This is a genomic window from Streptomyces sp. NPDC028368, from assembly GCF_055565615.1.
On sequence record NZ_JBVHTY010000008.1, the window covers coordinates 56,969 to 114,268 of the forward strand.

At 70.3% G+C, this 57,300-nt stretch carries 46 protein-coding genes and 5 pseudogenes (2 of these 51 only partly in view); 20 read left to right on the forward strand and 31 right to left on the reverse strand.

The genetic code is table 11. From position 1 onward, the window contains the following. Positions 1–1,035, reverse strand: partial view of a CaiB/BaiF CoA transferase family protein gene (locus ACZ4S3_RS19640; protein WP_467935803.1) — the 5' portion only. The gene continues 165 nt to the left of window position 1, outside the view; only the first 1,035 of its 1,200 coding nucleotides appear in the window; it begins with the start codon at positions 1,033–1,035; the stop codon falls past the left edge of the window. Positions 1,036–1,163: 128 nt separating this feature from the next. Here ACZ4S3_RS19640 and ACZ4S3_RS19645 point away from each other — a divergent pair, with 128 nt between their 5' ends. The 3 genes from ACZ4S3_RS19645 (at position 1,164) to ACZ4S3_RS19655 (ending at position 4,177) form a co-directional block, all read left to right on the forward strand. Next, positions 1,164–2,120 (forward strand): LysR family transcriptional regulator, encoded by a 957-nt coding sequence (locus ACZ4S3_RS19645; RefSeq protein WP_467935805.1) that lies wholly within the window; start codon positions 1,164–1,166, stop codon positions 2,118–2,120. A gap of 107 nt (positions 2,121–2,227) precedes the next feature. Continuing rightward, positions 2,228–3,118 carry an alpha/beta fold hydrolase gene (locus tag ACZ4S3_RS19650; RefSeq protein ID WP_467935807.1) on the forward strand — a complete coding sequence of 297 codons (891 nt, stop codon included), beginning with the start codon at positions 2,228–2,230 and terminating at the stop codon, positions 3,116–3,118. A gap of 183 nt (positions 3,119–3,301) precedes the next feature. After that, positions 3,302–4,177, forward strand: a complete 876-nt coding sequence (locus ACZ4S3_RS19655; protein WP_467935809.1) for an HTD2 family dehydratase — start codon at positions 3,302–3,304, stop codon at positions 4,175–4,177. Between the two features lie 243 nt (positions 4,178–4,420). Here the strand turns inward: ACZ4S3_RS19655 and ACZ4S3_RS19660 are convergent, their stop codons facing one another. Continuing rightward, positions 4,421–6,589 carry a TerD family protein gene (locus ACZ4S3_RS19660; RefSeq protein WP_467935811.1) on the reverse strand — a complete coding sequence of 723 codons (2,169 nt, stop codon included), beginning with the start codon at positions 6,587–6,589 and terminating at the stop codon, positions 4,421–4,423. Positions 6,590–6,746: 157 nt separating this feature from the next. Between ACZ4S3_RS19660 and ACZ4S3_RS19665 the strand changes: the two are divergent. The 4 pseudogenes from ACZ4S3_RS19665 to ACZ4S3_RS19680 form a co-directional block, all read left to right on the forward strand. Then, positions 6,747–7,226 (forward strand): annotated as a pseudogene (locus ACZ4S3_RS19665) (trypsin-like peptidase domain-containing protein); the annotation flags it as partial. Positions 7,227–7,650: 424 nt separating this feature from the next. Further along, positions 7,651–7,887 (forward strand): annotated as a pseudogene (locus ACZ4S3_RS19670) (hypothetical protein); the annotation flags it as partial. A 258-nt stretch (positions 7,888–8,145) separates the two neighbouring features. Further along, positions 8,146–8,385: pseudogene (locus tag ACZ4S3_RS19675) on the forward strand (trypco2 family protein); the annotation flags it as partial. 53 nt (positions 8,386–8,438) lie between these two features. Then, positions 8,439–8,961: pseudogene (locus tag ACZ4S3_RS19680) on the forward strand (transposase family protein); the annotation flags it as partial. Between the two features lie 6 nt (positions 8,962–8,967). Here the strand turns inward: ACZ4S3_RS19680 and ACZ4S3_RS19685 are convergent. The 3 genes from ACZ4S3_RS19685 to ACZ4S3_RS19695 form a co-directional block, all read right to left on the reverse strand. Next, positions 8,968–9,426 carry a pyridoxamine 5'-phosphate oxidase family protein gene (locus ACZ4S3_RS19685; RefSeq protein ID WP_467935813.1) on the reverse strand — a complete coding sequence of 153 codons (459 nt, stop codon included), beginning with the start codon at positions 9,424–9,426 and terminating at the stop codon, positions 8,968–8,970. A gap of 119 nt (positions 9,427–9,545) precedes the next feature. Then, positions 9,546–10,772, reverse strand: a complete 1,227-nt coding sequence (locus ACZ4S3_RS19690; protein WP_467935816.1) for a Cmx/CmrA family chloramphenicol efflux MFS transporter — start codon at positions 10,770–10,772, stop codon at positions 9,546–9,548. 174 nt (positions 10,773–10,946) lie between these two features. Then, complete coding sequence (locus ACZ4S3_RS19695; RefSeq protein WP_467935818.1) at positions 10,947–11,528, reverse strand: TetR/AcrR family transcriptional regulator; 582 nt, start codon at positions 11,526–11,528, stop codon at positions 10,947–10,949. A gap of 143 nt (positions 11,529–11,671) precedes the next feature. Between ACZ4S3_RS19695 and ACZ4S3_RS19700 the strand changes: the two are divergent. Beyond that, positions 11,672–11,875 (forward strand): annotated as a pseudogene (locus ACZ4S3_RS19700) (MFS transporter); the annotation flags it as partial. Positions 11,876–12,048: 173 nt separating this feature from the next. On the opposite strand, the gene ACZ4S3_RS19705 reads toward ACZ4S3_RS19700, so the two are convergent. Next, the gene (locus ACZ4S3_RS19705) at positions 12,049–12,768 is read right to left on the reverse strand and encodes an SDR family oxidoreductase (protein ID WP_467935821.1); all 720 of its coding nucleotides are present in this window, start codon (positions 12,766–12,768) and stop codon (positions 12,049–12,051) included. 116 nt (positions 12,769–12,884) lie between these two features. Between ACZ4S3_RS19705 and ACZ4S3_RS19710 the strand changes: the two genes are divergently transcribed. After that, entirely contained in the window at positions 12,885–13,466 is a 582-nt protein-coding gene (locus ACZ4S3_RS19710) for a TetR/AcrR family transcriptional regulator (RefSeq protein ID WP_467935825.1), read from the forward strand. A gap of 268 nt (positions 13,467–13,734) precedes the next feature. Here the strand turns inward: ACZ4S3_RS19710 and ACZ4S3_RS19715 are convergent, their stop codons facing one another. The 3 genes from ACZ4S3_RS19715 to ACZ4S3_RS19725 all read right to left on the reverse strand — a co-directional run bounded on the left by ACZ4S3_RS19715 (position 13,735) and on the right by ACZ4S3_RS19725 (position 17,561). Beyond that, on the reverse strand, positions 13,735–14,601 hold the full coding sequence (locus ACZ4S3_RS19715; protein ID WP_467935828.1) for a dienelactone hydrolase family protein: 867 nt from the start codon (positions 14,599–14,601) through the stop codon (positions 13,735–13,737). 354 nt (positions 14,602–14,955) lie between these two features. After that, complete coding sequence (locus tag ACZ4S3_RS19720) at positions 14,956–15,708, reverse strand: CAP domain-containing protein (RefSeq protein WP_467935830.1); 753 nt, start codon at positions 15,706–15,708, stop codon at positions 14,956–14,958. Between the two features lie 482 nt (positions 15,709–16,190). Beyond that, positions 16,191–17,561, reverse strand: a complete 1,371-nt coding sequence (locus ACZ4S3_RS19725) for an aminopeptidase P family protein (protein ID WP_467935832.1) — start codon at positions 17,559–17,561, stop codon at positions 16,191–16,193. A gap of 225 nt (positions 17,562–17,786) precedes the next feature. Here ACZ4S3_RS19725 and ACZ4S3_RS19730 point away from each other — a divergent pair, with 225 nt between their 5' ends. Continuing rightward, the gene (locus ACZ4S3_RS19730; RefSeq protein ID WP_467935834.1) at positions 17,787–20,165 is read left to right on the forward strand and encodes a collagenase; all 2,379 of its coding nucleotides are present in this window, start codon (positions 17,787–17,789) and stop codon (positions 20,163–20,165) included. 128 nt (positions 20,166–20,293) lie between these two features. After that, a complete protein-coding gene (locus ACZ4S3_RS19735) occupies positions 20,294–20,788 on the forward strand; it encodes a cytochrome P450 (protein WP_467935836.1) in 495 nt (164 codons plus the stop codon). A 10-nt stretch (positions 20,789–20,798) separates the two neighbouring features. On the opposite strand, the gene ACZ4S3_RS19740 is transcribed toward ACZ4S3_RS19735, so the two are convergent. The 12 genes from ACZ4S3_RS19740 to ACZ4S3_RS19795 all read right to left on the reverse strand — a co-directional run bounded on the left by ACZ4S3_RS19740 (position 20,799) and on the right by ACZ4S3_RS19795 (position 34,927). Then, entirely contained in the window at positions 20,799–21,485 is a 687-nt protein-coding gene (locus tag ACZ4S3_RS19740; protein WP_467935838.1) for a GntR family transcriptional regulator, read from the reverse strand. Positions 21,486–21,675: 190 nt separating this feature from the next. Then, entirely contained in the window at positions 21,676–22,680 is a 1,005-nt protein-coding gene (locus ACZ4S3_RS19745; protein ID WP_467935840.1) for a proline racemase family protein, read from the reverse strand. An 82-nt stretch (positions 22,681–22,762) separates the two neighbouring features. Continuing rightward, entirely contained in the window at positions 22,763–23,671 is a 909-nt protein-coding gene (locus ACZ4S3_RS19750) for a dihydrodipicolinate synthase family protein (protein WP_467935843.1), read from the reverse strand. 102 nt (positions 23,672–23,773) lie between these two features. Beyond that, positions 23,774–25,309, reverse strand: a complete 1,536-nt coding sequence (locus ACZ4S3_RS19755) for an FAD-dependent oxidoreductase (protein WP_467935845.1) — start codon at positions 25,307–25,309, stop codon at positions 23,774–23,776. Beyond that, positions 25,290–25,604, reverse strand: a complete 315-nt coding sequence (locus tag ACZ4S3_RS19760) for a (2Fe-2S)-binding protein (RefSeq protein WP_467935850.1) — start codon at positions 25,602–25,604, stop codon at positions 25,290–25,292. The genes ACZ4S3_RS19755 and ACZ4S3_RS19760 overlap by 20 nt, the downstream gene beginning before the upstream one ends. Before the next feature lie 37 nt (positions 25,605–25,641). Further along, entirely contained in the window at positions 25,642–26,796 is a 1,155-nt protein-coding gene (locus ACZ4S3_RS19765) for an NAD(P)/FAD-dependent oxidoreductase (protein ID WP_467935852.1), read from the reverse strand. A 109-nt stretch (positions 26,797–26,905) separates the two neighbouring features. Further along, the gene (locus tag ACZ4S3_RS19770) at positions 26,906–30,082 is read right to left on the reverse strand and encodes an amino acid adenylation domain-containing protein (protein WP_467935854.1); all 3,177 of its coding nucleotides are present in this window, start codon (positions 30,080–30,082) and stop codon (positions 26,906–26,908) included. Between the two features lie 646 nt (positions 30,083–30,728). Further along, positions 30,729–32,024, reverse strand: a complete 1,296-nt coding sequence (locus tag ACZ4S3_RS19775) for a cytochrome P450 (protein ID WP_467935858.1) — start codon at positions 32,022–32,024, stop codon at positions 30,729–30,731. Next, the gene (locus ACZ4S3_RS19780; RefSeq protein ID WP_467935861.1) at positions 32,021–32,641 is read right to left on the reverse strand and encodes a GTP-binding protein; all 621 of its coding nucleotides are present in this window, start codon (positions 32,639–32,641) and stop codon (positions 32,021–32,023) included. The genes ACZ4S3_RS19775 and ACZ4S3_RS19780 overlap by 4 nt, the downstream gene beginning before the upstream one ends. Beyond that, complete coding sequence (locus ACZ4S3_RS19785; RefSeq protein WP_467935864.1) at positions 32,622–32,975, reverse strand: DUF742 domain-containing protein; 354 nt, start codon at positions 32,973–32,975, stop codon at positions 32,622–32,624. Before ACZ4S3_RS19785 ends, ACZ4S3_RS19780 begins: the two co-directional genes overlap by 20 nt. Then, positions 32,972–33,376, reverse strand: coding sequence for a roadblock/LC7 domain-containing protein (locus ACZ4S3_RS19790; protein ID WP_467935867.1), 405 nt, complete (start codon positions 33,374–33,376; stop codon positions 32,972–32,974). The genes ACZ4S3_RS19785 and ACZ4S3_RS19790 overlap by 4 nt, the downstream gene beginning before the upstream one ends. Positions 33,377–33,379: 3 nt before the next feature. After that, positions 33,380–34,927, reverse strand: coding sequence for a sensor histidine kinase (locus tag ACZ4S3_RS19795; RefSeq protein WP_467935869.1), 1,548 nt, complete (start codon positions 34,925–34,927; stop codon positions 33,380–33,382). Between the two features lie 423 nt (positions 34,928–35,350). Between ACZ4S3_RS19795 and ACZ4S3_RS19800 the strand changes: the two genes are divergently transcribed. Then, entirely contained in the window at positions 35,351–35,995 is a 645-nt protein-coding gene (locus ACZ4S3_RS19800; RefSeq protein ID WP_467935871.1) for a GNAT family N-acetyltransferase, read from the forward strand. A 288-nt stretch (positions 35,996–36,283) separates the two neighbouring features. On the opposite strand, the gene ACZ4S3_RS19805 is transcribed toward ACZ4S3_RS19800, so the two are convergent. Continuing rightward, complete coding sequence (locus tag ACZ4S3_RS19805) at positions 36,284–36,610, reverse strand: plasmid stabilization protein (protein ID WP_467935874.1); 327 nt, start codon at positions 36,608–36,610, stop codon at positions 36,284–36,286. Positions 36,611–36,748: 138 nt separating this feature from the next. On the opposite strand from ACZ4S3_RS19805, the gene ACZ4S3_RS19810 reads away from it, so the two are divergent. Both ACZ4S3_RS19810 and ACZ4S3_RS19815 read left to right on the forward strand, forming a co-directional pair. Next, positions 36,749–36,937 carry a hypothetical protein gene (locus ACZ4S3_RS19810; protein WP_467935876.1) on the forward strand — a complete coding sequence of 63 codons (189 nt, stop codon included), beginning with the start codon at positions 36,749–36,751 and terminating at the stop codon, positions 36,935–36,937. A 276-nt stretch (positions 36,938–37,213) separates the two neighbouring features. After that, positions 37,214–38,233 (forward strand): AI-2E family transporter, encoded by a 1,020-nt coding sequence (locus tag ACZ4S3_RS19815; protein WP_467936452.1) that lies wholly within the window; start codon positions 37,214–37,216, stop codon positions 38,231–38,233. 194 nt (positions 38,234–38,427) lie between these two features. On the opposite strand, the gene ACZ4S3_RS19820 is transcribed toward ACZ4S3_RS19815, so the two are convergent. The 5 genes from ACZ4S3_RS19820 to ACZ4S3_RS19840 all read right to left on the reverse strand — a co-directional run bounded on the left by ACZ4S3_RS19820 (position 38,428) and on the right by ACZ4S3_RS19840 (position 45,228). Then, positions 38,428–39,498, reverse strand: a complete 1,071-nt coding sequence (locus ACZ4S3_RS19820; RefSeq protein WP_467935879.1) for an NlpC/P60 family protein — start codon at positions 39,496–39,498, stop codon at positions 38,428–38,430. A 20-nt stretch (positions 39,499–39,518) separates the two neighbouring features. Then, on the reverse strand, positions 39,519–40,001 hold the full coding sequence (locus ACZ4S3_RS19825; protein WP_467935881.1) for a poly-gamma-glutamate biosynthesis protein PgsC/CapC: 483 nt from the start codon (positions 39,999–40,001) through the stop codon (positions 39,519–39,521). Further along, positions 39,998–41,566, reverse strand: coding sequence for a poly-gamma-glutamate synthase PgsB (pgsB, locus tag ACZ4S3_RS19830; protein WP_467935884.1), 1,569 nt, complete (start codon positions 41,564–41,566; stop codon positions 39,998–40,000). The genes ACZ4S3_RS19825 and pgsB overlap by 4 nt, the downstream gene beginning before the upstream one ends. A gap of 8 nt (positions 41,567–41,574) precedes the next feature. Continuing rightward, positions 41,575–43,803, reverse strand: a complete 2,229-nt coding sequence (locus ACZ4S3_RS19835) for a HAMP domain-containing protein (protein WP_467935886.1) — start codon at positions 43,801–43,803, stop codon at positions 41,575–41,577. 243 nt (positions 43,804–44,046) lie between these two features. Continuing rightward, positions 44,047–45,228 carry a CapA family protein gene (locus ACZ4S3_RS19840; protein WP_467935889.1) on the reverse strand — a complete coding sequence of 394 codons (1,182 nt, stop codon included), beginning with the start codon at positions 45,226–45,228 and terminating at the stop codon, positions 44,047–44,049. 53 nt (positions 45,229–45,281) lie between these two features. Here ACZ4S3_RS19840 and ACZ4S3_RS19845 point away from each other — a divergent pair, with 53 nt between their 5' ends. After that, a complete protein-coding gene (locus ACZ4S3_RS19845) occupies positions 45,282–46,253 on the forward strand; it encodes a hypothetical protein (RefSeq protein ID WP_467935891.1) in 972 nt (323 codons plus the stop codon). A 177-nt stretch (positions 46,254–46,430) separates the two neighbouring features. Here ACZ4S3_RS19845 and ACZ4S3_RS19850 read toward each other — a convergent pair whose 3' ends face one another. From ACZ4S3_RS19850 to ACZ4S3_RS19860, 3 genes are all read right to left on the reverse strand, one after another. Next, a complete protein-coding gene (locus ACZ4S3_RS19850; protein ID WP_467935893.1) occupies positions 46,431–46,838 on the reverse strand; it encodes a hypothetical protein in 408 nt (135 codons plus the stop codon). 66 nt (positions 46,839–46,904) lie between these two features. Then, a complete protein-coding gene (locus ACZ4S3_RS19855; RefSeq protein ID WP_467935895.1) occupies positions 46,905–47,525 on the reverse strand; it encodes a sigma-70 family RNA polymerase sigma factor in 621 nt (206 codons plus the stop codon). Between the two features lie 355 nt (positions 47,526–47,880). Next, positions 47,881–48,711 (reverse strand): PE-PGRS family protein, encoded by an 831-nt coding sequence (locus ACZ4S3_RS19860; protein WP_467935898.1) that lies wholly within the window; start codon positions 48,709–48,711, stop codon positions 47,881–47,883. Positions 48,712–48,893: 182 nt separating this feature from the next. On the opposite strand from ACZ4S3_RS19860, the gene ACZ4S3_RS19865 reads away from it, so the two are divergent. The 3 genes from ACZ4S3_RS19865 to ACZ4S3_RS19875 all read left to right on the forward strand — a co-directional run bounded on the left by ACZ4S3_RS19865 (position 48,894) and on the right by ACZ4S3_RS19875 (position 52,835). Then, the gene (locus ACZ4S3_RS19865; RefSeq protein ID WP_467935900.1) at positions 48,894–50,417 is read left to right on the forward strand and encodes a PepSY-associated TM helix domain-containing protein; all 1,524 of its coding nucleotides are present in this window, start codon (positions 48,894–48,896) and stop codon (positions 50,415–50,417) included. Between the two features lie 223 nt (positions 50,418–50,640). Further along, positions 50,641–51,759: an MFS transporter gene (locus tag ACZ4S3_RS19870; protein ID WP_467936454.1), complete on the forward strand. Its 1,119-nt coding sequence runs from the start codon at positions 50,641–50,643 to the stop codon at positions 51,757–51,759. Then, complete coding sequence (locus tag ACZ4S3_RS19875; protein ID WP_467935902.1) at positions 51,756–52,835, forward strand: sugar ABC transporter permease; 1,080 nt, start codon at positions 51,756–51,758, stop codon at positions 52,833–52,835. The genes ACZ4S3_RS19870 and ACZ4S3_RS19875 overlap by 4 nt, the downstream gene beginning before the upstream one ends. A 54-nt stretch (positions 52,836–52,889) precedes the next feature. Here the strand turns inward: ACZ4S3_RS19875 and ACZ4S3_RS19880 are convergent, their stop codons facing one another. Continuing rightward, on the reverse strand, positions 52,890–54,098 hold the full coding sequence (locus ACZ4S3_RS19880; RefSeq protein ID WP_467936456.1) for an acyl-CoA dehydrogenase family protein: 1,209 nt from the start codon (positions 54,096–54,098) through the stop codon (positions 52,890–52,892). Between the two features lie 206 nt (positions 54,099–54,304). Here ACZ4S3_RS19880 and ACZ4S3_RS19885 point away from each other — a divergent pair, with 206 nt between their 5' ends. Next, on the forward strand, positions 54,305–56,170 hold the full coding sequence (locus ACZ4S3_RS19885; RefSeq protein ID WP_467935904.1) for a CoA transferase: 1,866 nt from the start codon (positions 54,305–54,307) through the stop codon (positions 56,168–56,170). Further along, positions 56,167–57,300, forward strand: the 5' portion of a protein-coding gene (locus ACZ4S3_RS19890; RefSeq protein ID WP_467935906.1) for a class I adenylate-forming enzyme family protein. It continues 744 nt past the right edge of the window; 1,134 of the gene's 1,878 nt are visible here — the first part of the coding sequence; the start codon lies at positions 56,167–56,169; its stop codon lies off the right edge, out of view. The genes ACZ4S3_RS19885 and ACZ4S3_RS19890 overlap by 4 nt, the downstream gene beginning before the upstream one ends.

Genomic DNA, 57,300 nt, shown 5'->3' on the forward strand with positions numbered 1-57,300 from the left:
GGGAATCCGTACATCGCGCCAGCGGCCCCGGGCCTTGAGCACGGGGTGGGCCAGAAAGGCGTCGATGTCGTTGACGCCGGCGTTGGCGATGCCCGCCTCGTCCAGCAGCTTCCCCACCTCGCCGCTGTCCGACCGGCTGAACCGCTCGGCCACGATCGCGTTGAGGTCCTCGCGGTGGGCCACGCGGTCGGAGCCGGTGGCGAAGCGCGGATCTCCGACGAGCTCAGGCAGGCCGAGGAAGTGCTCGCACAGGGCCACCCATTCACGCTCGTTCTGGATGGAGAACAGCACCTCCTTGCCGTCGGCCGCGGTGTAGGCGCCGTACGGGGCGATGGTGGCGTGCTGGGTGCCGATGCGCGGGGGCTGGGTGCCGCCGTAACGGGTGTAGTAGGCGGGCTGGTTCATCCACTCGGCCAGCGCCTCGAACAGCGAGACCTCCACGGCACGGGCCACGCCCGTGGTCGCCCGCGTGAACAGCGCGGTGAGGATGCCCGAGTAGGCGTACATGCCGGCGGCGATGTCGGCGACCGACACCCCCACCCGGGCCGAACCGTGCTCGTTCCCCGTCAGTGAGACCAAGCCCGTCTGGCACTGCACCAGGAGGTCGTACGCTTTCCGGCCCGCCCACGGCCCGCTGGATCCGTAGCCGGAGAGGGAGCACGGGATCAACGACGGGAAGCGCTCGGCGAGCGCCTCGGCGCCCAGGCCCAGCCTGGCGGCCGCGCCCGGTGCCAGGTTCTGTACGAACACATCGGCCCCGGCGAGCAGTTGCTCGAGCACTGTCCTCCCCCGCTCCGACTTCAGGTCGAGCGTCACGGACTCCTTCGACCGGTTGAGCCACACGAAGTAGCTGGACTCGCCGTGCACCGTGGTGTCGTAGCGGCGGGCGAAGTCGCCCCCGTCCGGGCGCTCCACCTTGATGACACGCGCGCCGAGATCGGCCAGTTGGCGGGTGGCGAAGGGAGCCGCCACCGCCTGCTCGACGCTGACGACGGTGATTCCGGAGAGCGGCAGTTCTTCGGGGAGCTCGGTCATGGGGTGACCTCCAGGAGCGTGCGGGTCCCGCGGCGGGAGTACCATCATGAATGCTCATGGCAGCGTTGCTGAAATAGCAATATGCAATGGCCCCATACGCGCTTCGGATGGCGGTGGAAGGAAGGCCCGTGGACGTCAAGCAGCTCAAGGCGATTGTCACGGTGGCCGAGGTGGGCAGCGTCACGCGCGCCGCGGAGCTGCTGCATCTGGTGCAGCCCGCGGTAACCCGCCAGATCCGCACCCTGGAGCAGGAACTCGGCGTCCCGCTTTTCGAACGGACCCGGCAGGGCATGCGGCCCACCGAGGCCGGGGCGATCATGGTGGACCGAGCGCGGCGCGCGCTGAACGAACTGGAGCGGGCCCGCGCCGAGGTGCAGCCCACCCCCGGAGTGTTGACGGGCATCGTCACCGTCGGGCTGCTGGAGAGCACGAGCGACCTGCTGGCGGAGCCGCTCGTGACGGCCCTGGCCCGTGACCACCCCGGCGTCGAGCTGCGGCTGATCACCGCCTACTCGGGGCATCTGCAGCAGTGGCTCGACGAGGGTGACCTGGACCTGACGCTGCTCTACAACCTGGACAGCACGCCGTCGCTCAACGCCCGGCCGCTGGTGCGCGAGCATCTGTGGGTGGTCGCGCCACCGTCGGCGGGCCTGAGGGCCGAGCGTCCCGTCCCGTTCGCGGAGGCGGCGACGCACCCGCTCGTCATGCCCGCTTCCGGGCATGGGCTACGGAGCCTGATCGACGCCGCGGCGGTGCGGGCCGGAGCCGACATGGACGTCGCCGTTCAGACCAACTCCCTGCGGGTGCAGAAGCACCTCGTACTGGCCGGCCACGGCTGGACCATCCTGCCGGGCGTCGGCGTCGCCGAGGACGTCGCTCAGGGCACCCTGAGCGCCGCGCCGCTGTGCGAACCCGACGTGTGGCGCTCGATCATCCTCGGCACACCGAGGTTCGGGCGCCGCACCCCTCCCGCCGTCGAGGTCGTCGCTCGCGAACTGGTCCGTCAGATCAACTCGGCGGTGGCCGAGGGGAGATGGCCCTCCGCCCAGGTGCAGGGAGCCGACGTTCCGGCCGAGGTCGAGTGACCTCAGCGCGCCGGCCCGAGCGCCCGAGCGACACCCCGTCACAGGAACCCCCAGGTGCCCCGAGGAAATCCCAGGAAATCCCAGGAACAGGAACCCCAGGAACTTCCATGACCGACGCCAACCGGCCTCTCCCCTCCCTCGCCCCAGCCCAAGCCCATGCCCATGACGGCACGGCACTGGCCTACCAGCACCGGGGAAGCGGATATCCGCTCGTCCTCCTGGCCGGGCAGGCGAACAACCACCACTGGTGGGACGGCATACGCGAGGACTTCCACACCACGCACTCCACGATCACCCTCGACTACCGCGGCACCGGCGACAGCGGCAGCGTCAGCGGCGCCCACGGCGGCAGCAGCAGCAGCGACCGCAACAGCGACAAGCCTCAACAGCCCTACTCCACACGCCAGTTCGCCGACGATGTCATCGCGGTCCTCGATCATCTGGGTGTCGAACGCGCCGATGTCTACGGGACCTCCATGGGCGGCCGGGTCGCCCAATGGGTCGCCGCCCACCACCCCTGCAGGGTCCGGCGCCTCGTGCTGGGCTGCACCTCTCCCGGCGGCCCGCACGCCGTCGAGCGCGACACCTCGGTGCGTCGCGCCCTGGCCCAACCCGACCCGAACGCCGCACGACAGGCACTCATCGACCTGATGTACTCCCCCGCCTGGCTCGCCACCCACCCCGGCCCGTACGCCACCCTCGGCGACCCCGACATGTCCCCGCATGCCCGGCGCGCCCACCTGGTGGCCAGCAACACGCACGACGCCTGGGACGCACTCCCCCGCATCAGCGCGCCCACCCTGATCCTGCACGGGGAGCACGACCGGCTCACACCACCGGACAACGTCCCGCTGCTCGCCGCCCGCATCCCTCACACCCGCACACATCTGTTCCCCGGTGCCCGGCACGCCTACTTCGAAGAATGCCGCACCGAGGCCGGCGCTCTGGTCGGGGCATTCCTCGATATTCCTCGACGAACGGCCACTGCCCACCCGTAGCCGCCGCCAGTCAGCCGCAGGTCGCCGGGCCGCAGCCGCCTGCCATGCGAGCAGCGCGCCCCTCGATCCACGACATGGTGCTGACCACCGAGGAGGAGAGCCTCGCCGCCGTCAGCGGAGCCCCTCGTCCGAAAGCCCTCCCACACGACAACAAGGACGCAAGGACACAAGGACACAAGGACGATGCAGACCACCCCTCCCCCGCTCAGCTCGTACGTGGAGTCCTGGTCTCCCGGGCCGGTCACGGACGAAGACCCCCTGCCGGCCGGCCCGGTGGCGGCCCTGTCGGCAGTCCTGAACCTGCCCGACACCGTCGCGAAAGCCGGTGCCCCCCTCCCCCCGCTATGGCACTGGCTCTCCTTCCTGAACTGGCCGGCACAACGGGAACTCGGAACCGACGGCCACCCACTGAACGGACACTTCCTGCCGCCCATCCCCCACCGGCAGCGGATGTGGGCCGGCGGACGCTGCACGATCACCGAGCCGCTGCGCCTCGGCGAACCGGCCGAACGCATCAGCAGCCTGAGCTCGGTCACCGCCAAGCACGGCCGCACCGGGGACATGCTGTTCGTCACCGAGCGCCGTGAGTTCCGGCAGCACGGCCGGACGCGCCTCGTCGAGGAACAGGACATCGTCTACCGGTCGGGACGCAGCAGTACCGGACAACAGCCCGCCATCGCACTCGACGAGCCCACGTCCCCGGATGCCAACGACCCGTGGCAGCTGCCGCTACGCCCCGATCCGGCCCTGCTCTTCCGGTTCAGCGCCCTGACCGCAAACGCCCACCGCATCCATTACGACACGCCGTACGCGCAGGGCGAGGAGGGCTACCCGGGCCTCGTCGTCCACGGTCCCCTGCTGGCCCTGCTCATGCTCGAACTGGCCCGCCGCCACGCTCCGGCACGGCAGGTACGCACGCTGTCCTACCGGCTCCGGCGGCCGGTGTTCGCCGGCGAGCGCCTGCTGGCCTGCGGCACCCCCTCGGACGGACGTGCCGAACTGCGCATCGCCACCCACCGCGAGGCGCGGCATGCCACGGCGGAGGTGACCTTCACATGACCACCCTCGGCGACCGCATCGCCACCACCCGAAGCCTGCTCTTCGTACCGGGACACCGTCCCGACCGCTTCGACAAGGCGGCCTCCGCCGGCGCCTCCTGGCACCGGCCCACGAACCGCACACCCCGGAGCGTTCGGCCGGGGCACCCTGATGCAACGTCAAGGGCGAGGAAAGCGAAAGGACTAATTCAAGGAGTGTGAGAAGGAAGCCCCTTCATGGCCTCGCCGTGGTCGACGATAGCAGTCAGGCGGGGATCAGGTCGCGCAGATTTTCGGGTGTGAGGATCCGGGAGTCCGGGTGCAGGCCCTCCGGGCGTTCCAGGCCTATGTAGGTGACCGGGCCGTCCGGGCGGCTCTCGCCGTCCCACAGTGTCACGGTTGTGGCGCCGCCCATCAGGTCGACGAGGTACCGGACCGTGAGGTAGTCGCGCTCGATGATGCCACGCAGGAGCAGAGCGACCGACACCCGGTTTGTCTCGACGCGGTTGGCCGACGGAGTGCCGTTGAGGTGCACGTGCAGCCACTTGGCGCGCCAGCGGCCGTCGCTCCCGCGCAGGAATGCCAGTGGCAGCGCGACCCTGCCCGTGCCACGCAGCTCCGACTTCAGGCGCACGGTACGCGGTTCGAACGGACGGCCCTGCTGGGCGGCATCGCGCAGCATGAAGCCGAAGAACGACTCCTCGACGTCTTCGAAACCCTCCCCCGAGAAGACGTTGACCTGCGGGACGATGAAGGCGCCTCGGACGGCACCCAGGCGCAGGTTGATGAACTCCGAGGCCCCCTCGGGCGCGTCGGTGATGTCGCCGGAATGCTCGCCTTCGACCTCTGTCAGGGCGGTGTAGGACAGCCAGGAGCGGGTCGAGTAGTCGGCATTGAGCATCAGCGCCGACAGGTCGTAGTCCGTGGTCCTGCATGCCTGCTTCCAGTAGACGAAGAAGCGCAGCAGTTCGCCGTCGACCGGCGAGAGCGAGCCGCGGGGCAGCACACCGAGACCGGACGCGGTCGCCTTCCCGCTGAGGGGGAGCGCGACATCGAGGACGTCGGGATCGATCAGCAGGTGCTCGGGGGCCGGGAGTCGGCGGCGGATCTCGGCGTCCAGGGCGGAGATCAGCCGCTTGCGTTCGTCCGGGAATACGGGCGGGCGTTCGTCGGAGGTGACCCAGGCGCGGCCGAGGCGGTTGACGAAGACGCGGCGTTCGCCGGTCTCCCCGGGCCGGTTGTGGAGGTGTTCGCGGACCGACAGGAGGACCCGTCCGGAGACCCGGTCGGCGACCTGCTCGGCGGCGGCCGCGACGGCGCTGCGCTCGTCCTGGGTGAGGCACATCCGCAGCAGCCGGTCCAAGGAGCGGAACAGCTTGCCGGGCGCGGACCTCAAGAGCTCCGCCGCTCCGGTGACATCGTGCATCCCGAGCAGTTCCTCGGCGCGGCTGTCGAGGGAGCGGGCCTGCTGCTCGCCCCGGGCCACCGCGAACACCTGGGCGGCGTGCGGCCAGCGCGGGTACTCGTGCGGGTGGAGACGTTCGCCGAGGCGCTTGAACGGTTCGCGGTGCGCGTGCACGTCGGCCAGCTTGGCGGGGGCGGCGGCGACAACGCCGTCGAGGCCGGCGAGCAGGGCGCGGCGCAGCGGACGCGAGAGGGCCCGGAAGCGGGTCGGTTCCTGGAGGGTCACGTCGCCGTCCGACAGAGCGCAGGCGAGGCGGAGCACATCGGTGACGGTGTCCACCAGGAGGTCCGCGCCGACGCCCAGGCGGGCCTGGTTGACCAGTGCGCGGTTCTCACGGATCGGGATCGCTTCGGGCTGGGGACCGTGCACGCAGTGTGCGGCGAGCACCCGCAGGTCGTCGAGGTCGTCGTCGCTCAGCGGTGTGGTGCTTCCGGCCAGGGCCAGGTACAGGGCCGTGACCTCGTCGTCCAGGTGGCCACCCAGGTGCAGCACCGTCATACGGTCGCCGGCCGCCGCGATCAATTCGTCGTGGGCGGCGAGCATTTCGGTGTAGGTGTGGCGGTAGTTGCCGTACGACGGCAGGGTGAGCAGGTCCACCACGCCGCTCCGGAGCTGGGCAACCGTACGGTCGTGGGAGGCGTCGTCGGTCAGCGCCTCGACGATGCACTGCATCCAGAAGGCGAACGTATCGGGCACGTTGGCCGGGAAATCGATGAAGTAGACGTTGTGCTGGACGTGGTCTCCGGTCATCTCGCGGACGGTGCGCAGTACGCGCACGGCGGTGTCGACGACCGCCCCCTCGGACAGCCCTGACAGGCGCTCCAGCAGGTCCGCCGAGAGTTTGAAGCCCACCGACATCAGGGCGGCGTCGAACTGCCGCGCCGCGATGCCGCCGTCCCCTGTGGGTCCTGTGGGGAAGGGGAGGCGGTAGGTGTGCCGGATAACCAGTGATTCGAGACTGTGTCCCATTCCGGCATGATCCCAGAACTGCAGGGGCCGGCGCATACAGGTTTTAGTCGGCGGTGCCGGTGCCGCTGGGGGCACCAGGCCTCCGTCTCAGGTTCGACGCCATCTCGAGGACAGGCCGGACCGCATGCCCTACGGTCGTACCGTGGGACCGGAACGCATGCGCATCGCCGCCGTACTCGGCGCCCGGCAAGGCAGCGGCTATCTCCTGACATCCCGTCTTGTGCTCACAGCCGGCCACGTGGTGAAAAACCGCGCCTTGGTCAAGGTGGCGGCGCTCGGTGGCCTCGGCGAGGTCCAGTGCAAGGTGGTGTGGTCGCGCCACGATCGCGAATGCGATGCCGCGCTCCTGCTCGCCCCGAGAAGGCAAGGCCTCATCCCTCCCGAGGAGGCCGAGCAACTGGCCCCGGTGCGCTGGGGCGTGCCTTCCGGGCTCGAGCCCATGGAGTCCTGTCAGGCCATCGGCTTCCCGCAGGTGCAGCGCGACGACGAGGACGGACTCGACACGGAACAGATCGTCGGCACGTTCAAACCCGGTTCGCGCATGGTCCGGGCTCGGTACGTACTCGACAGTCTGCACACGCCGCCGCTCCGGCAGGCGGACGGCACGTCGCCGTGGGCGGGTATGTCCGGGGCCGCGCTGTTCGCCGAGGGATTGATCACCGGCGTGGTGGTGACGGATCCGTTCAACTGGCAGCACGGTCGCATCGAAGCCGTAAGAAGCCGGGTGCTCTTCGCGGACCCCGAATTCGTCCAGCAGTTGGTGCAGCACACCGGCTACCAGCCGACCGTGGACGAGCTCTCCGGCCCGCAGTACAACCCGCATGCCGAGTTCGAGCGCCGGTACGCCGCCTTCGTCGCCGAGTCCTACAGCGAACTCAAGATTTTCGGGCTGGACTTCAGCCGCCGGGAACATGCCGAGTGGCCGCGGGACACGGCGTATCTGAGCCTGGAGCTGGCACCTCACCACAGCCGCGAACACGGGCCGGACGGCCTCGGAGATCCGTCGGGCGCACCGTTCCGCGAGCCGGCCGTCGGTGAACGGCAGCGGGTCGAGTCGGCCTACCTTTCAGGACTACCTCGGGGCCAAGGCCGCCGTGGAAGGCCAAGACCTCAACTTGGTGGCCGCGCATGCCCACGAGCCGCAGTGGGAGGACGTGGTGCGGATGGCGGTCGGCCACGCCCGCGCGGACGAACGCGCGGTGCTGCTGCGCCGCCTGCTCGCCCTGGGTGACTCCGCCAGTTCCCCGCAGCGTGAGCGCCTGCACTTGCTGGCGGCGGCATGTCTGGAGCACGCGACACTCCGGACGCAGGCCTGCGACCGTTGACCTCTCCGCGCTGGCCGGGATCCCTGACCTCTCGGTCGTCCTGATCCCGTCGTCCTCCAGCGAACTGAGGGTCACCGGCGACGAATGTCTGCCACCGGACTCGGTACACCACGTGGTGAGGCACCCCGCGCTCAGCGCCCCGAGGCCGCCCGCCCCCTGGTGGCGGCGCCTCGGCCGCTGAGGCACGGCAGCCCGACGTCGGATCCGTCAGTCAACTTCAGGAGGTGCCGCATGCCGGACTTCGAGGACATTGAACTCGTCGCCGCGGTGGGGGCGATCAGGGGCCAGCTCATGGAGGCGGCGGCCGCCGCGGCCACGAAGTCGATGCGTTGCGAAGTAGGGCCCATCCAGATGGAGTTCGCGGTCGAGCTACGCCGGGAGGCCGCAGCCAAGGGCGGCATCAAGGCATGGGTGGTCAACGCCGACACCGAGGCGAGGGCCTCCCGCAGCCACACGCACCGGATCGCCTTCACGCTCACCCCGAAGGACACCGTGACCGGAGGCAACGTCGAGATCGGCAACGGCTTCCCGGGGGATACCGGCCGTTTCGGCACCGTCGACCAGGGCGTTTCGGCATACGGTGGCGGACCCGGACTGGTGCCCCGTGGCGCGACGTGCCGGAACGTTACGGGCACGGTTTGCCGGGCCACCAGCACGCCGCCGGGGCGGCGAAAGGCCCCGCAGTTCGAGACGGTTCCGGAAGCGATCCGGGTGCCCAGGCTGGGCCTGGGACGGCCGCGCAAGCGACCGGACAGCCTGCGGGGCCGACAAGGCATACGACTCTCGCGAGAACCGCGCCTACCTGCGCAGACGCGGTATCAAGGCGGCCATCCCGGCCCCTGCGGACCGCGTCCGCAACCGGCAGAATCTCGGCTCTCGCGGCGGTCGGCCGCCGATGTTCGACAAGACGACTACCGCGAGCGCCACGCGGTCGGGTGCGGCATCAATCGGCTCAAGTGCCACCGCGCGGTCGCCACGAGATCCGACAAACTCGCCGTCGGCTACGAGGCAACAGTGCTGGTCGCAGTCGTCAACGAGTGGCTGTGACCGGTCTTAGCCGTTGATGTCGAGTGCCGTCCCGTACAGCCGAGACACCTTCAGCCGGATGACCACCCGGCGCTCGGCGACCAACTGCTCCAAGAACGCAGCTTCATCCTGCGGCTTCGCGGCCTCTGGCACCATCGCGAGCAGCTCTCGCCCGATCGCATCACCCGGCGTGGTCGTGATGTCGGAGACCTCGGCTTCGCCCTCGGCCACGGCGAACGACCATACGTCGCTTCCCGGAACATGCACGGCCGCGCGTGGGTCACGCCGGAGTTGCTTGACCTTGATGCGGTCGCCAGTGGTGGAGAACCGCACGATGCGCGCTTCGGCGTCCCAGTTGTAGAGCATGGTGGTGAGATGAGGATGGCCACTGCGCTTATTGGTGGCGAGGGTGCCGAACTGCTGAGTACTCAGCAGTTCGGAGAGAGCATCGTCGGACAGGGCGCGGGGTGCAGGACCTTGAGTCATGACCTGATCAACTCACGCGTGTGCCCGGGCATTCCACGGATCCAGAAGTCCGGCCACCAACTTTCACAACAGGCCGCAGGCCGTTTCATCCGCCCGTACCCGTGGTGTGCCGAGCGTGCTCACCGCCTCCCGTCGGCCACCAGCACCTTCGCGGTGCACGGTGCGGGCCGGTCGACGGCGGGTGCACCGCGCCGGGCGGCCCGCCGCTGGAGGGCCGCCGCCCACCCGGTCGCCACGAGCGCGAGCACCCCGGCGCCGGCACCGACCCAGGCCACCGAGGGGAAGCCGAGCCCCGCGTCGATGGTGAGGCCGCCCAGCATCGGGGTGAGTGTGATCCCGACGTTGAAGGCCGAGGTGTTCACGGCCCCGGCCAGCGTCGGTGCGTCGGGGGCGAGCCGGAAGACCCGTGACTGCACCACCGGGTTGACGACGTAGCCGGTGAACCCGAGGACGAAGACCAGCGCGACGGCGACGCCGGGGCTCCCGGCCGTCAGCGCGAACACGGCGGAGGCGACGGTAAGGGCGCCGGCACCGACGACCAGGGTGCGCAGGGGCGCCGCGTCGGCTACTCGTCCCCCGAACGTCACCCCGAGCAGCCCGCCGACCCCGTACAGCGCGAGCACCGCCGGCATCCACTGCGCGGGCAGCCCGCTCACCTCCGTCAGCAGCGGTGCGAGATAGCTGAAGGTGACGACCGCCGCGCCGAAGGTCAGCGCGGTGACGAGGTAGGACACCCAGAGGGCGGGCCGGGCCAGTCCACGCAACTCCCTTTGCAAGGACGGCACTTCACCCTCCCCGGCGCGCCCCGTCGGCATCGCGGCAAGCAGGGAGAGCGCGCTGAGTACGGTGAGCGCGGCCACGCCCCAGAAGGACGCGCGCCAGCCCACGTGCTGGCTCAGGAGCGTTCCGGCGGGCACGCCCACAATGGTGGCGAGGGTGAGCCCTGTGGTGACCACCGACAGGGCCTTCGCCTTGGCCTCCGGCGGCACCAGGTTCACCGCCGTCGCCGCGGCCACCGACCAGAATCCGGCGTACGCGAGCGCGCTCACGATGCGGGTCGCGAACAGCACCCCGTACTCCGGTGCCAGTGCGCCGACCACATGCCCGGCGACAAAGACGAGCTGAAAGGCGACCAGCGCGGTACGGCGCGGCACCCGCAGCGTGGCCACGGCCAGCAACGGCGCGCCGATGACCATGCCGATGGCGAACGCGGAGATCAGCAGACCGGCGTCGGGGATGGAAACGCCGAGGTCATCGGCGATGCCCGGCAGGAGCCCGGACAGCATGAACTCTGAGGTTCCTTGGGCGAATATGCCCAGGCCGAGAAGGTAAATGACGAGTGGCACGGGAGAGTGCTCCGTTGGGTGAGAGGGAAGTCATTCGTTTTGGATCGGTTTTGGATCGGTCAGTTCAAAATGAGCCCATGAGGAATCCGGGACCGAGCGCGGGACGGACCACGGACAGACCACGGACGGGCCACGGACAAACGCGCCCAGCCGGCACGCCTCAGCCGACACGCATCAGAGGGCGCTCAGCGCGGCATCCGCGACACCTTCCAGGGCCGCGCGATCGACCCCGGCCCGCGCGGACACACGCAGACCCGCGATCGTCGCGATGACGAGATGGGCGAGGGTACGGGCATCCTTGTCGGCGGCGATATCACCGTCGCGCCGCCCGGACTCGATGAGGGCGCGGAACGCCTCCATCCGCAGGCCGTAGTCACGCTCCAGCGACGCCGCGACCGAAGCGTCATGGGCCGACACCTCGACACATGTGTTGACGACCAGGCAACCGCGGCCGTCGGCACCGGGCGCGAACTCATCGTCGATCACCCGTTGCAGAACCGCCCGGATCTTCCGCCGAACCGGAAGGTCGCTCTCCAGCAGCGTGAACAACTCGTCGTTCTTGGTTCGCATGTAGAGCGCGAGGGCCCGCTCGAAGAGGTCGTGCTTGCTCTTGAACGTGTTGTAGATGCTGCTCCGCCCCAGACCCGTGGCATCGCACAGATCCTGGGTGGACGTCGCTTCATAGCCGGCGGCCCAGAACGCCACCATCGCGGCGTCGACCGCCCGCTCCTCGTCGAACTTCCGGGGCCGGGCCATAGCGTTGACGCTAGCACGTATTGGACCGATCAGTCCAATACCTCCCGGGGCCGGGGTTCGGGGCCTCGCCGAGGCGGACGACGCCGCACTGCCCACCGCCCTGCCCCGCCGTTCCGGCTGTGCGACACGCGGTATCCCTGGTCACCTTCGCCGTCGGTTTTCTGCCCAGCTACGATGCGATCGGCTTCGCCGCACCCCTTCTGCTGCCGATCTGCCGCCTGGTGCAGGGTTTCTCCACCGGCGGCGAATACGCCGGAGCCACCACATACATCGCCGAATACGCACCGGACACCCGACGCGGATTCCTCGGCAGCTGGCTCGACTTCGGCACCTTCGTCGGCTATTCGCCAGCCAGGGACCTCTGGATCCGACTCCGGCATCCCTGGGCGCGGCACTGAGGGACGCGCCACGCGCCACGACGCTTCGCCTTCGGTGCCCCGCCCCTCCCGAAGGGAAACGGCAAGGGACAGAGCACCGAAGGCACGGCGGGCGAGTCGGACCAACGATTCAGGCCAACGGTTCAGGCCAACGAGACAAGACGCGCGCCGCCGTCAGCCTCGATGACTGCGCCGGTGAGGTTGGTGTTGGTCGCGGCAAGGGCAACCACCTCAGCGACCTCCTCAGGCGTCGCGATGTGACGCACCGGCAGAGTGGCAGCCGTTTGTGCGAAGTACTCGCGCTTGACGTCGTCCGGCAGGCCACTCCACCAGGGAGTGTCGACGAGCCCAGGAGAGACGGCGTTGACCCGTATCGGCGCGAGTTCCGCGGCCAGCGGCCGGACCAGGGCCTCGACGGCACCGTTGATGGCGGCCAGGCCGGCGGTACCCGGCATGCCGGTCCGCGCGGTGATGGCACTGAGCAGAGTGATCGACCCATCGGGCGTAAGACGCGGAAGGACAGCCTGGACGGTGGTGAGGTGAGGCCAGAACTTGGCCTCGAACGCGCGTCGCAGCATCGTCAGGTCAAGATCGGCGACGGGCCCCTGCCCCTCGTTCCCCGAGGCCGCCAGGATGAGCCAGTCGATACTGCCGATCGCGTCGGCAAGAGCCCGGACCTCGACTGCGTTCCCGGCGTCGACCTGATGCCCGATCAGACCGACATCGGTAGCGGCGAGGTCGTCCAGACGCTCCTTGCTGCGACCGGCGACGTGCACCGTCGCTCCACGGCTCTGGAGCAGGCGAGCCGTCGCGAGTCCGATTCCGGACGTTCCCCCGACCACGAGGGCAGAGCGTTGAGACATGACCCATCTCCTTATTTCGAACCGTGGCGTCTCGAATTAAGCTAGCCTCCATGGTCATGAACAAGCAACCCCCTTCGACGCCTCGCCGAGGGCGTAAGCGCAGCGAGGAGAGCCAGATGGCGATCCTGGTTGCGGCATTCGAGCTGGTCGGTGAGGTCGGCTACGCGGACTTGACGATCGAAGGAGTCGCCCAGCGAGCCGGATGCGGCAAACAGACGATCTACCGCTGGTGGCCATCGAAAGCCCACGTCCTCCTGGAAGCTCTCGCGGTGAAGGCCGAACTGCACGTCGACAACGGCGACAAGGGCTCGTACACCGACGATGTACGGGCGTTCCTGGAGGACACGTTCCAGCTCGCCCGCCAGCAGCGCATCGCCGACATCCTGTGTGTCCTGATGGCGGAGGCTCAGATCAACGCGGAGTTCGGCAGGCTGTTCCGCACGGCGTTTCTGCAGCGTCGCCGTGATGCGCTCCAGGCGGTGATCGACAGGGCCCGGACCCGGGGCGACCTGCCGCTCCGCCCTGCGCCGTCCACCGTCCTGGACATCGTGTTCGGCACCCTGTGGTACCGCCTCCTGGCCACACGGCAGCCCATCGACGATGCCCTCGTCGACGACCTCGCAGCCACCCTCACCCAGGGCACGCAGACCCCAGCCGGCACCTCCAACACTCGGGGGGCAAGCCATGACCAGCCTTAACCGGCCTTAACCGGCGTTAACCGGCCATGACCGGCCATGCCCGTTCCCGCACCGTCCTCATCATTGGAGCCACGGACGGCAATGGACGGCCACGGACGGCCACGGACGGCCAAACTCGACTGCCTCGCAGACGCGTTCACGACACGCGTTCACGACACGCGGCGCATCCAGGCCCCGGGCCGTGAACGTGGACCTCTCTCACGGCGACGGCGTCACGGTGAACAGCCTGTCGTAGCCTGACGCCCCTCGGCGTCGAGAGCCCCTTGGGTCATTCCTCTCCCCCGGCGGCCGGCGTTGCCGCTGCCGTGTCGCGGTGCTGCTGGAGCAGGCGCGTACGGAAGAGGGCGAGCACCTCATCCAGTGCGGCACGGGTCGGCTGACCGGGTTCGTCGACGAGGTGCTCGGTCAGTACGGAATGCGGCGGCAGCACGGCATGGGGATTCGCGGCGGAGTCGTCCAGTTCGACGGCGGTGAACGCATCACCGAGTTCGCGACGCAGAAAGGCGAACCGGTCGCCCGGTACCAGCCGGTCCCCGCGGAACCGCAGCGCCATGACCCGAAGGCCCTCACGTTCGCAGCGGCCCCGGACGGCGGCGAGGTCTTCGGCGGAAATATCGATTCCGCCGGACCGGCTCTTGGTGAGAGCCAGTGGCAGGGACGGCTGGGACAGGACGGGGGCGAGCAGGCGCTCATCGGCGGCCATGGCCAGGGCGAAACCGCCGGTGAGACACATGCCGACGGCCCCGACGCCGGGACCCCCGCAGCGCTGGTGCTCGTGTGCGGCCAGGGCTCGCAGCCACGTCACTACGGGCGAGGATTTCCCGGTCGCCAACACGGTGAATTCCCGGCTCACGCACACCTTCCACAGCGACGAGGCCGTATAGAGCCCGGACTTCAGCAGGCCACCGTTTGCAATGTCGGCGTCGCGGCCGGGCGTGCCGAAGAGCACCGGGAGCACTGCGGTACAGCCGATTGCGGCCACACGTTCCGCGAACTCCAAGACCTTGGGCGTAATGCCCGGTATTTCCGCCATCACGATCACCGCGGGCCCCGTACCGCGCCGCAGGATCCGGCGAGTGACGCCGTCGTGCGCGAAGGTGTCACGGTCGAAGCCGGTCAAGTCATGATCTGCCATGGATTACCGCCATCCTGGTCGGTCACGGGTCGGGGGCTGCTTCCGGCCGCGGCGTCTCGCCCCGTCCGGCGCGTTCCACGCGAGACTACCCATCAGTAATCTTCGCAGCGCCGACCACCTCGCCACCAGCGGTCGGCGCCGGCCTCCCTGGCCGCCGGAATCCGCCGGGACACCCACGCCGCGGCCGTAGTTGCGGCCTCGAGAGCGCCGAAGGCCCCACCGCCAGCACGTAAGTGCACGGTGGGGCCTTCCGGCCGGCCTGACGGGCGGGTGCGACGGGCGGGTACGGAGGATTCGAGATGCGAACCCGCGAAGGTTCACCCTCGCCCGTCGTGGCCGACTCCCTGAGCCCTTTTATCGGGCTGACCCGAAGTCCTGGGTCCAGTAACTTCCGGGCTGCGCGAGGCCGACGCCGATCTCCTTGAATCCGCAGTCGAGGATGTTGCGCTTGTGACCGGGGCTGGACATCCAGCCCGCCATCACCTTCTCGGGTGTGGCGTAGCCGTAGGCGACATTTTCGCCGTAGGAGCCCCAGTTGTAGCCGGCGCTCGTGATCCGGTCGTCCGGTGATGAACCGTCGGAGCCCGTATGCGACATGTTCTGGTGGCTTGCCATGTCCTTGCTGTGATCCTGGGCGGCCTTTGTCAGCTTCGCGTTCACGACCAGCGGTGCGCACCCGACCTTGCTGCGCTCTTCATTGACGAGTTCCACTACGCGGGCCGCGGTGCTGGACGCCGGGGCGGCGGTTTTCGGCGCGCTCGGGGTTGCGGTGCTCGGGGTTGCGGTGGGTGTGTGCGACGCGTGCGCGGTCGGCGCCGGACCCCGCTTGGCCTCCGTCCACCGGTGGTGGGACGGCGCGCTCGTGGTTGCGGCGCTCGGGGTTGCGGTGGGTGTGTGCGACGCGTGCGCGGTCGGCACCGGGCCCCGCTTGGCCTCCGTCCACCGGTGGTGGGACGGCGCGCTCTTCCCATGGTGGTGGGGCCGGCCCTGGTGCTCCGGCGGGCCGCCCAGACAGGCCATGGCGATGGAAGGCACACCTACGGCGCTGATGGCGATGGCAGCGATGGATATCTTCCGGTAGTGCGTCTTCCTGCGGTGCTTCGTCATGCGTGACCTCGTTCGGGTGAGCGCGGAGCGCCCCCGGTGCGGCAGGCTCTGCACAGACCCTGCGCCTGAGCTGCGGAGACGCCTTGCGGGCCGCCATTGTTAGGACCTCCGCGCGCGCCGGGCAATGAGGGTTACTACTAACCGGCTTCGTAGCGCCTGAGGGCCTTGAAATGAGCGCGCAGGCGTGCTGCCGCGACTCCGGCATTGCCGGGAATTCTGCTTTTCCGTCAGAAGCACGTTCTCGCTCGACGAATGAGCGAGAACGCCGAGCGACCCGTGCGTCCGCATCCTGGTGCGAGGCATGTGGATGTCAGTACGGACAAATCTCTTTATGTCGATTGGACGCCATCTACTATTCAGCTTCGTTGATGGCGAAGGCTGCAGTGACTGATGTCACAAAAATCTGGGTTTCGACCGGCATCGGCGCCGCCCGCGCCTCGCCGAGCCACCTTTTCCGGTCTTTTCGGGTGCAGCCACAGTGGTCAGCTCTCGACCAGCTCCCCCATCCACGCCTCGATCGCCTCCGGGGTACGCGGCAGCGCATCCGACATCAGCCGTGCGCCCTCGGCCGTGATCACCAGGTCGTCTTCGATGCGCACGCCGATGCCGCGCAGTTCGCGCGGCAATGTCTCGTCGTCGGGCTGCAGATACAGACCGGGCTCGACGGTCAGCACCTGCCCCACCTCGAGCACGCCGTCCAGGTAGGCCCGTGCCCGCGCCTGCGCGCAGTCGTGCACGTCGAGACCGAGCATGTGGCCGCTGCTGCACAGGGTGTACCGGCGGTGCAGGTCCCCCTCCGAGCTCTTCAGCACGCCCCATTCCGTGAGGCCTTCGGCGATCACCCGCATCGCTGAGCGGTGGAAGTCCCGGAAGCGGGCCCCCGGCTTCAGCGCCGCGATGCCCGCATCCTGGGCGGCGAGCACGAGTGCGTACACCTGTCGCTGGACGGGCGAGAAGCTGCCGGACAGGGGCAGCGTGCGCGTGATGTCGGCGGTGTAGAGGCTGTCCGTCTCCACTCCGGCATCCAGGAGCAGCAGTTCGCGCGGATCGAGGGGGCCGTCGTTGCGTGTCCAGTGCAGTACGCAGGCATGGGCGCCGGCCGCGGCGATCGTCTCGTATCCGGTGCCGTTGCCCTCGGCGCGGGCGCGCAGGTTGAAGACGCCCTCGATCCAGCGTTCGCCGCGCGGGTGGGCCAGGGCCCTCGGCAGAGCGCGCAGGACGTCCTCGAAACCGGTGGCGGTGTGGTCGACGGCGCGCTGCAGCTCACCGATCTCCCAGGCGTCCTTGATCAGCCTCAACTCGCTCAGTACGGAGGCCAGTTCCGCGTCCGCCGCGGGGTTGCGGCCCGGCGGAAGGGGCGCCTCCGCAGCCAGGGGGGTGCAGGGGATGCCGGTCATCCGCTCGGCCTCGGCCAGTTCGTGGCGGCGGCCGACCCAGAACTCGCCGTACCGCCGGTCCCCGTAGAAGCCACTGTCGGTGCGCGGCGAGCGGGGACGCAGGTGCAGCACGGCTTCATGGCCGTGCGGCCCGTCCGGCTCCAGGACCAGGGCGTGCCCGGCCTGCTGCTCCCCGGTCAGTCCGGTCAGCCAGGCGTAGGCACTGTGGGGGCGGAAGCGGTAGTCGCAGTCGTTGGAGCGCACCCGCAGCGCTCCGGCGGGGATGACGAGCCGCTCGCCGGGGAAGCGGGCCGAGAGCCGGGCGCGGCGGGCGGCGGTGAAGTCGGCCGCCGGCAAGCGGATGCCGGCGGGCAGCGGACGCGCCGCCCAGCCGCGCGCCATGAACTCCTCGAGTTCCGGAGTGAGGGGCAGATCGTGGCTCGCCGCGCGTGGGGCGGCGGTCTCTGACGTGTGCATACGGGATCCTCCAAGCGCGCAACACGCGGGACAACGCGGGACTGAGGCGGAGAAAGACGCGACCGACACCTTGTCAGTGCAATATCACATTACTACCTTACACATCACATGGCGCCGCAGCACTGCCCCAACTGCCCTGTGCCTCACCGCTCTTGGTGCCGCTGCGGACCGTCTCGACGTGCACCTGGCTGAGCACCTCCCCCACAACTCACACAGGAGTTTTCGGTGTTCCCTTCGACCACTCCCGGCAGTGCCTCACGAATATCCCTGCGCAGATCGCTGCTCGTCTCCGCGACGGCGGTCGCCCTCTGCCTCACCGCCGCCCCCAGCGGCACCGCACTCGCGGCCGACACGAAGGCCGCGCCGCCCGCGGCGGCCGCACCTGCATCGGTGGTCCCTCGCGGCGGCCCGCAGGACCACGTCGAGCACCGTGCCAAGGCCCCCAGCCCGGCGGCCCGGATGCTCCCCGCACCCGGCGGGCTGACCAGCGCCCACATCCCTGGCGCCCGTACGCCCAAGCCGCGCGCGAGCACAGCACCCACGCCCCGCGCGACCGTCGGCCGGGCGACCGTGCCCTGCACCCTCGACGGCATCACGGGCCTGAGCCCCGAGGAGTTCGCCGACTTCCTCGCCGACCCCGCCGTCACCGCCGACGGCTGTCTGCGCAACCTCATCTGGACCTGGGACCCGCGGCTCATCCCCGTCCTGTCGACCCAGCACGTCCAAGCCGTATCCCGCCGGATCACCCAGCTCGCCCCGGACCACGACGGCAAGAACAGCAGCCACCTCCTGGAGATGCTCACCTATCTCCACGCCGCCGTCTTCCACGACTTCTCGCACGACGAGATCGACCTCACCGACCCGACGACCGTCGACGCCATGCGCCAGGCCGTGGACGCCTTCGGCACGGCCGCCCGCACCTTCGACGCCACCGACACCAACGGCAACACCCTGCGCGAGGCCCTCATCGCGGCCAGTGCCCCGGGCCTGCGCCAGCACCAGCTCCCGCTCATCAAGAAGGTGCTGGCGACCATGGGCGCGGACCACCCCGACACCGCCCAGAGCCCCGCCTGGGGCGGAGCCGTGTTCGGCGCACTCTCCGTGAACTTCCTGGGCATCTCCCCGGGCAACAACGACACCGCGTTCCAGGCCGCGGTGACCGCCGACCCCGCCTACCGGGCCGCGCTCAAGGCCTTCGCCGGGTACACCCACCTCAAGGACCAGCCCAACGCCTGGGCGGTGCGCGACTCCCTGCTGGAGTACGGCCGCATCGGCCAGATCAGCGACCTGCGCTCCGAGATCGTCGACGCGCTCGGCCCGCTCCTGGAGACCGTCGCCGGCAACTTCGGCGAGATGAGCGCCCCGTGGGCCAAGGTCGCCACGTGGCTGAACGAGTTCGACGCCTGCGCGCCGTACAAGGCCTGCAAGGCGGACATCGAGCGCCGCCTCTTCCCGGACACCTACACGTACGACGTGAAGGGCGTCGACGGCATCACGGTGCGCACCGCGCTCGACCGGGACACCGTCGACCAGCTCTACTACGCGAGCAAGCAGGTCAGGACGCAGTTCCACCGGGTCATCGGCACGCGGGAGCCACTGTCCGGAGACACCAACACCACGCTCACCACGATGCTTTACGCCTCGCGCGCCGACTACGAGAACTTCCAGCCGCTGCTGACCGGCCTCAGCACCGACAACGGCGGCATGTACATCGAGCAGGGCGCCACCTTCTACACCTACCAGCGGCGCGTACCGCAGGACTCCACGCTCACCCTCGAAGAGCTCTTCCGTCACGAATACACGCACTACCTCAACGGCCGCTGGGCGGTGCCCGGCCTCTTCGGTGAGGGGCCCTGGTACGAGGGCGACCGCACCACCGCGATGGACGAGGGCACCGCGGAATTCTTCGACGGCGGCACCCGCGACGGGGGCATCAAGGTCCGCAAGTCCCTCGTCAAGGGCATCATCGCGGACACCGCGAACGGCGGGCCGCGCATGACCGTGGACCAACTGCTGCACGCCACCTACGACGGCGACGGCTTCCGCTTCTACAACTACGCGGGCACGTTCTTCGAGTTCCTGTGGAGCGAACACCCGTCGCTGCTCCGGGAGATGTACCGCCACCTGCGCGACAACGACCCCGCGGCCTTCGATGCCTGGCGCGACCGCCTCGGCAAGGACACCGGGCTGCAGAGCGCGTACGACGCCTTCCTCGACGAAAAGATCGCCCACGTCGACGACCTGTTCGTGCCCGACACCACGTACACGCCCCTCCCCGAACTGCAGGCCACCTCGGCCGACGAGGTACGCGCCTCCTTCACCGAGACGACAGGCAACACCCCCACCTGCCAAGCCACCGGCGCGACCGAGCGGCTCCGCTTCGCCTGCACCGGACAGGTCACTGCGAACCTGACCGACTCGGGTAACGCGGACGCCGTCTTCAAGGACATGTCCAAGACCGTCGACGACGACATCCTGAAGCGCTCCTCGAAGGGCGTGAACAACCTCACCGACATGAACTGCTCCTTCGGCGAGGTGACCGTCGGGTCCGACGGACGTACGGGCACGGCCGACTACCAGTGCGAAGGCCCGCTGCGCTCCTGAACGACCCGGGGAGGCGCAGACATGCACGGCGCCTCCCCGCCCGCCTGCGCCGAGGCTTCCCCCACATACGGCCTCGGCGCAGGCCCACGGGCGAGCGAAGCGGCTCGTTCGCGTACACCGTGTACGCCGTGCGCCTCGCGCCACTTTTTAAGTCAGTCGCTTGGCTGAAGCTCGTAGGCGGCGTTCACTCACCTCATCTGCCATCGGCGAGCGTCGGGTTCCCGCTGCCGGTGTGGGTGATCTGCAATCTGCTCGGTGTCCCCGACACGGACCGGGACAGGTTCGCCCGCTGGTCCGACATGCTGCTCAACCTCACCCGGTACGGCCAACGTGAGATCGACACGGCGCAGAGCGAGTTCCCTGCGTACATGGCCGCGCACCTGGACGCGAAGCGCGCCGAACCGGGCGACGACCTGCTCAGCTCGCTGCTCACCGCGACCGACGCCAAGGGCGGACGGCTCACGGACACCGAACTCGTGGCCACCGGCCAGGCGTTGCTGATCGCCGGGCACGAGACGACCGCACATGCGGTTGATGCCAACTCCCGTACCACGCGAGCGCGTTCAAATTTCAGGGGGGCGACTGTGGGCGCTCCCGTCGCATGCGAGGGCGTCGCGGTGTGAAGTGCGGCCGCTACTTGCCGGATATCTCCGCGGTCCCGGTCTTGGCCCAGAGCGAGCGGACATGTCCGAGGTGCTTGGCCATGCACTCCTCCGCGCCCTTCGCATCCCCCGCCAGCATCAGGTCGAGGAGTTCCAGGTGCTCCTCGGCCGACGGGATCAGTTCGCCGCGCTGGTCCAGGGCGGTGAGCCCGTACAGACGCGAGCGCTTGCGCAGGTCACCGACGGTTTCGACGAGCTTCTCGTTGCCGGAGAGGCCGAGCAGCGAGAGGTGGAACTGCCGGTCGGCCTCCAGGTAACCGATGAGATCGTGGTCGCGCGCGGCCCGCACGATCTCCTCGGCGACCGGCCGCAGCGCCTCCAGCTCCTCACGGGCGGCGGAGCGGGTGATCCGGCCGATCATCGGGATCTCGATGAGCGCGCGGATCTCGGTGTACTGGTCGAGGTCGTGCTCGTTGACCTCGGTGACGCGGAAGCCTTTGTTGCGGACGGGTTCGACCAGTCCCTCGCGAGCCAGGTCGAGCATCGCCTCGCGCACGGGTGTGGCGGAGATCCCGAAGTCCTCCGCAAGGACCGGTGCCGAGTACACCTCACCCGGCCGCAGCTCACCGGAGATCAGTGCGGCTCGCAGGGCGTGGGCGACCTGGTCGCGCAGCCGCTCCCGGGTGGCGTTGAGATCGCGATGCTTCAGGTGCCCCATAACGGTGGTGATCCCTTCATGCCGGAGCGGATCATCAGCATAGAATGTCACATTGTTTTCGCTGGTGACAGGGTGTACGCAGGGCCGGGGGCGGAGAACTCCAGGGCTGCGCGGCCCAGTTCCCGCGCCGCTCCCGCGCCGCGTCCAAGGCGGCCGAACGGGCGGGTGGGCGGGTGGGTCGCGGCGGCGGTCACAGGACGAAGCCTCCGGGGAAGGGGTCATCCGGGTCGAGGAAGTACTGGGCGGTGCCGGTGATCCAGGCGCGGCCGGTGACGGTCGGTACCACGGCGGGCAGCCCGCCGACCTCCGTCTCGGCGACGAGCCGGCCGGTGAAGCGGGTCCCGATGAAGGACTCGTTGACGAAGTCACGGTTCAGGGGCAAGGCACCACGGGCGTGCAGCTGTGCCATGCGCGCCGAGGTGCCGGTGCCGCAGGGAGAGCGGTCGAACCAGCCCGGGTGAATCGCCATGGCGTGCCGCGAGTGATGGGCGTCCGAGCCGGGAGCGGCCAGATAGACGTGCTTGACTCCGGCGATCTCCGGTTGCTCGGGGTGGACGGGCCGGGCCGGCGACGCGTTGATCGCCTCCATGATGGCCAGCCCGGCGGCCAGCAGGTCGTCCTTGCGGGCGCGGTCGAACGGCAGCCCCAGCGCGTCGAGTTCGACGAAGGCGTAGAAGTTGCCGCCGAAGGCGAGGTCGTAGGTGACACTCCCGTACCCCGGGACGTCCACCTTGCGGTCCAGACCGGCGCAGAACGCGGGCACGTTGGTGAGCGTGACCGACGTCGCCGCACCGTCCGCTACATGTACGTCGACGGTGACCAGGCCGGCCGGGGTGTCGAGTCGCACCGGGGTGACCGGTTCGCTCACCGGCACCATGCCCGACTCGACGAGGACGGTGGCGACCCCGATGGTGCCGTGGCCGCACATCGGCAGCAGCCCGGAGACCTCGATGTAGAGGACGCCGAAGTCGGCATCGGCGCAGGTGGGCGGCTGGAGGATGGCGCCGCTCATGGCGGAGTGTCCGCGCGGCTCGTACATCAGGAGCGTCCGGATGTGGTCGAGGTGCTCGAGGAAGTGAAGCCTGCGCTCGGCCATGGTGGCGCCGGGGATCACACCGACGCCGCCCGTGATCACGCGCGTGGGCATGCCCTCGGTGTGCGAATCGACGGCGTGGAAGACATGACGCGTACGCACGATGAGTCCTTTCGAAGCGGCACGATGCGGCCGACGGAAGCCGTGAAGAGATGCGGTCAGCGGAAGCAGTGAACAGAAGCGGTCAGCGGTGGCCGTCGGCGAGGGCCTTCTCGGTGGCGGCCCGCACCTGGGCCTCGGTCTCCCCCGTGAGCGGGAAGCGCGGCGGGCGGGTGGGGCCACCGCGGCGGCCGACGAGGTCCATGGACAGCTTGATGCACTGGACGAACTCCGTCCTCGAATCCCAGCGCAGCAGCGAGTGCAGGGACTTGTAGAGCGGCAGGGCGGTGGCCAGGTCCCCGGCGACGGCGGCGTGGTACAGCTCGGCGCAGCTCGCGGGGAAGGCGTTGGGGTATCCGGCGATCCAGCCGACCGCACCGGCCACGGCGAGTTCGAGCAGGACGTCGTCCGCGCCGATCAACAGGTCCAGTTCCGGGGCCAGTTCGGCGATCTCGTACGCGCGCCGTACATCGCCGCTGAATTCCTTCACGGCGACGATGCTGCCGTCCTGGCTCAGCCGGGCCAGCAGCGCGGGCGTCAGATCCACCTTCGTATCAAGGGGATTGTTGTACGCGACGACCGGTACCCCCGCCTTGGCGGCCTCGGCGAAGTGGGCGCGGACGGCCCGTTCGTCGGCCCGGTAGGCGTTCGGGGGCAGCAGGAGGACCGAGCCGCAGCCCGCTTCGCCCGCCTGTTCCGCCCAGCGTCGGGCCTCGGCGCTGCCGTAGGCGGCGACTCCGGGCATGACCCGCGTGCCCTCGCCCGCCGCGTCGACCGCGGTGCGCACGACGCGGGCCCGCTCCTCGTCGGTGAGGGTCTGGTACTCGCCGAGCGAGCCGTTCGGCACCACACCGTCGCAGCCCTGCTCGATCAGCCGGCGGACGTGTTCGGCGTATGCGTCGTAGTCGATGGACAGATCGTCGCGCAGGGGCAGCGCGGTGGCGACCATGATCCCGCGCCAGGGGCGGGTGCTGTTCCAATCGGTGACGGCCATGCCAGTAACCCTTCTCCTTCTATGACATAACACGTGTTCTATGACGTAACGTGCGATGTTTCCTGTGGCTGGGTGTGCGCGTCCACAAGGGCGGACCGCGGGTCAGTCGTCGATGCCTGGGGTGGCGTGGGTCCGGATGCCGGTGGGTTCGTCGAGCGAAGCGAGCGCCGAGAGCGGAACGGGTACGGCGAACGGACGGCGTTCAGCGGGTGCTTCCACGGTGCCTTCGCCTGCCGCGAGACATGCTGCCGCCGTTCCGCACATCCGCCCCTGGCACCAGCCCATGCCGGCCCTGGTGAGGAGTTTGACGGTGTGTGCGTCGCGGGCCCCGAGGTCGGATACGGCTTCGCGGATGGTCCCGGCGGTCACTTCCTCGCAGCGGCACACGTCCGTGTCGTCGGTCAGCCAGTCCGTCCAGCCCGCCGCCGGTGCGTGACTGAGGGCCATCGCATCGGCGAAGGCGCGCATCCGGTCCCGGCGACGTTGCAGCTCGCGCACACGCCCTTCACGGACGGGGCGCCCGGACCGTCTGGCGGCTACCGCGAGGCCCGCCAACTCTCCTTCCACGCAGGCGAGTTGTGCGCCGCCGACGCCCCCGGTCTCCCCCGCCGCCCACAGGCCACGCACCGAGGTTTCCTGAAGGCCGTTCAGGGCCAGGGCGGATGTTCCGTCAGCCACGGTGCGGGTGGCGCAGCCGAGTGCGGTGGCCAGTTCGATCTGCGGGGCGAGGCCGTGCCCGACAGCGAGCGCGTCGCACGCGATCCGTCGGCCTGTCCCCCGTACGGGCCGCCAGTCGCGGTCGAGCCGGGTGACGGTCACGGCCTCCACTCGGTCGGTGCCGTGCACCTCGGTGACCGCGCTGCGGGTGCGCAGCCGTACGCGGTGCCGCAGCAGAGCGGCACCGTGGGCCGCCGCCTCGGCCAGTTTCCGCGGGTTGGCCGCGAGGGCGCGGGGATGGCGGGCGTATCCCCGATAGCCGGACGCCTCAATCACGGCCGGGACCCGCGCGCCGGCGGCGGCGAGCGCGGAGGCGACCGCGAGCAGCAGGGGCCCGCTGCCCGCCACGACGATGCGCTTGCCGGGCAGCACCAGGCCGGACTTGAGCATGGCCTGCGCTCCCCCGGCACCCACGACACCCGGCAAGGTCCAGCCGGGAAAGGGGAGTTGGCGCTCGTACGCGCCGGTCGCGAGCAGGACCGTACGGGCCCGCACCGGCACCGACCGCTCCGCGCTGCCGTCAGCCCCGGTGACGGCGTGCACCACCCACAGGTCACCGCCCTCGTTCAGCCCACCGCCCTCCTTCAAATCACCGTCGCCCTTCAGCCCACCGCCCTCCTCCAATTCATCGCCCTCCTTCGTGACGGCCCAGACATGGTGTCCGTAGAGATGGCTGACGTCGCTCTGCTCCAGGCGGCGGCGCAGCTCGGCGAAGGCCGGCCAGTCATGGTGCAGGGCTTCGGGCCGCGCCGCGCCGAGGGCTCGCGCCGGATGCCGGTAGAACTGTCCGCCGGTCCGGGGCGAGGCGTCCAGCAGGACTACGGACAGGCCAAGCCCGGCGGCCGTGACGGCGCCCGCGAGGCCGGCGGAGCCCGCGCCGATCACCGCGAGGTCGTACGGGTCAGACGCCGAGGCGGGCATGGCCGTGTCCCTCCTGGGTGATGATCGCGTCGCCGGGGCGGGCAGGCACCAGGCAGGCCCTGCGGTTGGGCTCTCCGTTGATGGTGGCGAGGCAGTCGTAGCACTGCCCGATGCCGCAGAAGGCTCCCCTCGGGCGGCCGGTGTTGCGGGTGGTTCGCCAGGCGAGGATGCCGGCGGACCACAGGGCCGCGGCGACGGACTGGCCGGGCAGGGCGGTGACCGGACGGCCGTCCATCGTGATCTCGAACGTCGAGCCGGGGTTCGCCGCTACCAGTTCGGCGGGGGTACGAGCCACGCGGGCCTCCTCTCGGAGCGGTCTCATGGTTGACGGGTCAGGCTGCGGCTTCGAAGCGGTCGGGTCGGAACGGGTCGACATCCAGGGGGAGTTCGTCGTCGGCCACCGACCGCGCGATGAGCAGTCCCGTGGCCGGGGCGAGCCCGACCCCCGCGCCTTCGTGGCCGCAGGCGTGCAGCAGCCCCGGCACCCGCGGATCGGGTCCGATGGCCGGCAGATGATCGGGCAGGTACGGGCGGAAGCCCGCATACGTGCGCATCGCCCGGACCCCGGCCAGGAACGGGAACAGTGCGGTGGCCTGGGCCGCCAGGCGGCGCAGCACCTCGGTCGACAACGTACGGTCGAAGCCGACCCGCTCCCGGCTGGCGCCGATCAGGACCGGGCCTGCCGCGGTGCCCTCGACCACCGCCGAGGTCTGCAGCGCCGCCGATCCGCTGGCGACGTCGGCAACGTAGTCGGCCGCATACACCTTGTGCCGCACCACCCGCGGCAGCGGTTCCGTGACGAGAACGAGGCCACGGCGCGGCAGCACCGGAAGCTCGACGCCGGCGAGTCGGGCGAACTCGCCGCCCCAGGTACCGGCCGCATTGACCACGTACGGGGCATGCGCCTCGCCGGACACCGTACGCACCCCGCGCACCGATCCGTCCGCCGTGGTCAGCAGACCGGTGACCTCCTCGCCGAGTCCGAGGTGCACCCGGTCACCGCCAGCGCGCAGCAGATGCGCGGCGGCCAGGGCCGGCATGACCTGCGCATCCTGGGGGTAGTGGAAGCCGCCTGCCAGGCCGGGAGCCAGATGTGGCTCCAGGTCCTTCAACCGGTCCGGTGGGACTTCCGCCGCCCGCACTCCGGCCTTCTCCTGTCCGGCCGCGAAGTCGCACAGGGCTCGCATCCCGGCCTCATCGGAGGCGACGACGAGGCCCCCCTTGGGCTCGTACTCGACCTGCGGCGGGAGCAGTTCGGCCAGCTCCCGCCACAACCCGGTGGACAGCAGCGCGAGTTCCAGTTCGGGTCCGGGCTCCTTGTCGGAGACCAAGAGGTTGCCCTCGCCGGCGCCCGTGGTGCCGCCCGCGACGGCGCCGCGGTCGATCACGGTGACGGAGAGGCCGTCTCGTGCTGCGTAGTAGGCACAGGCCGCGCCGACCACGCCCGCTCCGACGACGATGACGTCCGAGGTTCTTCTCGTGAGCACGTCAATAACATTTCACATTGCACTATCAATGCCAAGGGTTCCGCACGATCCGTCCGGCAACGACGCCGACCACCGGTGAGGCCCGGGACCGGTGGTCGGCCGTGGTGGATCAGGCGCGGGCGAGGAGGAGGCCGTTGTGCTTGAGACAGGCGATGTAGTGGTCCAGCATCGTGTCGTCCACCGGCGGGCAGGAGGCGTGCCACGACGGCCAGAGCTGGTCGGTGCGGGTACGTCTCACCTCGGGGAAGACGGTGTCGAAGTACATCTCCTTGACGCTGAATTCGGCTTGCTTGGCCCGGGTGAGGAAAAGCGGGGTGAACGGCGCAATGGGCGAGGTGGGATGGGCGTGCACATGGTCGACGAGCGCGTCGGTCCACTGCTCGTAGCTGACGTCGTCGATGTGGTGTCCCGCGGACCGCATCCGGTCAACCATGTCGCTGAGGAACCCCGGCCGGGGGTTGGTCAGGTGGACCACGCCGCCGAGATGCGGGAGACGGGTGGCGATGCCGACGATCGCGTCCGTGACGGCGTCCACGGGTACGAGATCGAGAGGGAGCGGCACCGCGGGTGCCACCCCCATACGGACGATGGCGTCGAAGACGGCGCAGATGGCGCTGGTGGTGTTCCATGCGCCGGTCCGGCTGTGGCCGGTTATCTCGTAGGGACGGTGGATGGTGACCGGCAGTCCGGCGCCGGCGGCGTGCCCGAGCATGCGCTCGGCGACCCACTTGGTCTCCGGGTAACCCATGCTGAGCAGTTCGGGGTGGCTGAGAGGAGTGCTCTCGTCGACGTGCCGTACGCCGCCGACGCCGCTTCCGGCGAGCACAGCTGTCGTGGATACGTAGTGGAAGGGGATACGGCGGGGCCCTGCCAGCTGGACGAGCGTGCGGACGGCTTCCACATTCGACGCCCGCAACTCGGCGTACGGATAGAGGAAGTTGACGTGCGCCCCGTTGTGCACGATCAGATCGACGGTATCCGCGAGCCGGTCGTAGGTAGCACTGGGCATACCCAATGCGGGGCGGGCCAGATCGGCGGGTATCGGGCGGACCCGACCGGGTTCGGTGAGCCGGAGGCCGTAGCTTCTCATCGCCTCGTCGATACGACGGAGCGCCTGGGGCTGGTCAGCCGCGCGCACCGGGCAGTGGAGGGTGGCGTCGGTGTCCCTCAGCAGCCGTTCGAGCAGGAACGTCCCGACGAAGCCGGTGGCCCCGGTGAGCAGGATGTGGCGGGCGCGAAACGGCTGGGGCGAGGGGGTCTGAAGGGCGGGAGGAAGCGGTTCCAGGCGGGCGTCGGCCTCGAAGTCCGTTTCGGCGCGGTCGTCCTGGACGGCCGGCGAACAGTGAGCCGCCGTGCGGAACGCGGCGAGGGTGGGAGTGGCGAGCAGGCGTTGCAGCAGCGGCGCGAAGCGTGCGGTCGAGAGACCGAGGGCGGCAATGGTGCGGGTGACCGTGTGGGCCGCCAAGAGGGAGTTGCCGCCCTCGGCGAAGAAGTCGGTGCCGTCGGACACCGGGACGCCGAGCGCTTCGGCCCAGATGCCCGCGAGGGTGTCGCCGTCAGGGTAGGCGGCTGCCTCGTCTCCCAGGGGTCGGCACGAGCTCGCACCCGTAGCCGCCGTAGCCGTACCGATACGCATGCCCCTGGTCCTTCCTCTGCTCGTGCTCGTGCCCATGCTCATGCCCGTACTGGAAGCCGCGTCCTCGCTCAGGGCCGCGTAATCCGTCTTTCCGTTGACCGTGAGGGGCAGGCGTTCTCGCACGGTGATCGGGGTGGGGAGGGCGTGCGCAGGGAGGCGGTCCGACAGGTGGGTGCGGAGTGCCGCCGGATCCGGGGGGCGGACGGAGTTCGTGGGAGTGACGAAGGCGCAGATCCCCTTGCCGATCCCATCGTTGCCGCGGACGATCACCGCGGCTTCGGCGACGTCGGGGTGCCCGCGCAGCAGGGCTTCCACCGCCTCCAGTTCGATGCGGAAGCCGCGGATCTTGACCTGGCGGTCGGTCCGCCCCAGGAATTCGAGGGTCCCGTCGCGGCGCCGGCGCGCCAGATCGCCGCTGCGATAGAGGCGAAGCGTCTCCCCTGAGGCGGTTTCCCGGATGACGAAGGCCCGGGTGGTTTCGGCGGGCCGGTCGAGATACCCCAGGGCCAGGCCGTCCCCGCCGATATAGATCTCGGCTTCCTCGCCGATGCCGGCCGGGCTGCCGTCGGCGCGCAGCAGATGGCAGGTGCTCCCGGCTACCGGGCGCCCGATCGGTATGGAGGAAGCGCCGGGCGCCACATGGTCGACGTCGTATGCCGTGACCATGATGCCGCCCTCGGTCGGCCCGTAGCCGTTGATGAGGTGGCGGGGGCGCCCGGCCGCGCACACCGCCGCTGTGAGGTCCGGGTCCATGGCCTCGCCGCCCATCAGCAGCATGTCCAGGGAACCGAAGAGTGCGGGGTCGGTGCGTACCACGTGGTGGAACAGGCTGGTGGTCAGGAAGGCATGGGTGATGCGTTCCGTACGGATCAGCGACCGTAGTCGGGCCGTATCCAGCAACACGTCCCTTTCGGCCACGACGAGGCAGCCCCCATTGATCAGAGTCGCCCAGGTTTCGAAGAGGGAGCCGTCAAAGGAGAGGCCGAAGGTCTGCAGGACGCGTTTGCCCGGCCCGGGGCACCATGGATTCGCCCCGTCGGCGAGCCGGGCCACGGCGCGGTGCGGGAAGACGACCGGCTTGGGGCGTCCGGTGGTGCCGGAGGTGAAGAGGATGTACGCGCAATCGTCGGGCCCGCGCTCCACGGCGGCCGGGCCCGCGGCAGCCGGGCTGTCGCCGAAGGCGGAGGGGGCTGGGTCCGTCGTCAGCAGCGCGTCGAAGGCGACCCACTCGACCGGTCCGCCACCGGCGGGCACTGCATCGGTGTGCCCCGGAAGCACGACGGCCAGTCGCGCGCGGGCGTCCGTCAGCATTTCGGCCGTGCGGGCCGAGGGGTAGTGGACGTCCACGGGGACGCATACCGCTCCGGCCTTCAGGACGCCCACCATCGTGACCATCGCCTCCCACGAGCGCACGCCCAGGACGGCGACGGCCTCCCCTCTCCGTATCCCACGGTCGCGGAGGGCCCTTGATATGGACTGCGACCAGTCGTCGAGTTCCCGATAGGAGTAGGTCCGGTGGCCGTCCTGCACAGCCGGGCTCTGGGGCGTACGGGCCGTCCGGCGGGCGAGAAGGCCGGTAAGGGAAGCGCCCGGCGGGGCGAGGGCGGGGGCGGGGGTCCGCACGGCGGCGACGGGCATGCTGGTGTTCATCAGGGCTCCACACGGGGGGGAATGGCTTACGGGGACGGGGCAGCAGAACGCCGAGGGGGCGGCCTTCTGCACCCCGGGGGGCTGCGAGGGCAGGCGAGTTCCGGAGCGACCGTGGGGCGGGTCCTCACCACAGGCCGGAGCCCATGGCTCGGATGCTTTCCGAGCCACGGGCGGAGGTCAGCTCATCTCGCGCAACACCTTCGGAGCAGGCATACGGGGCCGTCGGCGCACAGCGCCGCATCCGCAGGACCTGACCCGTCAAGCGATCTCGAGGGCAACACCGAAGGAGGACCGCAGAGTTGGTCCACATGCGCTTCGTCCGACAAGGGCACTTGACGCCTTCCGTTACGGGAGCGGCGGTGAGCTGTCTCCACCCGCCCGCCCCACCCCATCGGTGCTCCCCTGCATCCGTGCCCACATCAGCATCACTTTAAGACAGAATTAACGCCCTTCCGTGGCGCAATAAGGATCACATTGACAGGGATAGGGGCGTCCCCACCCCCAGGCCCGTCGGCATTCCGATGGCAGCCTGCCGCCCCTTCGGCACGCCAAACGCCCCGGGAGCGAGCCGCGTTGCCCACCCGGAAGCCAGGCGGCTGACGAGGCCCCGCTCCCGGGGCAGCACAGAAACAGGCGGTCGACGCGATTACAGACGACGGCTCGGCGTGAACTGCACCGGCAGCGCCTCGAGGTGGCGGTACATCAGCGACGAGGACCACACCAGCTCCGTCTCGGGAACGGCCAGCTGGAGATCGGGGAGACGGGTCAGCAACGTGTCGACGGCCGTGTCGGCGATCGCCCGTCCGATATGCCGGCCCGGACACTCGTGCGGGCCGCCGCTGAAGGCCAGATGGGAGCGGTTGCCGTGCACCGCTGCCGTCAGGTCGGGGCGGATGGCGGGGTCCACATTCGCCGCGCGCAGGCCGAGCAGCAGCATGTCTCCTGCCCTGATGGCCTGTTCGCCGAGCTGGGTGTCGCTGGTGGCCCAGCGCCCCAGCAGCGTCATCATCGGCGGCTCGTCCCACATGACCTGCTCCAGCGCGTCAGGCAAGGTCATGTGTCCGCCGGTGAGATGCGCACGGAAGCGCGGGTCGGTGAGCACCATGCGCAGCGTGTTCGCGATCAGGTTGACGGTGGTCTCGTTCGCCGCGGTGAGGATGAGCCTCATATGTTCGCGGATCTCGTCATTGCTGAGGCCCGCGGGGTGCTCGATCAGCTTGGACGGGAAGTCGTGGCCGGGATGCGCACGCTTGCGGTCGACCAGCTGCTGGAGGGTCTGGGTGATGTAGTGGTTGCTGGCCACGGCCGTCTGCGTACCGCTGAGCACGTCCTGGACAGCGGCTGCCAGGCTCGGACCGTTCTCGTCCGGCATACCGAACAGCTGGGTCATGACGCGCAGCGGAAGCTGGGCGGCGAACTGGCTCACCAGGTCGGCCGCTCCCGTTCCGGCGAACTCGTCGACCAATTGGTCGGTGAAGCGGGTGACATGGCGCCGGATGCCGCGTGACTCGAAGCGGCCCAGGCTGTCGGTGACGGCGCCGCGGAGGCGTTTGTGCTCCTCCCCGTCGACGAAGACGCAGAGCGGCTGCCAGGTGGTGATCGGCGCCAGCGGATGGTCGGCCGACACCCTGCCCTGGGCCATGTCCCGCCAGTGACGTGAGTCGCGGGAGAAGACGCTTGGGGTGCGCAGAATCTCCAGATTCTCGCGGTGCCCCAGGACCAGCCATGCCGGGAGGTCGCCCTGCACGAGTACGGGCGCAACGGGGCCGTACTCGGCGCGCAGTTTCTCGTACACGCCCACGAGGTCGGCCTGGACGGCGGGGTCGTGCAGCCGGTACAGGCCTCCGGGGGCGGGGGCCTCGGAGGCCTGGCGGTGCGCCGGGCAGCCGGGCGGCGGAGCCAGGTGGTAATCGGTCTCGTGCTCGGGGAGGTTGGCGGTCACGTGGGCTCCGAGGTCTGGGCGAAGGAGCGCAGGTAGCGCATTAGTGTGATCAGGACGTCCCGGCTGGACGCCCGCTGGCGGGCGTCGCACACCACGATCGGCACCTGGTCGGGCAGGTCCAGTGCGCTGCGCAGCTCCTCGGCGGGGTACGAGTTCGCGTCCGGAAAGGCGTTGACGGCGATCACGAAGGGCACACCGGCCTCTTCCAGGCGGCCGATCACATCGAAGCTGACTTCGAGCCGCCGGGTGTCGACCAGGACGACGGCGCCGAGCGCTCCTTCGAAGAGGCCGTTCCAGAGGAACCAGAACCGCTGCTGGCCGGGCGTGCCGAAGAGGTAGAGCACCAGCTCCTTGTTGAGGCTGATGCGGCCGAAGTCCATCGCCACGGTGGTGGCGGTCTTGCGCTCGACTCCCGAGACATCGTCGACGTCGGCGCCGGCCTCCGTCATCGTCTCCTCGGTCGTGAGTGGCCTGATCTCACTCACCGAGCGGACGAGCGTGGTCTTGCCGACGCCGAACCCGCCCACGATCACGATCTTGACCGCCGAGGAGGCTGTCGACGGCAGCTGGTCCTCGCGCCGAGGCTCCGTGACGGTGTCAGAGCTTCTGGAGACCATCGATAACCGCCTCAATCAGTGCTATGTCGGGGAGTTTGGCGGCCGGTGCACGGGCCTCCACCCGCCCGTCGGCCAGGAGATCGTTGAGGAGCACGCCGATCACGCTCGCCGGCAGCCCTAAATACGCGGAGATCTCGGCGACGGAGAGCGGCGACCGGCAAATCCGGAGGATGGCGGCGAGTTCGGGCTGCATGCCCAGTTGCGATTCCTCGCGGGAGACGATCAGCGTGACGAGGTCGAGGTCGGCCTGTTCGTCGGACTGAGAGCGGCCCCCCGTGATCACGTACAACCGCTCGGGGCCGCCCTCGTCCCAGCCTTGGCCGGCTTCGCTCACGGCGTCTGCCCGTCGACCCGCGGCGGGCTGGTGAGATGGGCGCCTATCCGCGCCACCAGGTCGCGCATGCACTGTCCGACGAGTCCCGCGTCCACGCCTTCGTCGGCGAGTACGGCCAGATGCGCGCCGGCACCGGCGGCCATCAGGTACATGAAGCCGCCGCTGACCTCGATGACGACCATCCTCATCCGGCCGTTGCTGTGCGGGAATTCTGAGGCCACCGCCCCGGACAGGCTCTGCAGCCCGGAACCGATGGCGGCGAGGCGGTCGGCGGTGTCCGGGTTCGTGTCGTAGCGGGCCATGCACAGGCCGTCCGACGACAACACCACAATGTGGCGGGTCTGGGGGACGCTCTCCGCGAGGTCCTTGAGCATCCAGTCCATGTCCGCGCGCTGTTGCATCGGTTACTCACCCTTGTCTGACGTGTCGTTGCTGATCCGGGCGGGTGCCGACTTCGGCTGTTCGCCGGAGAGGCCACTGCGCAGCTCAGCCATCCAAACGCCGGGGGCCGGTTCTTCGTGCGCTGTGGCCGCGGGGCCCGGCCTGGCGGGGGCCGGCTTGCGGTCCGGGCTCGGAGCGCGCCGGCGCCGCTGCGGCAGGCCGCTGGGGGTCACCTCGGTCCCGGTGGTCTCTTCCCCGGCGTGCCCTCGCTCGACGGTGCCGAACGCACCGGTGTCCTCCATCGCGGCCCGTGGCGCGGAATGCTCGATCGGGGTCTCGTCCCGTGTGGCGTCGGGAGCCGGCGTGGCGGTGCGGCGGGCTGTCGGACGCGGACCGGAGGCGGCGCCGATGCCGTGCGCCCTGCCCGGCGCGGGCGCCGTGGTGATCGACGCCTTCGGCACGCTCAGTACGGCGCGCACTCCCCCGTACGCCGAGGGCGGCAGCGACACCTGGAAGTCATACGCCCGCGCCAGACGGCCGACCACCGCGAGCCCCAGACGCGGTGACTCGCCCAGGTCCTTGAGGTCGATGCCGGCCTGTGCCTCGGTCAGCATCCGCTCGGCCCGCGCTCGGGCCTCCTCGCTGAGGCCGATGCCACCGTCCTCGATCTCGATGGCGATGCCCATGTGCACTTCCACCGCGGTCAGATGGACGCGGGTCTTGGGCGGCGAGTAGCGCGTGGCGTTGTCCAGCAGCTCGGCGAGGGCGTGGATGAGCGGTTCGACGGACGGGCCGACGACGGCGACATCGGCGACGGAGTGCAGTTCCACGCGCTGGTAGTCGAGAATCCGGGACATGGCACCGCGCAGCACGCTGTAGAGCGGCACCGGCTTGCTCCACTGACGTCCCGGCCGGGCACCACTGAGGACGGCGATGCTGTCCGCGAGCCGGCCGATGAGGGCCGTGCCGTGGTCGAGCCTGAGCAGGTCGGCGAAGAACGCCGGCTCCTGGCCGTGCCGGTCCTCCATCGCCCGCAGGTCGGTCGCCTGTTGGTGCACGATGGCCTGGACGCGGCGGGCGACATTGACCACACCGCGCTGCGCGGAGTCGCGCATGGTCTCCTCGGCCTGCACCGCCTCGACCACCGAGCGGAGCAGCGCCTCGTGAGCCGCCCGGAACTGCGGGCTGAGTTCGTTGTGTGCAGCGGGGAGCGACTGCAGCACATCCTCCGCGAACTCGCCCTCCTGCAGCCTGCTGACCGCTACCGGCAGTTGCTGCTCGGCCAGACGGATCGTCGCCGCTTCCTGCTGCCGCAGATGCTGGAGGAGAAGCGCCTCCCGTTCGGCCGCCTCGGCCCGCACCGCGGACAGAGCCTGGCCTCGCCGTGCCGCGACCGCCGACACAAGGGCGATGACCCCCGTGGCGACCGCACCGCACCAGATCACCGCGCCCGTGGCCGGCACCAGCGCCCCGGCCACCGCGGTCGCCACGGCAGCCAGGGCCGCGGGTGCCGACCACGCCGCAACGGAGCCGGAAAATGAGCCTCCGGGTGACGACGCAGTACGAACCATCAGCATCCTCAATCGTGGGGGACCTACGGAGCGCCCCGGATGCGACGCGGCAGGGACGACAACCGTCCGGCGTACCTCATCCACCCGAGGCGACAACACAGTCATGAGCCGAGCAACCTGGGCAGCACACGCCCCGGCCACTCAACTGATAACACTATAACCGGAATTGATCACTACTCATACGTCTGCTCGAACGGCCGGGCCGTCGCGGGGCCGGAGCCGTTGCCGCACGGCCTGCATCCGGGTGCGGACGCTCCGTCAGCGAGGCGGGCCTGGACCGTCTCCGCCTCTTGCCCCGTCATCTGGGTCCCGTCACCGCGGGAGAACGAGTCGCCGGAATAAAGAAGAAGTCACATCCCCACCGTAACGTAATGTGCACACTCATTGAGTGACTCTTACGCGGCCTTAACTCGAGGAGGTTCAATGCTTCCGGAACTCGTCAGTACCTGGGCGTCCGGCTGGGCCATATCCCGCCACACGCCTCGTCCGGCCGAACAGCCCTGGGGGCTCTACATCGAGGTGGCCAAACCCGACCAAGTGGGCCGCCACGTACTGGCCGACGCCACCGAGTCCGCGGTACGCGAGGCCGCCGCCTCCGTGACCGTGCCCCACACCTGGCTCAAGGTGCCGGCGGAGCCGGAGGAGGTCAGGCGCTGGCTCCCGCAGGACTGGGTGGTGGACGATGACGAGACGGGCCATCTGATGGCCACAGATCTGCGGACCACGGGCCCGGTGACGCCCGACGGCTACACCACGACCGTCGAGACCGGCGACGGCGTCGTCCACGTCCGAGTCCACGACACGGCAGACGAGTTGGCCGCCCAGGGGCAGATGGCCGTCCTCGGCCAGGCCACGGTCATCGACCGCGTCATCACCCAGGAAGCCCACCGACGCCGCGGCCTGGGCAACTTCGTGATGCGCACCCTCGCCGACCACGCCGTGGCGGCAGGCGCGCAGCTCGGTGTCCTGGGCGCCACGGACGAGGGGCGTGCGCTGTACGAGACCCTGAACTGGAAAGTCCACGCCCCCCTGGCGGCGTGCATCTACAGGGGGTCACCGAGCAGGTGAACGTTCCGGTTCCGGTCTCCGGTCTCCGGTTTCCGCTTCAAGCCCACGCTGGACGGAGAGCTGGTCCTGCTCCGGCCGGTCACGGCGCACGACGTGCACGCGCTGATGCCCATGTTCCGGGCCCCGGAGGTGACGCGGCTGACCGGCAGCCACGACGATGGCGAACCCGACGAAACGCGGCTGCGGGCGCGACCCGGCTGATCGTCGGTTACGGCTTCGAGAAGCTGGGTCTACATCGCATCGCACTCCCTCTCGCCCTCTCGCCCGTCCAGGCCGGGCTTTCCGTCCTCAGCGGCCGACGGCCTTACGCAGCTCGTCCTTGCTCATGGTGGAGCGGCCTTCGATGTTCTTCTTCCTGGCCACTTCGTAGAGCTGGTCCTTGGTCGGCCCCTGCGGGCCGCTGTGGGAGCGTTCGCCGCCCCGTTGGGGTGCGGACTTCGGGTCCTTCGTGGAGGTCCTGCTTGCGGTCTTGGATTCGCCGGAGCGGGCGCGTTCCTTGTTGACGGTCCTCGCGGCGATCTCCTTGGCACGCTTCTCGGAGACGCCATGCACCAGCGCGTTCTCCTTGATGTGCTCGTACTGCCGCTCACGTTTCCTACTGGCTCCTGCAGGCATGTCGTCCTTCTCCGCGGTCGTATCGGCTCGGCCGCTTCGCGCCTGTCGCGCTCGGCGTCATTACCAGTCCACGCCAGATGCGCGCCGGATGCCAGGCGAACGGCGCTGACCGGGAGCCAGAAGGTCGGTCGATGGGGTATGCCGGTCGATCTGCGCTCGGGTGTAGCGGCGGATGCGCTCGCATGCCACCAGCCCGCCCTCCAGAAGCGCCGCTCAACCCATGCGCTGTTCCCCATGCGCTGTTCCAGCGATATTCCGACGCCATTCCAGCGATATTCCAGAGTTATTCAAGGGCTATTCAATGGTTATTCCGGCACCATTTCATGATATACACCCTGTGCTTTGTTCCCCTGGCTGTTGGTGTCGGCGGTGAGAGATCCGTGTTCCTGCCGCGTCGGTGAGCGTGTGGACAGCGGCCGTAGTTGTCCAATGGTCGCATCACCCTGGGCGTGCCCCAAAGGCTCGCCTGAGGCCTAGGGCCTGTCGTTTGGATCAGGCCTAGCTCCCGAAAGCCAGGACAGCGAGATGACATCCGAGAGTTCTCAGGGCGGGCAGCCGCCCTCAGGTAGGAAATGGAGAGGCGCAGGGCGGCGCCGTGGCAGCCTGCGGTCCTGGTTCACCGCAGGCTTCAGTGCCACTCTCGGCGGTGCGCTCGCCTATTGGCTGGCACACGAGGCGCTAAGGCTCAGCGAGCTGATGGTCCTTCTGTTCCTGTCCTTCTTCGTGGCCGTCTGCCTGGACCCGGTCGTGCGGTGGCTGGTACGCCACCGGCTGCCCCGAGGGTGGGCGGTCACAGTGGTGCTGCTGGCGTTCGTCGTCTCGCTGGCGGGATTCCTTGCGCTGGTCATCCCGCCGGTCACTGAGGAGGTCACCACATTCGCCCATGCCATGACCCGATGGCTTCGGCAGCTCCACGACAACCACACCGCTCTGGGGAGGTTTGAGGCCCGATTCCATCTCCTCAGCAAGATGCGTGAGCTGTTCGCTTCCGGCGCCTCCCCGCGTGTGGTCGGAAGTCTTCTCGGGGCGGGTCAAGTGGTCGTCAGCACCGTTACGGCGATCCTGGTGGTCGTGGTGGTGGCGCTGTACTTCATGGCCGGTCTGCCGCAGATCAAAAGTTTCTGCTTCCGGTTCGTCCCGGGCAGCCGCCGGCAACAGATGGAAACGCTCACCGAGGAAATCCTCACTCGGACTGGCTGGTACATGCTGGGGAATGTCGTCACCTCCGGAATCGCCGGTCTGGCCACATTCGTCTGGTGCGTCGCGACCGGCGTTCCCTATTCGGCGGCGCTCGGTGTTCTCGTCGCATTGCTGGACCTGGTGCCGATGGTGGGCTCGACCATCGGAGGAATCGTCGTCAGCCTCGTCGCGCTGTCGGTCTCCCTCCCCATCGCCATCGGCACGGCCGCCTTCTACACCGTCTTCCGTCTCGCGGAGGACTACTTCATCGTGCCCCGCGTGATGAAGTACGCAGTGCAAGTGCAGCCCATCGTCACCGTGGTCGCGGTGCTGGTCGGCGCGGCGTTGCTCGGCATCATCGGCGCGTTGCTCGCCATTCCGGTGGCCATCGCCGTGGGGATCGTTCTCGACGAATTCGCCTTCCCGAAAATCAGGGCCGCCTGAGGGGCGGTCGCCGGTTGTTGCCAGTTCCACAACGGCGGAGTTGACGCCGGCGGCCGCGCACGGCGCGGGCTCATGGGGAGGGGGCATGGGTGAGGGGTCATGGGTGAGGGGTCATGGGTGAGGGGTCATGGGTGAGGGCCGTACGGGAGAGATCCCGTACGGCCCTCGGTGTTCGTTGCCGTACCCCGCTCGGGTCACAGCCGCTTGGCGCTGCGCAGCGTGCTCGCGTAGTAGCCGTTACCGTCCAGGCGCGAGGTGCCGCCCTTGTCGCCGATGGTCGGGCCGTTGACCTCCTCGCGGCTGGATACGAAGATCATGTGGCCGTCGGTGTCGTGGCCCATGTACATGCCGACGTGGTCGAGGCGCTGCTTGGTGCGCTGGTCGAGTTTGAAGAAGACCAGGTCGCCCGGTTGCAGGACGTCGATGGATTTGGGGCGGTCGGCGGCGCCGACGCCCTTGAGCGGGATGACGTCGGCGCCGGTCTTCGAGCGGGCCATGCCGTTGGCGGTGCGGGGCAGGCCGTCGCTCGAGTGGTCGGAGGACGCCAGGGGGTAGCGGGCGCGGTAGCCCCACACCAGACGCTGGAAACCCGAGCAGTCAACGGAGCGGGCGCGCGCGGCCTCAGGCTGCTGGGCGACGCCGTCGCGGAAGGTGTATGAGGTGCCCAAGTAGTCGTAGAAGTCGGAGAGTTCGTCGCGCAGATCGTTGCCCTGGCTGCCATCCGGGTTCAGCGGGCCGAAGTTCGCGTCACCGGCGTAGGCGACGCCCTCGTCGTCCTTCTTGAGCGGGGCGCCCTCGACGTACTGGAAGGCGTACGCGAAGACGTCGTCCTCCTCACTGCCGTAGAACTCCTTGAACCAGTCCTTGAACCACTTCTCCCTCTCCGCGCCCTTGCGCCACGGCTCGGGCATCAGGCGCACCCAGTCCTCCGTCACCACCCGGGACGTGGTGTTGGCGGGCTCGGTGAAGGTGCGGCTGGGGCCCTTGAGGGTGGCGGTGCGGGCGCCGTCCGTGAAGGTGGCGAGCACCTGTCCGCCCTCGCCGCGCAGCACCGAGCGCTCGGGATTCTTCAGGCGCTCCCAGGGCTGATTGCCGCCCTGCTGCCCGGTGCTCGACTCCAGGGCGGGGGTATCCGTGACTGCCTGCACGGAGGGCACCTTGGCCTGCTCGTCCTTGCGCAGTGCCACGGTCAGGTATCCGCTGGCACCGAGCAGCGCGAGCACCGTCACGGCGTGCAGCACGGGGCGTTTCTTCTGGGGACTCATGAGATCGGCTCCGATCGGGGTCAGACGGACGGCATGACGCCGAGGAGAATTCCGGCGGTGAGGACGACATAGGCCATGAGCGTCACCGAGCCGGTGGCGAGCAACGTGGGGCCCTTGGGCTGACGGACCAGCTGGTAGGCGATCAGGCCCGGCACGATGAACCCGAGCGTCTGGTTGGCGTACATCAGCGGGAATTCGAGCGAGAGCACGATCATCACGGTCGCCTGGAGCGTGACGCCGAGCAGTACGACGGCGGCGAACAGCCGCTTGCCGTAAAGGATCACGAACTTCTGCATCAGCAACGTACCGACGTAGGTCAGGACGGTGACCCCGACCACCATGGCGGCGCGCTGCAGATCCTCGACGAGCGTCAGGGCCAGCCAGCCGGGGGTGATCATGCCGCCGGGCGAGAGGTTGGTCGTCAGGTAGCAGACCAGGGAGAACAGCAGCCCGATGGCGATGCCGACCGCGGCGATCTCGGGCGTGAGGACGGAGGGGATCAACGCTGCTCTCCTGGGCTGTGCCACTGCTGGGGGTCTTCGGTGGGCGGGGTGGGCGGGGTGGGCGGGACGCGAGGCTCGAACGGGCCGCGTGGGCGGGCCTGTTGAGGCGGCTGCGCGGCCCGGGGCCGGGGCGCGCGGGCGGGCTCCTGGTGAAGCTGCGGCCCGGACGCATCCGGTGGAGGCGGGCCCTGCGGATCCGGGTCCTGATCGCCGCGCCGTGCCGGGTCCTGGGCCTGGGTCTGGGTCTGGGTCTGGGTCTGCGGTGCGTACCGCGTCTCGTACGCCGGCGAGTACGGCTGGTACGGGTCGAGGTGCGGCGCGTAGAGCGCCACCGTGTCGGCCTGCCGGGTGTCCGGGGCCCGCTCGGCCGCGTCGTCGGCGCTTTCGTCCGGGGGGAGTTCGGCGAGGTGTTCCAGGAGGACCTCGCCCTGCCCGTGGATGTTGCCGATGGCGACGAGCGAGGAGTCGGCGCCCAGCCCGTCGAGGAGCTGTGCCATGAACTCCTCGGGGTCCCGGCGGTCGCCGCCCAGGTCGACGGCGCGGTCGCGGTAGGCGGCCGGGATCGCGTCGATGGCGGACTTGGCCGGGTGGCCGATCACGAAGACCCGGTCGGGGTCGAGGTCGGGGATGATCTCGCCCATCTGGCCGTTGCGCTCGACGCGGTCGGGGCGGCAGTTGATGACGACGTTCAGCGGCCGCTGGATGGCGTCGAGGCCGAGCAGCTGGTGGATGTTCATCAGCGTCGACTCGGGGTCGTTGGCCGCGAAGACGTTGGCGAAGCGCAGCTTCTTGCCGTCGGGGGTGAGGTAGCGCTCGACGGACAGGACTCCGGGGTCCGGCGGGGCGCCGTACATGCCCTTCAGGGCGGTCTCGCGGTCCACGCCGACGAGTTCGGCGACGGTCAGTGCGATCGCCACGTTCTCCTTGAAGGTGAACCAGCTGAATCCGCGCAGCTCCTCGTCGCTGACCGTCTCCGGGTCGGCGTAGATCAGCTTGCAGTCCCGGGCGTCGGCCTCCTCCTGCAGGATGGCGAAGCGGTCCTGCTCGGCGGTGACACAGATGCCGCCCTCCGGCATGGACCGGCACAGGGAACGCGCCACGTCGTCGAGGGTCGGGCCCATCTCCGCGAGGTGGTCCTCACGGACGTTGCACAGGACGCCGATGGTGGAGCGGATCAGCTTGGACTGGTTGATCTCCTGGAGGGCCGGCATGACGGCCATGCACTCGATGACGAGCGCGTCCGGGTGGTACGCGGCCGCGCGGCGCACGATGCCGATCTGCTCGACGACATTGGCGATGCCGAACTTGCGGTAGACCGGTTCCTCGGTGGCGTCGGGGTGGATGAACCGGGCGGCGGTACCGGTGGTCTTGGCGACCGTGGTCAGATCGCCGCCGCGCAGGGCGCCCGCGCACAGGCGGGTGATCGACGACTTTCCGCGGATGCCATTGACGAGCACGCGGGTCGGTATGTGGTCGAGGTTGACGAAGTGCCGTCGCTGTTCGACGATTCCGGCGATCAGCAGGATGACTCCGCACACCACGAGCACGGTGTAGAGGAAGAGCACGGGTGGTCCTAGTTCCTTCCGGCGCCGGCCGGGACGCGCTCGCATGCGCGTTGCCGGTCCTGGAGCTGCTGCCGGATCAGTTCGAGGCTGCGGGTCACGGCTCCGACCTCGTCGTGATGGCGCGGGTAGAGCACGGTCTTGCGGTCGCCGTCGGCCAGGGCCTCGGCCTGGCGGGCCAGTTCGCGCAGCGGGCGTACGACGACGATGTGCAGCCAGCCCAGGCAGGCCGCGGCCGCGGTGATGCCGAGCAGGCCCGCGAGGACCGTGCGGTTCTGATAGCTGTACTCGGGGATGGCGAGTCCGGAGGCGGGCTGCCAGCTGACGACGGTCCAGCCGAGCGACTTGGCGGCGCCGCCGCCGACGAACGGCGCGGCCGCGGCGATCTGGATGTCGCTGCCGTCCCGGAAGAGGACGCCGCTGGGGCGCGGGCTCTTTCCGACCTTCTGGTTGGTGCCTTCGACGAGTTCGTCGATGCGATCGCCCGGCAGCTTCCCGAAGGCCAGGTAGCCGTTGTTGCCACCGACGATGCGGCGCTTGGCGTCGACCACCCGTACCTCGCCCAGACCCGGGCGGCTGAGCAGCCCGTTGAGGAAGTCGATACGGAACTCGCCGACCACGGCCGCGCCGTGGCGGCCGGGCAGCTCGGCCCGGCCGACGATCACGGGCTTCTTGCCCTGGTCGTCCAGCACGCGGATCAGCTGCGTGCCGGGACCCTCGCCACGCTGCCGGTGCGGCAGCTCGCCCGCCCGTGCCAGGACCTCGCCCGTGGCGTCGAGAACGTACAGGCTCTGGTAGCGCTCGTGCTCGTTCAGGGTGCGTTCCAGCACCTCGGTCATCTGCGCGGGCTTGGTCCGGTCACCGATGAGCGAGGCCACCGACGCGAGGTCGGCGTGGCCTTCGTTGAGGGCCCGGCGTACCCGGTCGCTGAGGGTGTCGGTGCGCTCGCGCTGGTCGTTGACCATCTGCTGCGGTACGACGACGGTGTCGCCGGCGCGGTTGAGCAGCAGCAGGAGCGGTCCCGCCCAGACGAGCAGCAGCACGCCGGCGGCGGCGACCAGGGTGCGGGCGCCGAACCGCGGGACCTTGCCGGTCCGCTCGTCTGCGGGGCTCTCGCCGGTGAGCCGGCGCCGTAGCCGCTCCAGGGCGTCGCCGATGCGGCGGGCCTCGCCGCGCCGGGGCACGGTCACCGGGCGGGTGAGGTCACCGCGGGTGAGCCGACGGCTCTCCAGGAACAGCCGCAGCAGGGGCCGCTGCACGGTGCCGAGCAGCAAGGCGACGGTGAGGCAGCCGATGAGCAACAGGGCTCCGGCGGCGAGCAGTCCGAAGGCCGGGCTGCTCGCGGTGGCCGGGTCCTCGGCGACCTTCACCATGGCCACGACGGTCAGGCCGAGGCCGGTGGCGACGGTGGACTCCCCCGCCTGGGGCGCTGCGAGCGTGGCGTAGCCAGCGAGGGAGCGCTCGCCGAGAAAGCGGTCGCCGCTGAGGCTGCCGCTGACGCCGAGGAATCCGCCGGTGCCGGGTTCCTTCGCCGTGAGGGGGTGCTGCGCGGCCTTGCCGGACGCCGCCTCGGCGAAGGCCCGTAGCTGTCGGTGGGACTCCTTGATCTCCTTGCGCTGCAGAGCGGTGCTGACCTGTTCGGGCGCGGGGATGCCGTCGCTGCTCAAGATCGTGCCCGCCCGGTCGATGACCGCTATGGAGCGGAACTCGCCGAGGCTGATGCCGGGGAACTTCAGGCTGCTGGAGGCGACGAGCAGCTGCTGCGGCCGGCCCTCCCAGGTCAGCAGGGCGAAGGTGAGCAGCCGGGTTTCACCGTTCTTGAGCCGCACCATGCGCGGGGCCAGGCCGTCCTTGCCACCGAGCTTGGCCCGGTCGACGACGGTCAGCGGCACGTTCTCGCCGCGGGCGGCGAGGAGTTTGCCGGACTTGATCTCGACGACGGCGGTGCCCATCCACTTCTGGTAGACGTTGCCGATCTTGTCGAGGACCGCGTCGGGCGGCACCGGGGCACCCGCGCTGAACAGGGCGGCGGTCCGGGTGAGGTCGGTGACGCCTTCGTCGACGGAGGCGCGCAGGGCGATCGCGCCGTCCTCGGCGAAGTGCTGCTGGGAGGTCAGGACGGCCTTGGGTACACGGTCGTGTCCGACGCGGCCAAGAGTGAGGGCGGTGATGCCCGCCAGGGCGAGGAGCAGGACCGACAGCACGGCGATGGGGGGACGTATGCCACCCAGCAAGGACATGTCGGCCCTCCGGCGGACCTTGTGCCGCCGCTTCGTACGCGAAGCGGCCAAGGGGGAGCTCCAATCCGGGAAAGCTGAAAAAGCGCACGGGCGTGCGATCCAGAAGCGTCTGACCCATGACTTGGCCAAAAGGTTGCACAGAGTGAGAAAAATGTAAGACGGATCAGATGTGGCGATGCATACCGAAGCAACGCGCCGGACATACCGGGCGCACCGGATGCGCCGGACACACCGGCTTCCGGGTCAGCGCGGGAGCTCCTCCAGCGGCTCCAGGCCGTCCTTGGCCGCGCCGAGGTTCAGCACGGTGCCCTCGGTCCGCTCGAAGGCGAGGCGGAACCGGGCGCGCTGCTGCGCGGTAAGGCCCTTGCCGTCCTTGAGGGCGGCGGCGACGTCCACCAGGCGGTGGTCCCGCACCGCCCCTTCGGGCACCTTGCCCGACGCATCGGGGTCCGGCGGAATCTGGGTGAAGGTGGGCACGTACTTCGCCTGCACCTCCCACTTGCCGGCCCGCTTGGCGAACTCGAACCACCCGATGACGCCTTCCTCCGTCAGCCCGGTGGGCACCTCGTGACGGGCGACCTCGTTGCCGAGTCCGTACGCGATCCAGGTGCCATCGACCTTTTCCATCGGCTGCACGACGTGCGCGTGGTGGCCGATGATCAGGTCGATACCGGTCTCGCGGGCCAGCCTGCGGCCCAGGGCCAGCTGCGACCGGCTCGGGTTGGGCTGGTTCTCGCGGCCCCAGTGAATGCTCAGGATGACCACGTCGGCGCCCGCCTTGCGGGCCCGCTTCTCGGCCGCGGCGATGTTCTCGAAGTCGGCCTGGTTGGCCAGCCAGGGCTTGTCCTTGGGGATCTCGTTGCCGTTGAACATGGAGGCGTACGAGAGCTGCGCGACCTTGACGCCCTTGACGTCCATGATCAGCGGCCTGGCCGCCTCCGCCGCGCTGCGCGCGGAGCCGGTGTGCTTCAGGCCGGCCTTGTCCAGCACGTTCAGCGTGTTCGTGACGCCGGCGGCCCCGTGGTCCAGGGTGTGGTTGGAAGCGCTGGAGCAGGTGTCGTAACCGACGCGCTTGACCGAGGTGGCGATCTGCGGCGGCACCCGGAAGGTCGGGAAACTCTCGAAGGGGCCCTGCGGCTTGCCCGCCACGGCCTCGAAGTGACAGACCCCGAGATCGGCCTTGCTGATGACGGGCTTGACCCCGGCGAGCAGTGGGTCGAAGTCCAGCCCGTGCACGCCACGGCCCGTCACCTTGGCGTCCTTGCGCGCCTGCTCGGTGAGCTCCGGGTGGATCAGGATGTCACCGGCCGCGGCGACGGTGAACGAAGGGCCGTCCGGCGCGGCGGACTTGGCGTCGTCCGAGCCGAAGGGGCCACAGGCGGCCGTCCCGGCAAGGAGCGCGAGGAGGGCCATGCCTGCCGGCATCCGGCGGACAGTGCGAAGGGGGCGTCTGGTCACCGGGTTATCTTTGTACAACTATGACGGCCAATCGGACAATATCGATAACAATTGCAACAACGCTGCTGGCCGTCGGCGCCGCGCTCCTCGTCCTGGCGTCGTTCGCCCCGGGCCGGGAAACGCACCACGAGGACGGCAGGCCCCGGGACGGGAGCAGCGCACCGGCCGACGCGGACCTGCTCGCCCGGGTCACGGGCTATACGGCGCGATTCAACGAGGACACCGGCTACCGGAGGCCGTCGCGCCAGGACCGTGCCACGATCGCCGACGGTGTCGCCCTGCTCCTGGACGGCGATCGCCAACAGGCAGAACGCCGTCTCTCCGATGTCGACTTCACGGTGCGCACGGTCACCGACGGCGCCACCGGGCGGCGGTACGCGGAGGTCTCCGACACCACCGACGACAGCCCCCGGCCGCGTGGCTGGGGGCGCCTGTACGTCGGGCTCGACGGCCCCGCCCGCTGGTCCGTGCAGGTCCCGCACCCGGTCTCGGACCGCGCCTCGGAACGGCTCGGTGTGGGCGTACTGCGCGGCTCGTCCGGTGGCGTACTGGTGATTGCCGGCGCACATCGCAAAGCCGGCCACGGTGACGCGGCCGATGTGGCGCACCGCCGTGACACCGTCTTCGACGCCGTCTGTGCCGAACTCACCCGGCGCGGGCTGCCCGGCCTTCAGGTGCACGGCTTCGCCGACGAGTCGGCGCCCGGCTACGACGTGATCGCTTCGACGGGGCGGGGCCGGGTGGCACTCGGCGAGGGCCGCGCGCTCGCCGACGCGCTGCGGGCTCGTGAATTCGCGGTGTGCCGGGCATGGGCCCGCTCGTGCCCGCTGGAGGGGCACACCAATGTGCAGGGCTCCAAGGCCGCGGCGGAGGATGTGCCGTTCCTGCACGTCGAGTTCAGCAACCGGCTACGAACGGACGACCGGCGCACCGCCCGCGCCGTCGACGCGATGGGCCGGATCACCGCACTGTGGGAGAAGGGGCAGCGCTGAACGGAGCTGTCCGCCCCGATCACCGCCACCCCCGGCGCCCTATCGTCCCGCCACCGGCACGGCAGCGGGACGACGGGGAGCGGTTGGCGGCATGAGCCGCGGCCGTCAGCCTGGTCACAGACTCCGCCGCCGCCCGCCGCTGTCCGAAGTGCTCTGGTGGGAGTGGTGAGCGGAGGCTCAGCTCATGCCATTGGGACCGAAGGTGGACTTGCTGTCCCAGCTTCCGCTGTTTCCGCTGTTTCCGTTGTTTCCGCTCATCCCGGCGATTCCTTCGTTCCCGGTGATTCCTTCGTTCCCGTTGATCCCTTCGTTCCCCCTCATCCCTTCGTGCCCGTTGATCCCTTCGCGCCCGTTGATCCCTTCGTGCCCGAGGGGACCGGGACCGCTGTCAGCGGTCTGGACGATGGTGTACGAGTCCCTGCCACTCTCGGCGGCAGCTGCACCCGCAGCAGTCAGGACGGCAACAGCAGCCAGGGAAATGGCCGTCAAAGTGGTACGTACTCGCATAGCGCTCTCCTGTCGATAGATGCGGAAACACCCTTTTCCGACCGCTTTGTGATGCATACCGCCGATGACGACATACACACGGATGAGTGACCAGGTCCCCTCGCGAACGGTCGCTTCTCGCACCCCCCGTCCCCTGGCGCCCGGTTACGCCGCGGCTGTGTGCGGAACTCGCGCGCAGGTTTCGGCAGACCTCAGCCAGCCCGTGAGGTCGGCGCGAGCGCGAGCCACGCGGGACCGTACGGTGCCGACCGGGCAGCCCACGACCGCCGCGGCATCCGCGTACGGCATTCCGACCAGCTGCGTGAGAACGAACGCTTCGCGGCGCTCGCCATCAAGCGCATCGAGCAACTCGCCCAGCGCCAGCCCGTCATCGAATCCCGGCAGTCCGCTGGGCTGCCGGTGTTCCGCGACCGCCTGCCAGTCGTCGACATCGGCGATCCGCGGACGGGCGGCGGCGGACCGGTAGCGGTCGATCACCACACGGCGGGCGATGGAGAGCAGCCAGGTGCGGGCGCAGGAGCGCCCGGCGAATCTCGGCAGGCTGGTGAGGGCGCGCAGAAACGTCTCCTGGGCGAGGTCATCGGCGCCGTTCGTGTCACCGCTCAAGTGCGCCACGAATCGCCATACATCGCGGTGGGAGGCGCGGATGAAGCGCTCGATGGCGACGGGGTCACCGTCTCGCGCGGCCAGCGCCAAGCCGGTCAGCTGCTCATCGTCCACGGCGGTCCGCTTTCCGCGGGCCGGACCAACAAGGGCAGGAATCATCGCCACATGTCCTTCGGAGGGTGCGGGCCGTACCACGGCATGGCACGGCCCGTCGGTGAGCGGCACTCCGAGTACCCGTACGCACGAAGGCCGGTGGCGACGGTCGGCGGGAGACAGCCGACGGGCGCGTCTGGACGGGCGTACGTCTACGGGCAGGCCGAAGGGCCGCGGGGCCAAGGGCCGGCGTGTGGGACGGCAGCGCTCACGGAGGTATGAGGGAGGCAGCCGCGCGGACACGCCGGTACTCCGCCCGCCACCGGATCAATGCGCCTTGCAGAAGGGGAAGGGAAGATTCCCTGATTCCCGGACGACATCGGAGAATCCCGGACGATGCCGGGGAACTCGGGACGAGCGGTCAGCAGCAGACCGAAAGCCGCGGCGGGCCCCGGCGTGAGACGACGTACTGCAGGAGCACCCCGCGCAGGCGCATGACATGACCGGCGCCGGCTACCGGGCGCGCGGACGGCTTCGGACCGGGCCGGCTCAGCGTCGTCAGGATCAGCAGCAGGGGCGCGAACAGCACCGCGGCCACGCTGCGGGCGAGCCGGAACGCGGCCGCCTCCCCGCGCCACAGCCACAGCCCGCACACCAGCGCGGCCAGCGCATGGACGAGGAACATGCCGAGGGTTCCCTGGCCGGAGTGCATCATCGGCATCTGGCCCATGTCGCCCGGCATCGCGCCCATATGGCCCATGTGTGCGGCGTGTGTGGCCGGCATGTCAGCCATGCCGGCCATACCGCTCATCCCCCGCATGCCGCCCATCGGCGTCGGCGGAGGCGCGTGGGTGGTCTCCGGGCCGAGGCCCATCTGACGCAGCAGCCGGACCACCGACGCGAGCGACTCGGGCGTAGGGCCGGTTTCGTACCCATCGCACAAGAATCGCGCCGCCCATTGCTTTTCGGGCGAGACGTCCCTTGCGCCGGCGACCGTGGACACCTGCGCCAGACCGAACAGCGAGTGCAGTCCGAGCTGGGCCACAACCGTGGAGCCGACGATGACGAGCGCTCCGCGTTCCCGCCCGGCAAGCCACCATGCGGCAGCGCCCGTGGCGCCGAATGCGACGGCCGGCGCCCACCACTGCAGGGGCTGCCCGGACATCAACGCGTGCCCCAGAGCCGCCGTCGTCACGCACACGGCCGCGAAGATCGCGGCTCGTGCAGCACGTGAGACCGGCCCTGTGGTCATGCCGGACATCGTGCCATCCCCCTCGCGCCCCCCGGGAGGGTGGGTGCGGTGCAGATCTCAACAAGCTGCCGTATGGGCCACCTCACACCACACAGCGGGAACTGGCGCTTCCGTTTACCCGACTCCCTGAAGCGGCACGGCAGCGGACTGGGCCACATCACCTTCGAGCTGGGAGCACCCGCGTGCCCACTGAACAACGTCTCGCATCGAGCGAGACCGGCAATACCGGCGATACCTCGGACACCGTCGGCTCCGGCGAGCAACGGGCGGCCGTACGCCGTACCGGATGGTCCGCCCTTCGCCCGCTGGTGCTGCGCCTGCACTTCTACGCCGGTGTTCTCATCGCGCCCTTCCTCCTTGTCGCCGCCGTCACCGGGTTGCTGTACGCGGGCTCGTTCCAGGCCGAGAAGGTGCTCTACGCCCATGAGTTGACCGTCCCGACCGATGCGCACACGCTGCCGCTGTCCCGGCAGGTCGCCGACGCCCGCATGGCGCACCCGGAGGGCGAGGTCGCCGCCGTACGCCCGGCGCCGCTGCCGGGGGACACCACTCGTGTCCTGCTCTCCGACGTGCCGGGAGTGCCCGCCGACCACCAGCTCGCCGTCTTCGTCAACCCGTATACCGGCGACGTCCGGGGCGCGCTGGAGACGTACGGCTCCACGGGCGCCCTGCCGCTGCGCACCTGGCTCGACGATCTCCACCGCAACCTGCACCTGGGGGAGAACGGCCGGCTCTACAGCGAACTGGCCGCCAGCTGGCTGTGGGTGGTCGCCGGCGGCGGTCTCGCGCTGTGGATCGGCCGCAAGCGTACGAACCGCAAGCTGCGGGCCCTCGCGCTGCCGGATCGCGCCGCCACCGGCCGCCGCCGGACGCTGTCGTGGCACGGCGCGGTGGGGCTGTGGGCAGCGGTCGGCCTGTTCTTCCTTTCCGCGACCGGCCTGACCTGGTCCGCGTACGCCGGGGCGAACATCGACGAGCTCCGCCAGTCCCTGGGGCAGGCGACCCCGAGCGTGTCGACCGCCGTGGCCGAGGAACACGCCCACCACGGCGGCTCCGCAGGGATGGCGGGGATGCCCGGCATGCCGGGGATGGACGGAAGGGACGGACGGACCGGCGGCGCGCCGGGCGGATCCGGATCCGCTGCGTCGGATGTCGGCGTCGACAAGGTGTTCAAGGCGGCCCGCGCCGAGGGGCTGACCAACCCCGTCGAGATCGACCTGCCGACGGCCAAGGGCACCGCCTATGTCGTCAAGCAGGTCCAGCGCAGCTGGCCCGAGAAGCAGGACGCCATCGCCGTGAACCCGGCCACCGGCCAGGTCACCGACGTCTCGCGCTTCGCCGACTATCCCGTCCTGGCCAAGCTCACCCGCTACGGCATCGACCTGCACACCGGAACCCTCTTCGGCATCGTCAACCAGATCGCCCTGGCCGCGCTCGCGCTCGCGCTGATCTTCCTGACTGTCTGGGGCTACCGGATGTGGTGGCAGCGCCGTCCTACTCGCGACCGCGCCTTGTCCTTCGGACGTCCGATGCCACGCGGCGCGTGGCGGCAGATTCCGCTGCCCGTGCTGATTCCGCTCGCGCTCGGCGTAGGGGTGGTGGGCTGGGCGGTGCCCTTGCTGGGCATCTCGCTCGTCGCGTTCCTGGTCGTGGACATCGCTCTCGGCATGATCGCGCGCCGGCGTACTTCCGCTCCGGCCGGCTGACGGATTCGCGGTCCTCGGCCCACGGAGCCGTCGGGGGCCGGTGACCGGGAACTGGGGGCCCGGCCCGTACGACTGACTGGGCCGGGCCCCACACGGGGCGGAGTTTCGGGAGGGCTGCGTGCGGGTGAAGCGTGGGACGGAATCGGAGGCCGCCGGGCCCGGTGGCGACATAGCCCGGTCGCGAGGCGCGGGGCGGGCGGTGACGCTGCTGCTGACGTCCGCGATGGCGTTCTCGATGCTGCAGCTCTTCCTCGTCGGCGCGCTCGGGCCGCGCCTGGTGGCCGAGTTGGGGGTCTCCCGTACGGTGCTGGGTCTGACGACGACTGCGGGCTTCGGCTCGGCAGCGCTGCTGTCACCGGCGGCCGGGCGGTTGGTCGACCGGGTGGGTCCGCGGCGCTGCCTGGTGGCGCTGCTGCTGCTTGCGTCCGTCTCGCTGACGCTGATCGGCGCCGCTCGGGGCACAGCGGCGCTGCTGTTGGCGGTGGCACTCGGCGGGCTGCCGCAGGCCTTGGCCAATCCGGCCACCAACAAGGTGATCCTCGCCGCGATTCCGGCCGCACGCCGCGGTGGAGTCACCGGGCTCAAGCAGTCCGGGGTACAGGTCGGTGCCTTCGTGGCGGGACTGCCGCTGTCGCTGCTGGCGGCGGGGGTGGGCTGGCGCGGGGCGGTGTGGACAGCGGCCGGCGCGGCGGCGTTGGGTGCGGTGTGGGCCGCGCGCGTGCTGCCGCACGACACGATGGCGAAGGGTCGGGGGCCGCTCCCGGCATCGTCCTCGTACGGTGTGACGCGACGGCTGGCCGTCTTCTCCCTGCTGCTCGGCTGCGGCATCGCCTCGGTCAACACCTACCTGGCGTTGTTCGGTTCGCAGCGGCTGGGGCTCTCACCGACCACGGCCGCCGCCTTGGTGGCCGTACTCGGCGTGGCCGGCATCGGCGGACGTGTGGGGTGGTCGCGTGCGGCGGGGCGGCCGGGACGGGCCGAGGCGCTGCCCATGCTGCTGGCGGCCGGTGCGGTGGGCGCGGCGCTGCTCCTGGCCGTCGCGGTCCTGGCGCATCCGCTGGTGTGGGTGGCCGCGCTCGCCGTCGGAGCGTTCGCGGTGTCGGCGAACGCGGTGTCCATGGTCCTGGTGCTGCAACGCGCGGCGCCGGGCCGTGCGGGGCAGGACTCGGCGCTGGTGTCGGCGGGCTTCTTCGCCGGGTTTGCGGTGGGCCCACCGCTGTTCGGTGCGCTGGTCTCGGCCTCCGGTTACGCGCCGGGGTGGCTGCTGGTGGCGGCCGAGTTCGCGGCGGCGGCGATGGTTGCGGTGCCGCTGATGTCCCGTCGCCGGAGGGAAGCGGGATGAACACGTCGCCGGAGGAGGCGGGTTGGGCCGGTCGGGCGCTGGCGTCCCTGTGGGAGCGGGTATCGGTGACGGCGGACGCGGTCGGTCCGCGCTTCCCGCTGTACGCGGATCCGGACAGCGGCTCATGGAAGTCCACCTCACGGGGTTCGTGGACCGGGGGTTTCTGGGCCGGGCTGTTGTGGTTGCGTGCGCTGTCCTCGGGCGGCCCGGACCACCGCGCCGCGGCGGCCGACTGCACCCAGCGGCTGAGGTACTGGGTCGAGCGGGACACCGCCACCCGCGGCCTGGTGTTCTGGTACGGCACCGCACTGGGCGCCGGGCCGGGCGGCGACACGGCGGCGGCCGAGCTGCGAGCGGAGGCGGCGCGGGCCTGCCTTGCCGCGTACGAACCTCAGTGGGGGGTGGTGCCATGGGGCGACGCGTTCGGCGGGCCGCGGATGCTGGCGCGGGCGGACGGGGTACCGGGGCTGGTACCCCTGCTGGCGCACGCGACGGGCGACGGCAAGGCCGCTGCGCACGGCCATCTCACCCGGCATCTTGAACTGTGCCTCGCCCAGGACCCGCCCCGTCCCGCGTGGCAGGCCCGACCGGGAGGTGCCTGGACGGCCCGCTCCAAGCCGGCGCCTGGCTGGAGCCGTACGGCGGCGTGGCTGCTGCTCGGGGTGGCCGACGGGCTCCACTGGCTCGGGGACGACCAGCTGCGCGAGCCGGCCGGGCAGTTGACCGCGCTGCGCCTCGCCCCCGGTGCACGACTGGTCCCGCTCGCTCAGGAGGGGCACCCGAGCGGCCTGGTGGATACCTCCGCCGCCGCTATCGAGGCGGTGGCCGCGTTGAAGCTGGCCAGGCTCGCGCGGAGTGCGGGCGACGGGCAGGAGGGCGATCGCCTGGCGGACCGAGGGCGCCTGATGCTGCGCCAGTTGGCCGAAGCGCACCTGTCCCCCTCGGGTGCGTTGCTGGACGGCTGTTACGACGCCGCGGGTGGCCTCGCCACTCGCCATGAGCTGATCTGGGGAGACTTCTTCTTCGCGTGGGGGCTGGCGCTGCTCACCGGGCTGGTGGAGCCGTTCACGATGTGACGGCATTCGGAGGGGACGCCGTTCACGAGGGATGGCATTCGGATGGGATGCCGTTCACGAGGGGATGGCGTAGCCGCGCAGGACCCGGCGGGCCACCGCGGCGATGTGCAGCTCGTCCGGGCCGTCGAGCAGCCGGGCCGCGCGCCCCGTACGGAACAGCCCCGGCAGGGCGGTATCGGGCCCGAGCCCGGCCGCGCCGTATACCTGGATCGCCGCGTCGGCGACCAGCTGCAGCATCCGGGCCGCCGCGACCTTGGCGAGCCCGGTCTCCACTCGGGCGTCGCCGCCCGCCTCCAGGCGGGCCACCGCCTCGTACACCAGCGGCCTGGTCGTGCGGATTGCCAGCAAGGCATCGAAGACCAGCTGCTGTACGAGCTGGCGGTCGGCCAGCGGACCGGACGACTGGATCCGTGACCGGGCCCGCACGCACATCAGGTCAAAGGCCCGCTCGGCCTGTCCGAGCCAGCGCAGACAGCGCAGGACGCGACCGAGCCGCAGCCGCTCCCCGGCGATCCGCAGCGCCTGGCCACGCTCGCCGACCAGGTGGTCCGCGGGCACGGTGACGCCGTCCAGTTCGATCTCCCACTGGCCGCCCGTGCCAAGGACCGGCAGTTCGCGCACCACCCGGAATCCGGGCGCGGACGTGGGGACCACGAGCAGCGACAGGTCGTCGCCGGTCCGGGCCATCACGGTCACCAGGTCGGCGTCGCCGGCGCCGGTGATGAACCACTTGCGGCCGTGCAGGGTCCAGGCCCCGTCGGGCCCGGCTTCGGCGCGGGTCGTGGTCAGTGCGGGATCGGTGCCAGGGGTGTCGGGCTCGGTCATCGCGTAGCACGTGCGCAGTTCTCCCGCCGCGACGCGCCGCACATGACGCTCCAGGACGGGCTCGGTGGCGTGGCGGCCGAGCATCAGCACGTCCAGCAGGGACGCCGAACCGAGGGCGGCGGGGCCGTGGTCGCTGGCCCCTTCCGCCTCGGCCAGATGCGCGTACCGAGACAGTGGAAGTCCCTGCCCGCCGAACTCAGTGGGAAGCGGCAGCGCCCACAACCCGGCGTCCTTCGCCGCCCCTTGGAGCCTGCGCAGCTCGACCCGTGCGGCCGGTCCGCCCGCGTCGAGCACCGGCTCGCCGGGCATCACCCGCTCCCCTACGAATGCCGCCACGCGCCCGCGCAGCTCGGCCACTTCGGGCGGACAGTCGGGCAGCCCGAACGGGTCGGGGCCGATGGCCGGGCCCGCACTCGGGGTGCCCTGCGTGCGATCCATTGAGTTCACGGCTTTCCTCCGCGTTCACCGGGAACTCGGTGAACCGACAGTCCGACTTACTGGCTGTGGAGTTGGTCGGCCCCGGTCGTCGTCTGGTTCCCGTACGGCTACATCCGCTACATCCGCCTACATCCGTCTGCGTCCATCGACGTCCGTCCACGTCCGTGGGAGACACGCGGCGCGCACCGCCGCCGGAGAGGAACGCCGTGAACGCTGTGAATGCCGTGAATGCCTTGGGTCACCCCACTGTTATCGGTGCGAACCGGCCGCTGGAGGAGGTGGACGTACGGGTCTGGGGTCCTGCCGCTCTCACCGCACCGGCTCTCGCCCACTTGCGGTCGCTCGGCGCGAGGGTGCCGAGGACACCGCCGGCGCAGCCGGGGCCCGCCCGGTTCGCCGCGACCGGCCCGGGACCGGGCGAGGTCACCGCGCACGCCGCCTGGGCGGATGCGCTGCCGGATGCGGACGCCGCCGACGAGGCAACCGTTCAGGCGGCCACCGGGATGATGCATGTGCACGGCAGGCGCGCCGGCGGTCCCCGGGGGCTCGCCGTTGACTATGCCGCCACCTGTGCGTCCGTCCTCACCGTGCAGGGCCTCCTCGCCGCGCTTCTGGGCCAGGCGCGTGGCGGGGACGGCGCCACGGACGTGGCCACCGGGGCCGACCGGGCCGCACTGCTGACGATTTCCCAGTACCTCGCGGCGGCGAACGCCCCCGAGGCGGAGGCGGTGACCCCGGCTCCAGGCGGCCCGCCGTTCACCGCCGCAGGTGGCACCCGTTTCGAGCTGGAGGCGCTGGAGCCCGCCCCCTGGGCCCGGTTCTGGCGCGCACTCGGCGCGCCGGAGGAGGCGATACGGGCCGGCTGGCCCGCCTTCCAGTTCCGTTATGCCACCGCCTGCGCACCCCTGCCCGAGGCGCTGCACCGGACCGCGGGCGCCGCCTCCTGGACGCGCATACGGGAGGCGGCCGCCACCTCGGGGGCCGAGGTGTGCGCGCTGCGTACGCTGGCCGAGCGGGCGGCGGAGGCGACCCCGGCCGCACCATGGACCGTGACGCCATATGCCGCGGCCGGGACGCCGTATGGCGAGGTCGGGACCCCGTATGCAAAGGCCGGGCCCCCCTCCGCCTCCGGCCCTCTTCTCCCCGGCGCCCTTCCGCTCTCCGGTCTGACCGTGCTGGAAGCGGGCCGCCGCATCCAGGCCCCGCTCGCCGCCCATCTGCTCGGCCTGCTCGGCGCGGACGTCGTACGGATCGAACCGCCCGGCGGGGATCCACTGCGCGGCATGCCGCCGTGCACCTCGGGCGTCTCGGCCCGCTGGCTCGCCCTCAACCGGGGCAAGCGCGCCGTGGAGATCGATATCAAGTCCCCCGCAGGACAGGCGGAGTTGCGCGAGCTGGCCGCCGACGCGGACGTCTTCCTGCACAACTGGGCCCCGGGCAAGGCGGAACGGTTCGGGCTGGGCGCCGGCCGTCTCTCGTCCGTCAATGCGCGCCTGGTGTACGCGTACACCAGCGGCTGGGCGGGCCGCCTGCGGGATGCCCCGATGGGCACCGACTTCATGGTCCAGGCCCGTACCGGCGTCGGCGAAGCGGCCCGGCCCGCCGACGAGCCGCCCGCCCCGTCCCTGATGACCTTGATCGATGTACTGGGCGGGCTGGTCGGCGCCGAGGCCGTGCTGGCCGGTCTGCTGCTGCGTGAGCGCACCGGCCGCGGTGTACGGGTGGAGTCCTCGCTGCTGGGCGCCGCGGAAACGCTCACCGCACCCGAGTTGCGGCGGGCCGCGGCGGGCCGGGATCCGCGGCGCCCGGCCGGATTCCGCCGCCCGCTGCCGACGGCCGATGGATGGGTGGCGCCGGCCGACGCCTCTTCCCGCGCGGCGGGTGCCGCGTCGGCGCGGCTACGCGGACTGACGTCGGACCAGGCGGTCGCCGCCCTGCGCGAACAGGGCCGATCCGCCACCGCCGTCACCACTGACCTCGCCGCGCTGCCGGAAGACCCGCGCCTGAGCGGGGCCTTCACCCGCGATGCCCACGGTTCCCTCACCGTCCCCTCCCCCTGGAGGTTCGCATGACATCCGAGTCCGCACCTCGGTCCGCACCCCGGTCCGCACCCCGCGTCTCACCCCGGTCCCCATTCCAGTTCCCCTCCCGGTTCCACGATCTGGTCCCCGCCACACTGCGGCGCGCCTGGGCCGCCGAAGGCCACTGCCCCGACCTGGACTTGTACGCGCTGTTCCGAGCACGACGGATCGCCGACCCGCACGGCATAGCCGTCATCGACGCGCGCGGCGAGGTCGGTTACGCCGAACTGGACGACCAGGCACGATGTCTGGCCGCCGGGCTCGCCGATGCAGGTGTCTGTCCCGGTGATGTCGTAGGCGTCCAACTCCCCAACAGCAGAGAAGCGGTGGCAGCGGACCTCGCCGTGGCCGCGCTCGGCGCCGTCGTCCTGCCGTTCCCGGTCGGACGTGGCGGGCGGGAGGCGCTGTCGCTGCTCGGCCGCTCCGGAGCCCGCGCGGTCATCGCCGCCTCCGTACACCGTGGCGTCGAGCACGCACAGGAGCTGGCCGAACTGTCCCGGCTCCCCGGCGAACTGCCCGCCCTGCGCGCGGTGATCGCAGCCGGCCCCGGCCCGGTCCCCGATGGCTGCCTGTCGCTGGCCGGCCTCCTGCGCACCGACGCGACCGCGTTCACTCCCGCTCGCCCCGACCCCGACACAGCGGCCCGGATCTTGGTTTCCTCCGGGTCCGAGGCCGAGCCCAAGATGGTGGCGTACTCGCACAACGCGCTCGCCGGCGGCCGCGGCAACGCGCTCGCGCCTCTGCTCCGCGACGGCACACCGCCCCGCTGCCTCTTCCTGGTGCCGCTCGCTTCGGCCTTCGGCAGCAACGGAACCGCCGTCACCCTCGCCCGGCACGGCGGTTCCCTCGTGCTGCTCGACCGCTTCACGCCCGACGCCGCCCTGGAGGCGATCCGTGCCCACCGGCCCACCCACGTACTGGGCGTGCCCACCATGGTGCGCATGATGCTCGACCGGCTGCCGGACGGAGCCGATACGCCGCCCCGTCGGAGCGGGCTGACCGGGCCGACCGGGCTGACCGGGCTGACCGGGCCGACCGGGCCGACCGGGCTGACCGGGCTGACCGCCTTGGTACTCGGCGGCTCCGCGCTCGACGCGGCAACCCGCGCCGAAGCCCGCCGG

Bases quoted from the DNA above. Each gene is read 5' to 3' on its own strand.
- ACZ4S3_RS19650 (WP_467935807.1), top strand. From the start codon at position 2,228: ATGACCGACGCCAACCGGCCTCTCCCCTCCCTCGCCCCAGCCCAAGCC.
- ACZ4S3_RS19655 (WP_467935809.1), top strand. From the start codon at position 3,302: ATGCAGACCACCCCTCCCCCGCTCAGCTCGTACGTGGAGTCCTGGTCT.
- ACZ4S3_RS19660 (WP_467935811.1), bottom strand. From the start codon at position 6,589: ATGGGACACAGTCTCGAATCACTGGTTATCCGGCACACCTACCGCCTC.
- ACZ4S3_RS19685 (WP_467935813.1), bottom strand. From the start codon at position 9,426: ATGACTCAAGGTCCTGCACCCCGCGCCCTGTCCGACGATGCTCTCTCC.
- ACZ4S3_RS19695 (WP_467935818.1), bottom strand. From the start codon at position 11,528: ATGGCCCGGCCCCGGAAGTTCGACGAGGAGCGGGCGGTCGACGCCGCG.
- ACZ4S3_RS19705 (WP_467935821.1), bottom strand. From the start codon at position 12,768: ATGTCTCAACGCTCTGCCCTCGTGGTCGGGGGAACGTCCGGAATCGGA.
- ACZ4S3_RS19710 (WP_467935825.1), top strand. From the start codon at position 12,885: ATGGCGATCCTGGTTGCGGCATTCGAGCTGGTCGGTGAGGTCGGCTAC.
- ACZ4S3_RS19715 (WP_467935828.1), bottom strand. From the start codon at position 14,601: ATGGCAGATCATGACTTGACCGGCTTCGACCGTGACACCTTCGCGCAC.
- ACZ4S3_RS19720 (WP_467935830.1), bottom strand. From the start codon at position 15,708: ATGACGAAGCACCGCAGGAAGACGCACTACCGGAAGATATCCATCGCT.
- ACZ4S3_RS19725 (WP_467935832.1), bottom strand. From the start codon at position 17,561: ATGCACACGTCAGAGACCGCCGCCCCACGCGCGGCGAGCCACGATCTG.
- ACZ4S3_RS19740 (WP_467935838.1), bottom strand. From the start codon at position 21,485: ATGGGGCACCTGAAGCATCGCGATCTCAACGCCACCCGGGAGCGGCTG.
- ACZ4S3_RS19750 (WP_467935843.1), bottom strand. From the start codon at position 23,671: ATGGCCGTCACCGATTGGAACAGCACCCGCCCCTGGCGCGGGATCATG.
- ACZ4S3_RS19755 (WP_467935845.1), bottom strand. From the start codon at position 25,309: ATGCCCGCCTCGGCGTCTGACCCGTACGACCTCGCGGTGATCGGCGCG.
- ACZ4S3_RS19770 (WP_467935854.1), bottom strand. From the start codon at position 30,082: ATGAACACCAGCATGCCCGTCGCCGCCGTGCGGACCCCCGCCCCCGCC.
- ACZ4S3_RS19780 (WP_467935861.1), bottom strand. From the start codon at position 32,641: ATGGTCTCCAGAAGCTCTGACACCGTCACGGAGCCTCGGCGCGAGGAC.
- ACZ4S3_RS19790 (WP_467935867.1), bottom strand. From the start codon at position 33,376: ATGCAACAGCGCGCGGACATGGACTGGATGCTCAAGGACCTCGCGGAG.
- ACZ4S3_RS19795 (WP_467935869.1), bottom strand. From the start codon at position 34,927: ATGGTTCGTACTGCGTCGTCACCCGGAGGCTCATTTTCCGGCTCCGTT.
- ACZ4S3_RS19800 (WP_467935871.1), top strand. From the start codon at position 35,351: ATGCTTCCGGAACTCGTCAGTACCTGGGCGTCCGGCTGGGCCATATCC.
- ACZ4S3_RS19805 (WP_467935874.1), bottom strand. From the start codon at position 36,610: ATGCCTGCAGGAGCCAGTAGGAAACGTGAGCGGCAGTACGAGCACATC.
- ACZ4S3_RS19810 (WP_467935876.1), top strand. From the start codon at position 36,749: ATGCCGGTCGATCTGCGCTCGGGTGTAGCGGCGGATGCGCTCGCATGC.
- ACZ4S3_RS19820 (WP_467935879.1), bottom strand. From the start codon at position 39,498: ATGAGTCCCCAGAAGAAACGCCCCGTGCTGCACGCCGTGACGGTGCTC.
- ACZ4S3_RS19835 (WP_467935886.1), bottom strand. From the start codon at position 43,803: ATGTCCTTGCTGGGTGGCATACGTCCCCCCATCGCCGTGCTGTCGGTC.
- ACZ4S3_RS19840 (WP_467935889.1), bottom strand. From the start codon at position 45,228: ATGCCGGCAGGCATGGCCCTCCTCGCGCTCCTTGCCGGGACGGCCGCC.
- ACZ4S3_RS19845 (WP_467935891.1), top strand. From the start codon at position 45,282: ATGACGGCCAATCGGACAATATCGATAACAATTGCAACAACGCTGCTG.
- ACZ4S3_RS19855 (WP_467935895.1), bottom strand. From the start codon at position 47,525: ATGATTCCTGCCCTTGTTGGTCCGGCCCGCGGAAAGCGGACCGCCGTG.
- ACZ4S3_RS19860 (WP_467935898.1), bottom strand. From the start codon at position 48,711: ATGACCACAGGGCCGGTCTCACGTGCTGCACGAGCCGCGATCTTCGCG.
- ACZ4S3_RS19870 (WP_467936454.1), top strand. From the start codon at position 50,641: ATGGCGTTCTCGATGCTGCAGCTCTTCCTCGTCGGCGCGCTCGGGCCG.
- ACZ4S3_RS19875 (WP_467935902.1), top strand. From the start codon at position 51,756: ATGAACACGTCGCCGGAGGAGGCGGGTTGGGCCGGTCGGGCGCTGGCG.
- ACZ4S3_RS19880 (WP_467936456.1), bottom strand. From the start codon at position 54,098: ATGGATCGCACGCAGGGCACCCCGAGTGCGGGCCCGGCCATCGGCCCC.